This window comes from Bradyrhizobium sp. HKCCYLRH3099 (assembly GCF_051167855.1).
Lineage (GTDB): Bacteria > Pseudomonadota > Alphaproteobacteria > Rhizobiales > Xanthobacteraceae > Bradyrhizobium.
Window position 1 is genome coordinate 57,672 of record NZ_JBNPTW010000016.1, and the last position, 56,593, is coordinate 114,264.

49 protein-coding genes (1 of these 49 running past the window's edge) are annotated in these 56,593 nt (G+C 66.5%); 26 read left to right on the forward strand and 23 right to left on the reverse strand.

What is annotated here, in order from left to right:
• Positions 1-1,206, reverse strand: partial view of a pyrroloquinoline quinone-dependent dehydrogenase gene (locus ACQR1Y_RS25675; protein WP_434876942.1) — the 5' portion only. Its footprint begins 372 nt before the window's first position; only the first 1,206 of its 1,578 coding nucleotides appear in the window; its start codon is at positions 1,204-1,206; its stop codon lies off the left edge, out of view.
• Positions 1,207-1,581: 375 nt separating this feature from the next.
• Positions 1,582-2,577 (reverse strand): MBL fold metallo-hydrolase, encoded by a 996-nt coding sequence (locus ACQR1Y_RS25680; RefSeq protein ID WP_434876943.1) that lies wholly within the window; start codon positions 2,575-2,577, stop codon positions 1,582-1,584.
• Positions 2,578-3,727: 1,150 nt separating this feature from the next.
• Between ACQR1Y_RS25680 and ACQR1Y_RS25685 the strand changes: the two genes are divergently transcribed.
• On the forward strand, positions 3,728-3,997 hold the full coding sequence (locus ACQR1Y_RS25685; protein ID WP_434876944.1) for a DUF2798 domain-containing protein: 270 nt from the start codon (positions 3,728-3,730) through the stop codon (positions 3,995-3,997).
• 447 nt (positions 3,998-4,444) lie between these two features.
• On the opposite strand, the gene mutY is transcribed toward ACQR1Y_RS25685, so the two are convergent.
• Positions 4,445-5,548 (reverse strand): A/G-specific adenine glycosylase, encoded by a 1,104-nt coding sequence (gene mutY / locus ACQR1Y_RS25690; protein WP_434876945.1) that lies wholly within the window; start codon positions 5,546-5,548, stop codon positions 4,445-4,447.
• Positions 5,549-5,667: 119 nt separating this feature from the next.
• Here mutY and ACQR1Y_RS25695 point away from each other — a divergent pair, with 119 nt between their 5' ends.
• The 9 genes from ACQR1Y_RS25695 (at position 5,668) to ACQR1Y_RS25735 (ending at position 15,990) form a co-directional block, all read left to right on the forward strand.
• Positions 5,668-6,147 (forward strand): DUF721 domain-containing protein, encoded by a 480-nt coding sequence (locus ACQR1Y_RS25695; RefSeq protein ID WP_006612422.1) that lies wholly within the window; start codon positions 5,668-5,670, stop codon positions 6,145-6,147.
• Positions 6,148-6,265: 118 nt separating this feature from the next.
• Positions 6,266-6,922: a DsbA family protein gene (locus tag ACQR1Y_RS25700; protein WP_434876946.1), complete on the forward strand. Its 657-nt coding sequence runs from the start codon at positions 6,266-6,268 to the stop codon at positions 6,920-6,922.
• 244 nt (positions 6,923-7,166) lie between these two features.
• Positions 7,167-10,631, forward strand: coding sequence for a chromosome segregation protein SMC (smc, locus tag ACQR1Y_RS25705; RefSeq protein WP_434876947.1), 3,465 nt, complete (start codon positions 7,167-7,169; stop codon positions 10,629-10,631).
• A gap of 63 nt (positions 10,632-10,694) precedes the next feature.
• Positions 10,695-11,684 (forward strand): small ribosomal subunit Rsm22 family protein, encoded by a 990-nt coding sequence (locus tag ACQR1Y_RS25710; RefSeq protein ID WP_434876948.1) that lies wholly within the window; start codon positions 10,695-10,697, stop codon positions 11,682-11,684.
• Between the two features lie 177 nt (positions 11,685-11,861).
• Entirely contained in the window at positions 11,862-12,269 is a 408-nt protein-coding gene (locus tag ACQR1Y_RS25715; protein ID WP_434877155.1) for a COG4315 family predicted lipoprotein, read from the forward strand.
• A 180-nt stretch (positions 12,270-12,449) separates the two neighbouring features.
• Entirely contained in the window at positions 12,450-13,007 is a 558-nt protein-coding gene (locus tag ACQR1Y_RS25720) for a LemA family protein (RefSeq protein WP_434876949.1), read from the forward strand.
• Positions 13,008-13,040: 33 nt separating this feature from the next.
• On the forward strand, positions 13,041-14,240 hold the full coding sequence (locus tag ACQR1Y_RS25725) for a M48 family metallopeptidase (RefSeq protein ID WP_434876950.1): 1,200 nt from the start codon (positions 13,041-13,043) through the stop codon (positions 14,238-14,240).
• A 263-nt stretch (positions 14,241-14,503) separates the two neighbouring features.
• Positions 14,504-15,265, forward strand: a complete 762-nt coding sequence (locus ACQR1Y_RS25730) for a hypothetical protein (RefSeq protein WP_035646707.1) — start codon at positions 14,504-14,506, stop codon at positions 15,263-15,265.
• Positions 15,266-15,321: 56 nt separating this feature from the next.
• Positions 15,322-15,990 (forward strand): hypothetical protein, encoded by a 669-nt coding sequence (locus ACQR1Y_RS25735; protein WP_434857064.1) that lies wholly within the window; start codon positions 15,322-15,324, stop codon positions 15,988-15,990.
• A gap of 10 nt (positions 15,991-16,000) precedes the next feature.
• Here ACQR1Y_RS25735 and ACQR1Y_RS25740 read toward each other — a convergent pair whose 3' ends face one another.
• From ACQR1Y_RS25740 to ACQR1Y_RS25755, 4 genes are all read right to left on the reverse strand, one after another.
• On the reverse strand, positions 16,001-16,540 hold the full coding sequence (locus tag ACQR1Y_RS25740) for an adenine phosphoribosyltransferase (RefSeq protein ID WP_434857065.1): 540 nt from the start codon (positions 16,538-16,540) through the stop codon (positions 16,001-16,003).
• Between the two features lie 151 nt (positions 16,541-16,691).
• Positions 16,692-18,857: an anthranilate synthase component I gene (locus ACQR1Y_RS25745; RefSeq protein ID WP_434876951.1), complete on the reverse strand. Its 2,166-nt coding sequence runs from the start codon at positions 18,855-18,857 to the stop codon at positions 16,692-16,694.
• A 1,264-nt stretch (positions 18,858-20,121) separates the two neighbouring features.
• A complete protein-coding gene (locus tag ACQR1Y_RS25750) occupies positions 20,122-21,813 on the reverse strand; it encodes a methyl-accepting chemotaxis protein (protein WP_434876952.1) in 1,692 nt (563 codons plus the stop codon).
• A gap of 261 nt (positions 21,814-22,074) precedes the next feature.
• Complete coding sequence (locus ACQR1Y_RS25755) at positions 22,075-23,127, reverse strand: hypothetical protein (RefSeq protein ID WP_434876953.1); 1,053 nt, start codon at positions 23,125-23,127, stop codon at positions 22,075-22,077.
• A 403-nt stretch (positions 23,128-23,530) separates the two neighbouring features.
• Between ACQR1Y_RS25755 and ACQR1Y_RS25760 the strand changes: the two genes are divergently transcribed.
• Entirely contained in the window at positions 23,531-23,725 is a 195-nt protein-coding gene (locus tag ACQR1Y_RS25760; protein ID WP_434857069.1) for a hypothetical protein, read from the forward strand.
• Positions 23,726-23,762: 37 nt separating this feature from the next.
• Here the strand turns inward: ACQR1Y_RS25760 and ACQR1Y_RS25765 are convergent, their stop codons facing one another.
• The 4 genes from ACQR1Y_RS25765 to petA all read right to left on the reverse strand — a co-directional run bounded on the left by ACQR1Y_RS25765 (position 23,763) and on the right by petA (position 28,145).
• Positions 23,763-24,437: a dienelactone hydrolase family protein gene (locus tag ACQR1Y_RS25765; protein ID WP_434857070.1), complete on the reverse strand. Its 675-nt coding sequence runs from the start codon at positions 24,435-24,437 to the stop codon at positions 23,763-23,765.
• A 316-nt stretch (positions 24,438-24,753) separates the two neighbouring features.
• Positions 24,754-25,086, reverse strand: coding sequence for a YnfA family protein (locus ACQR1Y_RS25770; protein WP_434876954.1), 333 nt, complete (start codon positions 25,084-25,086; stop codon positions 24,754-24,756).
• Between the two features lie 399 nt (positions 25,087-25,485).
• The gene (locus tag ACQR1Y_RS25775) at positions 25,486-27,552 is read right to left on the reverse strand and encodes a cytochrome c1 (protein ID WP_434876955.1); all 2,067 of its coding nucleotides are present in this window, start codon (positions 27,550-27,552) and stop codon (positions 25,486-25,488) included.
• A gap of 62 nt (positions 27,553-27,614) precedes the next feature.
• Positions 27,615-28,145 carry a ubiquinol-cytochrome c reductase iron-sulfur subunit gene (gene petA, locus ACQR1Y_RS25780; RefSeq protein WP_434857252.1) on the reverse strand — a complete coding sequence of 177 codons (531 nt, stop codon included), beginning with the start codon at positions 28,143-28,145 and terminating at the stop codon, positions 27,615-27,617.
• Between the two features lie 281 nt (positions 28,146-28,426).
• Between petA and ACQR1Y_RS25785 the strand changes: the two genes are divergently transcribed.
• The 6 genes from ACQR1Y_RS25785 to ACQR1Y_RS25810 all read left to right on the forward strand — a co-directional run bounded on the left by ACQR1Y_RS25785 (position 28,427) and on the right by ACQR1Y_RS25810 (position 33,824).
• Positions 28,427-28,912: a tRNA (cytidine(34)-2'-O)-methyltransferase gene (locus ACQR1Y_RS25785; protein WP_434857073.1), complete on the forward strand. Its 486-nt coding sequence runs from the start codon at positions 28,427-28,429 to the stop codon at positions 28,910-28,912.
• Positions 28,909-29,541: a 7-carboxy-7-deazaguanine synthase gene (queE, locus tag ACQR1Y_RS25790; protein WP_434876956.1), complete on the forward strand. Its 633-nt coding sequence runs from the start codon at positions 28,909-28,911 to the stop codon at positions 29,539-29,541. Before ACQR1Y_RS25785 ends, queE begins: the two co-directional genes overlap by 4 nt.
• A 17-nt stretch (positions 29,542-29,558) precedes the next feature.
• Positions 29,559-29,924 carry a 6-pyruvoyl trahydropterin synthase family protein gene (locus ACQR1Y_RS25795; protein ID WP_434857075.1) on the forward strand — a complete coding sequence of 122 codons (366 nt, stop codon included), beginning with the start codon at positions 29,559-29,561 and terminating at the stop codon, positions 29,922-29,924.
• Between the two features lie 104 nt (positions 29,925-30,028).
• Positions 30,029-30,916, forward strand: coding sequence for an oxygen-dependent coproporphyrinogen oxidase (gene hemF, locus ACQR1Y_RS25800; RefSeq protein WP_434876957.1), 888 nt, complete (start codon positions 30,029-30,031; stop codon positions 30,914-30,916).
• Between the two features lie 31 nt (positions 30,917-30,947).
• The gene (locus ACQR1Y_RS25805; protein ID WP_434857077.1) at positions 30,948-31,673 is read left to right on the forward strand and encodes an HAD family hydrolase; all 726 of its coding nucleotides are present in this window, start codon (positions 30,948-30,950) and stop codon (positions 31,671-31,673) included.
• 210 nt (positions 31,674-31,883) lie between these two features.
• Entirely contained in the window at positions 31,884-33,824 is a 1,941-nt protein-coding gene (locus ACQR1Y_RS25810) for a diguanylate cyclase (protein WP_434876958.1), read from the forward strand.
• A gap of 6 nt (positions 33,825-33,830) precedes the next feature.
• Here the strand turns inward: ACQR1Y_RS25810 and ACQR1Y_RS25815 are convergent, their stop codons facing one another.
• Complete coding sequence (locus tag ACQR1Y_RS25815) at positions 33,831-34,604, reverse strand: TSUP family transporter (protein ID WP_434876959.1); 774 nt, start codon at positions 34,602-34,604, stop codon at positions 33,831-33,833.
• 251 nt (positions 34,605-34,855) lie between these two features.
• Positions 34,856-35,047, reverse strand: a complete 192-nt coding sequence (locus ACQR1Y_RS25820) for a hypothetical protein (RefSeq protein WP_434876960.1) — start codon at positions 35,045-35,047, stop codon at positions 34,856-34,858.
• 157 nt (positions 35,048-35,204) lie between these two features.
• On the opposite strand from ACQR1Y_RS25820, the gene ACQR1Y_RS25825 reads away from it, so the two are divergent.
• A complete protein-coding gene (locus ACQR1Y_RS25825; RefSeq protein ID WP_434857088.1) occupies positions 35,205-36,191 on the forward strand; it encodes a CobW family GTP-binding protein in 987 nt (328 codons plus the stop codon).
• 22 nt (positions 36,192-36,213) lie between these two features.
• Here the strand turns inward: ACQR1Y_RS25825 and ACQR1Y_RS25830 are convergent, their stop codons facing one another.
• From ACQR1Y_RS25830 to ACQR1Y_RS25845, 4 genes are read right to left on the reverse strand one after another with little or no spacing between them, the layout of a single operon-like run.
• The gene (locus ACQR1Y_RS25830; protein WP_434876961.1) at positions 36,214-37,467 is read right to left on the reverse strand and encodes a CCA tRNA nucleotidyltransferase; all 1,254 of its coding nucleotides are present in this window, start codon (positions 37,465-37,467) and stop codon (positions 36,214-36,216) included.
• Positions 37,464-37,727, reverse strand: a complete 264-nt coding sequence (locus tag ACQR1Y_RS25835; RefSeq protein ID WP_434857090.1) for a DUF6111 family protein — start codon at positions 37,725-37,727, stop codon at positions 37,464-37,466. The genes ACQR1Y_RS25830 and ACQR1Y_RS25835 overlap by 4 nt, the downstream gene beginning before the upstream one ends.
• Entirely contained in the window at positions 37,724-38,392 is a 669-nt protein-coding gene (locus ACQR1Y_RS25840; RefSeq protein WP_434857091.1) for a CoA pyrophosphatase, read from the reverse strand. Before ACQR1Y_RS25840 ends, ACQR1Y_RS25835 begins: the two co-directional genes overlap by 4 nt.
• Positions 38,389-38,991 carry a DUF1285 domain-containing protein gene (locus tag ACQR1Y_RS25845; RefSeq protein ID WP_434877156.1) on the reverse strand — a complete coding sequence of 201 codons (603 nt, stop codon included), beginning with the start codon at positions 38,989-38,991 and terminating at the stop codon, positions 38,389-38,391. The genes ACQR1Y_RS25840 and ACQR1Y_RS25845 overlap by 4 nt, the downstream gene beginning before the upstream one ends.
• 277 nt (positions 38,992-39,268) lie before the next feature.
• On the opposite strand from ACQR1Y_RS25845, the gene ACQR1Y_RS25850 reads away from it, so the two are divergent.
• The 6 genes from ACQR1Y_RS25850 (at position 39,269) to ACQR1Y_RS25875 (ending at position 49,270) form a co-directional block, all read left to right on the forward strand.
• Entirely contained in the window at positions 39,269-40,267 is a 999-nt protein-coding gene (locus ACQR1Y_RS25850; RefSeq protein WP_434876962.1) for an AAA family ATPase, read from the forward strand.
• The gene (locus ACQR1Y_RS25855) at positions 40,267-41,190 is read left to right on the forward strand and encodes a DUF58 domain-containing protein (RefSeq protein ID WP_434857093.1); all 924 of its coding nucleotides are present in this window, start codon (positions 40,267-40,269) and stop codon (positions 41,188-41,190) included. Before ACQR1Y_RS25850 ends, ACQR1Y_RS25855 begins: the two co-directional genes overlap by 1 nt.
• Positions 41,187-44,009 carry a DUF4159 domain-containing protein gene (locus tag ACQR1Y_RS25860; protein WP_434876963.1) on the forward strand — a complete coding sequence of 941 codons (2,823 nt, stop codon included), beginning with the start codon at positions 41,187-41,189 and terminating at the stop codon, positions 44,007-44,009. The genes ACQR1Y_RS25855 and ACQR1Y_RS25860 overlap by 4 nt, the downstream gene beginning before the upstream one ends.
• Before the next feature lie 142 nt (positions 44,010-44,151).
• Complete coding sequence (locus ACQR1Y_RS25865; RefSeq protein WP_434876964.1) at positions 44,152-46,215, forward strand: hypothetical protein; 2,064 nt, start codon at positions 44,152-44,154, stop codon at positions 46,213-46,215.
• A gap of 196 nt (positions 46,216-46,411) precedes the next feature.
• Positions 46,412-46,780 (forward strand): DUF2946 family protein, encoded by a 369-nt coding sequence (locus tag ACQR1Y_RS25870; protein ID WP_434876965.1) that lies wholly within the window; start codon positions 46,412-46,414, stop codon positions 46,778-46,780.
• Between the two features lie 162 nt (positions 46,781-46,942).
• Positions 46,943-49,270: a TonB-dependent receptor gene (locus ACQR1Y_RS25875; protein WP_434857097.1), complete on the forward strand. Its 2,328-nt coding sequence runs from the start codon at positions 46,943-46,945 to the stop codon at positions 49,268-49,270.
• A gap of 123 nt (positions 49,271-49,393) precedes the next feature.
• On the opposite strand, the gene ACQR1Y_RS25880 is transcribed toward ACQR1Y_RS25875, so the two are convergent.
• From ACQR1Y_RS25880 to ACQR1Y_RS25895, 4 genes are all read right to left on the reverse strand, one after another.
• Positions 49,394-49,906 (reverse strand): GNAT family N-acetyltransferase, encoded by a 513-nt coding sequence (locus ACQR1Y_RS25880; RefSeq protein ID WP_434857098.1) that lies wholly within the window; start codon positions 49,904-49,906, stop codon positions 49,394-49,396.
• A 94-nt stretch (positions 49,907-50,000) separates the two neighbouring features.
• Positions 50,001-51,173, reverse strand: coding sequence for a M20 aminoacylase family protein (locus ACQR1Y_RS25885; protein WP_434876966.1), 1,173 nt, complete (start codon positions 51,171-51,173; stop codon positions 50,001-50,003).
• Between the two features lie 94 nt (positions 51,174-51,267).
• A complete protein-coding gene (locus ACQR1Y_RS25890) occupies positions 51,268-52,200 on the reverse strand; it encodes a glycosyltransferase family 2 protein (protein WP_434876967.1) in 933 nt (310 codons plus the stop codon).
• A 48-nt stretch (positions 52,201-52,248) separates the two neighbouring features.
• Positions 52,249-52,764: an NUDIX domain-containing protein gene (locus tag ACQR1Y_RS25895; protein WP_434876968.1), complete on the reverse strand. Its 516-nt coding sequence runs from the start codon at positions 52,762-52,764 to the stop codon at positions 52,249-52,251.
• Positions 52,765-52,888: 124 nt separating this feature from the next.
• Between ACQR1Y_RS25895 and ACQR1Y_RS25900 the strand changes: the two genes are divergently transcribed.
• Positions 52,889-53,773 (forward strand): metallophosphoesterase family protein, encoded by an 885-nt coding sequence (locus ACQR1Y_RS25900; RefSeq protein WP_434876969.1) that lies wholly within the window; start codon positions 52,889-52,891, stop codon positions 53,771-53,773.
• Positions 53,774-53,778: 5 nt separating this feature from the next.
• Here ACQR1Y_RS25900 and ACQR1Y_RS25905 read toward each other — a convergent pair whose 3' ends face one another.
• Together ACQR1Y_RS25905 and ACQR1Y_RS25910 are read right to left on the reverse strand one after the other, a co-directional pair.
• Positions 53,779-54,330 (reverse strand): hypothetical protein, encoded by a 552-nt coding sequence (locus tag ACQR1Y_RS25905; RefSeq protein WP_434876970.1) that lies wholly within the window; start codon positions 54,328-54,330, stop codon positions 53,779-53,781.
• A gap of 240 nt (positions 54,331-54,570) precedes the next feature.
• Positions 54,571-54,777: a DUF4170 domain-containing protein gene (locus tag ACQR1Y_RS25910; protein ID WP_006612464.1), complete on the reverse strand. Its 207-nt coding sequence runs from the start codon at positions 54,775-54,777 to the stop codon at positions 54,571-54,573.
• Positions 54,778-54,970: 193 nt separating this feature from the next.
• On the opposite strand from ACQR1Y_RS25910, the gene ACQR1Y_RS25915 reads away from it, so the two are divergent.
• Complete coding sequence (locus ACQR1Y_RS25915) at positions 54,971-56,416, forward strand: helix-turn-helix domain-containing protein (protein WP_434876971.1); 1,446 nt, start codon at positions 54,971-54,973, stop codon at positions 56,414-56,416.
• Positions 56,417-56,593: the final 177 nt, after the last annotated feature.

Consider the following 56,593-nt stretch of genomic DNA (forward strand, 5'->3'; position numbering starts at 1 on the left):
GCCCGCGACATATTTCGCGTCGCCCTTCTTGAAGGTGCCGCACCAGTCGACCGCGCCGAAATAGATCGCGCCGTTGACCGGATCGTAGCTGCCGCCGTTCCATTCGACGCCGCCGAGCAGGCCGGGACAGACATGCACGCCGGCCTCCGTCGGCCGCGCCCCCACATTGTCGATCGTCGTGACCGGCACGCGGTAGATCGGCTTGCGCGTGGCGCGGTCGATGGCCGTGACGAAACCGTCCTTGCCGCCGAACACGACGATGTCCTGAATGTCGGGCGAGCGGAACAAGGTCGGCGCCGCGCCGAGATCGTGGTCGATGCCGTCATTGGCCTTGACCTGATGATACCATTTCAGCGCGCCGGTGCGCGCATCGAGCACCACCAGGGAGTCCGTATAGAGATTGTCGCCCGGCCGATATTCCGGGAACATGTCAGGCGCGGGATTGCCGACCGGCACGAACAGCTCGCCGGTGGTGATGTCGAGCGACAAGGTCGACCACGAGCCGCCGCCCCCGGTCAGCGCCGACTTCTTGTTCTGCCAGGTCTCGGCGCCCGGCTGGTCGCCGGTCGGGATGGTGTCGAAGCGCCAGACCTCGCGCCCGGTCAGCACGTCGAACGCCATGACGCGGCCGCGCACGCCCCAGTCGGAACCTGCGGTGGCCGTGAAGACGAGGCCGTTCCAGCCGACCGGCGCGCCCGACAGGAATTCGCCCAGCATGGAATCGCCGACCATGTTCTGCCAGATCAGCGCGCCGCTCTGCGCATCCAGCGCGAGCAGATGTCCGTCGGGCGTGCCGCGGATGACGCGGCCGTTGATGACCGCCACGCCGCGATTGACCGGCCAGACATCCTCGCGCGCGGACTCGTAGGTGTGCCGCCATTTCTCCTTGCAGGTGGCGGCATCCAGCGCGAACGTCAGCCGCGCCGTCGTCAGATACATCACACCGTCGATCACGACCGGGCCGGTCTGGAACGGGCCGCCCTCCTGCAACTGCACGCGGCAGATTTCCTTCAGCTCGGCCACGTTCTTGGTGTTGATCTGCTTGAGCCGCTGATAGCGCTGGCCCATGTAGTCGTTGTTGTAGGCCGGCCAGTCGACGCCTGGCCCGGCCTGCACCAGGGTCGCCTGCATCACCAAACCGAACCCGGCGAGGGCCGCGGTGCGGAGCGATCGCCCGCCGTGACGAAACTTCCTAGCGACGCGCATGGTGACCTCTTTCCTCAGGGCTATCGCATGTAACGATCGACATGTTGCGCTCGCCTGCCTCCACTCGTCATGGCCGGGCTTGTCCCGGCCATCCACGTCGTCCGGCATGCTGAGAACGACGTGGATGCCCGGGCCTTCGCCGCGCCGAAGCGGCTCCGGCCGCGCAGGCGGGACGGAGCCCGGGCATGACGATGTGGATACGATTTCGCGAAACACTCAGCTTGGTCATAGGCGATGGTCCTACCTCGTGCCTCGTCTCGCCGTTGCATCGGTGATCACGCCGATAAGCCATGGCAGACGCAAGCGCCCGCAAAGTGCGGGCGTGCGGTCTGGGCGCGATCCACCTGCTTTCAGATATGGGTCGGACACTTGAGATCAGATCGGCGCCACGTCCATCGTGTGCACCGCCGTCGGGAAGTAGCGGAAGCCGTCGCCGGCCTTGCCGATGTGCCCGATGCCCGGCCACGGGAAGTGATAGCCGAGGATCCGGATCCGGTTGCTGGCGAGCATGTCGAGCACGCGGACGCGGGTCTTGGCGGCCTGCTTGGGATCGGTGTCGTAGGCGAACTCGATCAGCGGCTTCTCGATCAGCAGCACCGGATGATGCGAGATGTCGCCGATATAGCAGAGCTGGTCCTTGCCGGACTGGATCAGGAAGATGGTGTGCCCGACCGTGTGGCCCGGGGTGAACATCGCCTGCACCCCCGGCAGGAACTCCTGGCCGTCCTTGAAGAAGGTGATGCGGTCCTTGACCGGGACAAGGTTGCGCACCGCCTGCTCGTAGAACGCCTTGTAGGTCGGGCCGACCTTGGTCTCGTCGGTCCAGAAGGTGAAGTCGGCCTCGGAGATGAACAGCTCGGCGTTGGGGAAGCTCGGCTTGCCGTCAGGGCCGATGACGCCGCCGCAATGGTCGATATGCGCATGCGTCATGACCAGCGCATCGACGTCCTTGGCCTCGATGCCGGCCTGCTTCAAGGTCATCAGCATCTTGCCGGTGGTGTCGCCGAACAGTTTCGAGACGCCCATGCCGTTGTCGAAGATGATGATCTTCTCGCCGGTGTTGAGCACCAGGATGTTCTGCTCCAGCGTCGCGGCGCCGACGGGCAGAAAGTTGTTGGTCAGCATCGAATCGAGTTCGCCAGGCGAGATGCCGAGGAACGCCGCATGGGGATCGCCGAGCGGCAGGATGCCGTCGGAGATGATGGTGGCCTCGGCCGAGCCGAGCTTGAAACGGAAGAACGTCGGCGCCTGTGTGTTCAGGAACGGACCCTTGGCCAGGACGGGAGAGCTGGCTAGCCCCGTCAACCCATAGAGTCCCGCGGCAGCGCCGACACCCAGCAGCGAACGGCGTGAGACAACAGCATTCGTCATGCGTCCCTCCCCTCAATTGATCTTGTTCTGGCGAAGCTCGTGTTGGTCCGAGCCGTTGATCGATGACTCTTCGTTGCCGCACAGCCTGCGTTCGCGCCGCACACAAAGGATGCAAGGCGAAGCAACACAATCTCAGATTATCTACATCCGCATTCGCCGGGCAATGAAAAAGATTCGGCGCTGTGGTCACGAAACAGACACGCAGACGCTGGCGCCGCGGGACCCGCCCCGCTTCGCGATGTCATTCTTATAAAAATAATTTTCTTGCTATTTTTCGGAAACCATGATCATCTCCCCGCATCCCGCCTCAACGAGAGGGGCGTAGCGCGCGATCGTCACGACACGCGAGGCCGGGATGCGGTGGCCGCGAGAGATCGCAGCGTCCTCGGCAACGGGGGCGCGGACGAACGATCTGTCGCGGACGCGAAGTCGCAGCGTCCTGACACCCCGAAGCTGGTGTCCCCCGCGCGATGCGCAAGCATTGTCGCGGCATGGTGGCCAACAAGCCGGCGCACCAGGGAGACTGCGTATAAGCGTGAGACCATCGCGCAGGGAATGCCGGGTGTTCTCGGCTGAACCTGTGGTGACTGCCGCCTGCTTTTTAGTTTGCAGGCGGGCCATGGGTGCGGCCAGCATCCGGCATTCCCTGCGCCCTCTGCCTGTTTGCGAGGGATGGACTGAGGCCAGCCTCGGGCATGATGTGCCGCGAGAACGCGCAGCCATGTCGCTCTTCATAATTGTCTGCCATGCCCGCTGTTTGAAACGTGAATCGATCTCTCCTTCGTCTGCAAGGATCGTAGGGTAGGCAACGCGGCCGCTGAAGGCAGTGACGTGCCCACCGTCTTGCGGCAGCGTCCCAATCGCGATGAGGGGACGGCGCGGGAGACAGCCCGGCTGACTCACAGCAGCGTCACACGCCTTTGCCCACCCTGCTCCAGCCAGTCGGCGATTGAGCGCCGCCACAATCTCCAGCAGGGTCGCGCGGATTTTGGACTGGCGCTCGGCTTCTTGTCGCGCTATCAAGTTGCCGCTGCGCTGATGCGCACCGTAAGCGTCTCACGTCAGGCAACGCATTCAACGGATCGGTTCGATCCGGAGGAATGCAGGACGCGTTGCCCGTGATCGACCGACGAATTCCAGAGCTGTAATCATGAAATCTTCTGGTGAACCGCGCTCGCGCGGAAAACTGCCGGCGCGCTATGCGGCCGTCGTCATGCCTTTCACTCTTTCGGTGCTGATGACGTTCGTCGTCTCCGCGATCGCGACGCTGAAGAGCCTCGGGCCGACGCCGGCGTTCATCGCGACCTGGCCCGCGGCATGGGCCATCTCCTGGGTCGTCGCGTTCCCCACCCTGCTCGCGGTGCTGCCGCTGGTGCGGCGGATCGTGGCGCTCGTGGTGGAGGCGCCCAGGCCGAACTAAGCAAAGGCAGCGAGGCCGCTGACGTGCGGCCCGCTGTCGGCCTCACGCTCCGATGTCGTTTGACGGGACGACAAAGGTGGCTGCAGCTGCAGCGGCGCCTCATCCTCCGCCGTCGTCCCGGACAAGCCGCGGCGCGCAACAGCGCGTCGTGGCGCTGATCCGGGATCCATACGCCGCAGCCGTCGTGATGGGCAAAAGGCCAATGACCAGCGTGCCTCAAACCGCTCCCTGGGGGTATGGGTCCCGGCTCAAGGCCGGGACGACGGTGGAGGTTGTAGCGCTGTAGGGTGGGCAAAGCGGCCGCCGGAGGCGGCGGCGTGCCCACCATGTTGCGGCGGACTCGCTGATACAATGGTGGGCACGGCACGAGAGGCATCTCGGCCAGCTTAGAAGCTTTCGGGGCGCGCCTTTGCCCACCCGACTACAAACTACACGCGAAGCGCTGCCTCACTCCCCGAGCCCATGCGCGACGACCTTGCGCATCACGTTGGGCAGCGCCTCGCCGTCGAGCGTGGCAATCTTCACCCAGCGCATGCCGTCGGGGGCGCGCGTCCGCGCCGGCACTGTTGCGGTGTAGACCACGACCTCCAGCGGGAAGTGCGTGAAGACGTGGGTGACGACGCCGAGCTTGCGGTGCCAGCGCTTCACGCCCGCCAACTCGGGCGCCTGGGCGAGCGCATCCGCATCGTCCTGGCCGGCCAGCCAATCCGAGCCGGGCACCTCGGTCATGCCGCCGAGCAGGCCCTTGGCGGGGCGCGAGCGCACCAGCAGCTCGTCGCCTCTGACAACGACGAAGGCTGCTCCGCGCCGCAGCGTCCCGGTCTTCTTCGCCGCCTTGCGCGGGAACGTCTCCTGGTCGCCGCGCTGGCGCGCCGCGCAATCCTCGGTGAAGGGGCACAGCACGCAGGCCGGCTTCTTCGGCGTGCAGATGGTGGCGCCGAGGTCCATCAAGGCTTGGGCGCTGTCGCCGGCACGGGACGGCCCGAGCAGGGTCGCGGCCAGCGCCTGGATCTGCGGCTTGGCCTGCGGCAGCGCCTCCTCGATCCGAAACAGCCGCGTCGTCACGCGCTCGATGTTGCCGTCGACCGGCATGGTCTGGCGATCGAACGCGATCGCCGCGATCGCGGCTGCCGTGTACGGGCCGATGCCGGGCAGCTTGCGCAGCCCCTCCTCGGTGTCCGGGAACACGCCGCCGTGTTCCTGCAGCACGGTCACCGCGCAGGCGTGCAGGTTGCGCGCCCGCGAGTAATAGCCGAGGCCGGCCCACATCCGCAGCACGTCCTCGAGATCGGCGCTGCCGAGTGCCGAGACATCCGGCCAGCGCGCCAGGAATTTCTCGAAATACGGCCCGACCGCCTTCACCGTGGTCTGCTGCAGCATGATCTCCGACAGCCACACCCGGTACGGATCCGAGCGCTGCCCGGCCGGCGCCCGCCACGGCAGCCGCCGCCGGTGGCGATCGTACCACGCGAGCAGCTGGGCCGGGCGTTCGGCAGCTGGATCAATCCGCTGTGGGTTCTTGCGCTTGGAAGGAAGGGCTGATGACACCATTGGCTTAATCTAGTACGTCAGGAGCCATCGTCGCCCGTTGGACCGCTATCTCGTCTGCGGCATCCACGGCTTTCTTCACGCCGGGATTGACGACAAGCACCACGAGACCCCTGTTCATCATGGCAAAGCCCGGCCGCCTGACCGCAAAGCCTCTCTCGCTGATGATGGGCGACGTGCTGACGGCCGCCTATGCCAAGCAGGGGTTTGCCGCGCGTGAGCTGGTGACCCGCTGGCCGGAGATTGCCGGGCGTGAGATCGCCGAGCATGCCCAGCCGTTGAAGATGCAATGGCCGCGGCCGGTCGAGGGCCAGCCGCAGGAGCCGGCGACCCTCATCCTGCGCGTCGAGGGGCCGATGGCGCTGGAGATCCAGCATTCGTCTGATGTCATCCTGGAGCGGGTGAACCGCTTCTTCGGCTGGCATGCGGTCGGCAAGCTGGCGCTGCGCCAGGGACCGCTGACCCGGCCGCCGGTGAAGCGCCGCCCGGCGCCGCCCGATCCGAAGAAGGTGGCCAAGGTGGCCTCAACCCTGACCGCGATCGAGGACGACGCATTGCGCGATGCGCTGGCCCGGCTGGGCGCCGCCATCAAGCGAAATTGACGCTTTCGCGTCGATCCCGCTTTGAGGCCCGGCATTGCCTCAGACTGGGTTTCAAGCTAGCGAAAAGCCACGTTATGAGCGTTTCAGGCGCCTCAGGCGCCCATTTTGGAGCAGAGCCTTGATCATCACCCGCCGCGCCTTCACCGCCGCCCTGTCGTTGACCGGCCTCGCCGCGCTGGCCGGCTTCTCGCCGCTGCGGTTGATCTCCGAGGCCTTCGCGCAGACCGCGGCCGACGTCGCCAAGCCGCAGTCGCTGCCGGACATGGGCCTCGGCCCGGCGGACGCCGCGGTGACCATCGTCGAATACGCCTCGATGACCTGCCCGCATTGCGCGGCGTTCAACGCGACCGTGTTCCCGAAGCTGAAGGCCGAATACATCGATACCGGCAAGATCCGCTACATCTTCCGCGAGTTCCCGCTCGACATCAAAGCCGCCGCCGGCTCGATGCTGACGCGCTGCATCGCCAAGGACGACGCGCAGAAGTATTTTGCGGTCACCGACATGCTGTTCCGTTCGCAGAACGACTGGGTGGTCAAGAACACCACGGAGACCCTGACCCGGATCGGCAAGCAGGCCGGGCTCAGCCAGCAGCAGGTCGAAGCCTGCCTCAAGGACCAGGCGCTGCTCGACAAGATCGCCGCCGACCAGAAATACGCCAGCGACATTCTTAAAGTTGATTCGACGCCGACCTTCTTCATCAACGGCGAGAAGATCAAAGGCGAATCCTCGATCGAGGAGTTTCAGAAGCGCATCAACCCGCTTCTGAAGAGCTGATCCGAATCACTGAGTCAAACGAGACACAGTGCGGCCCCTTCGTGGGGCCGCTTCTGTTTGTCGGGCTGATTCGGTCGAGAAAGCCTTGGAAAAGCGGGGCGAGCGGGTTGCCCTCAAGGACCGGCGTCGCCATTGTCCCGCCCTCAGAATGAGGCGCTCGAGGCGACTCAAGTCACTTTGACTTTGCCATTCATGGTATTGTCGGGGCTGTGAGATTCGTTTCCCGCCAACAGAGAATCTGTGCATGAAACTCACGCGTCTTCGTCTCCACGGTTTCAAGACGTTCGTCGAACCGACTGACTTCGTGATCGAACCCGGCCTCACCGGCGTCGTCGGTCCGAACGGCTGCGGCAAGTCGAATCTGGTCGAGGCGCTGCGCTGGGCGATGGGTGAGACCTCGCACAAATCGCTGCGCGCCGCCGACATGGACGCGGTGATCTTCTCCGGCTCGAACACGCGTCCGTCGCGCAACCACGCCGAAGTGGTGATGACGATCGACAACAGCGATCGCACTGCGCCGGCCGCCGTGAACGACCGCGACATCCTCGAAATCTCGCGCCGTATCGAGCGCGAGGCCGGCTCGGTCTATCGCATCAACGGCCGCGACGTGCGCGCCCGCGACGTGCAGATCCTGTTCGCCGACGCCGCCACCGGCGCGCGCTCGCCGGCGCTGGTCCACCAGGGCAAGATCGGCGAGATCATCCAGGCCAAGCCCGAGCAGCGCCGCCGCGTGCTGGAAGACGCCGCCGGCGTCGCCGGCCTGCATGCGCGCCGCCACGAGGCCGAGCTGCGGCTGAAGGCGGCCGAGACGAATCTGCTGCGCGTGGAAGACGTCATCGGCCAGCTCTCCGGCCAGATGGAAGGCCTGCGCAAGCAGGCGCGCCAGGCGATCCGCTATCGCGAGGTCGCGGCCAAGGTGCGCAAGGCGGAAGCGACGCTCTATCATCTGCGCTGGATGGGCGCGCATGCCGATCTGAACGAGGCCGCGCATACGCACGACGTCGCCGTGCGCGAGATGGCTGAGCGGACCCGGGAGCAGGCCGAATCCGCCCGTATCCAGGCCATCCGCTCGTCGCATCTGCCGGCGCTGCGCGAGGCCGAGGCGCGCGCGGCCGCGACGATGCAGCGGCTGAAGAATGCCCGCGACCTGCTCGACCGCGAGGAGGTGCGCGCCAAGGAGCGCGCCGGCGAGCTCGACCGCCGCCTGATGCAGCTCACCGCCGACGTCGCCCGCGAGCAGCAGCAGAACCAGGATGCCCAGGTCGCCCTGCAGCGTCTGGAGACCGAAGACGCGGAGCTGAAGGAAGAGATCAAGGCCCGCGTCGAGATGCGCAGCGGCGTCGACGAGCGCGTCGCCGAGGCCGAGGCGCTGCTTCTCGAAACAGAGCGCCAGTTCACCGAGCTGACGACGCAGCTCGCCGATCTCACTGCCCGCCGCAACCAGCTCGAGGCCAACGTCCGCAGCCATCGCGATCGTCTCGCCCGGCTCGACCAGGACATCGCCAATGTCCGCGCCGACGAGGAGCGGCTGGCGCAGGAGACCGCGCATCTCGGCGATCTCGACACGCTCGCCGCCGCGCTCGAAGCCGCCGAAGAGGCCGAGGCGCAGGCCGAAGCCGCGGTGCAGACCAACGAGGCCGCGCAGGCCTCCGCGCGGCAGAAGCTCGAAGCCTCGCGCGCTCCGCTGGCGGAAGCCGAGAAGCGCGCGCAGCGGCTGGAGACCGAGGCGCGCACCATCTCCAAGATGGTCAACAGCGAGACCAAGAATCTGTGGCCGCCGATCATCGACGGCGTCACCGTTGCCAAGGGCTATGAGAAGGCGCTCGGCGCCGTGCTGGGTGACGATCTCGATGCGCCGGTCGATGCGTCCGCGCCGATGCACTGGACCGTCGCCGGCGCCGAGGTCACCGACCCCGCGCTGCCGGACGGCGTCGAGCCATTGGCTGCGTATGTGCAGGCACCGCCGGAGCTGTCGCGCCGTCTCGCCCAGATCGGCGTGGTATCGAGGGATCGCGGCGCGCAGCTGGTGTCGCAGCTGCGCACCGGCCAGCGGCTGGTGTCGCCGGAAGGCGACGTCTGGCGCTGGGACGGCTTCATCGCCGCCGCCCATGCGCCGACCGGCGCTGCCCGTCGTCTCGCCGAGCGCGCCCGCCTGATCGACATCGAGGCCGAGCTGGAGCAGGCGCGCATCGATGCCGCCAGCAAGCGCCAGGCGCTGGAGAGCGCCGAGGCCGAGGTGAAGGCCGCGACCGCTGCCGAGAGCGCCGCGCGCGAAGCTTGGCGCGCCGCGCAGCGCGAGGTCAATTCGGCGCGCGAGCGCCACGCCAATGCCGAGCGCGAGATCAACCGCCATTCGGCGCGCAAGTCCGCGCTGGTCGAGGCCTCCACGCGTCTGGCCCATGACCGCGCCGAGATCGCCGAGCTGCATGAGAATGCGCTGGAGGCGATCGAGGGGCTGCCGGCGACCACCGAAGCCGACGGCCGTCTCGCCGCCGTGCGCGCCGAGATCGAGACAAAGCGCCGTGCCGCAGCCCAGGTCCGTGCCGAGGCGCAGGCGCTCGCCCGCGAGGCCGAGCTCGCCGACCGCCGCGTGCAGGCGATCATCAACGAGCGCAACGACTGGTTCAACCGCATCCGCGGCGCCGGCTCGCAGATCGCCACCATCGAGGCGCGCATCGCCGAGGTCCGTGACGAGCGCGCCGAGCTCGACAACGCGCCGGAGATCTTTGCCGAGAAGCGCAGCGCGCTGATCGACGAGCTCGCGATCGCCGAGGAAGAGCGTCAGGTCGCGGCCGACGCGCTCGCCGAGGCCGAGACCGCGATGGGCGACACCGACCGGGCCGCCAAGGCCTCGCTGGAAGCGCTGTCGAAGTCGCGCGAGGCCGCCGCCCGCGCCGAGGAGCGGCTGGAGAGCGCCAAGCGCCGCGTCGCCGACGTCGAGCGCGAGATCCACGACATGCTCGAATGCGAGCCGAACGCGGTCGCCGCGATGGCCGAGATCGGCCCGGACACCCAGCTGCCGCCGCTGCACGAGATCGAGGACAGCCTGGAGAAGCTGCGCCGCGACCGCGAGCGGCTCGGCGCCGTCAACCTCCGCGCCGAGGAAGAGCTTACCGAGGTCGAGGGCTCGCACACCGCGCTGACCACCGAGCGCGACGACCTGGTCGAGGCCATCAAGCGGCTGCGCCAGGGCATCCAGAGCCTCAACAAGGAGGCGCGCGAGCGGCTGCAGTCCTCGTTCGAGACCGTCAATGACCACTTCAAGCGCCTGTTCACCGAGCTGTTCGGCGGCGGCGAGGCCGCGCTGCACCTGATCGAGAGCGACGATCCGCTCGAGGCCGGCCTCGAGATCATCGCCAAGCCGCCGGGCAAGAAGCCGCAGACCTTGTCGCTGCTCTCGGGCGGCGAACAGGCGCTGACGGCAATGGCGCTGATCTTCGCGGTGTTCTTGACCAACCCCTCGCCGATCTGCGTGCTGGACGAGGTCGACGCGCCGCTCGACGACCACAACGTGGAGCGCTTCTGCAATCTGCTGCATGAAATGAAGGGCTCGACCGAGACCCGCTTCATCATCATCACCCACAACCCGATCACCATGGCGCGCATGAACCGGCTGTTCGGCGTCACCATGGCCGAGCGCGGCGTCTCGCAGCTCGTCTCGGTCGCGCTCGACGAGGCCGTGAAGATCCTCGACCAGCAGGTGGCGTGACGCTGCTAAGTCATCCCGGATCGCCGCGTCAGCGGCATCCGGAATGATGCTTGGAGAGCACCAATGATCTCTCCCGGTCTTCCCGCCGCGCTCAAGGCCGCACTCGAAGCCAAGCTGCATGGACAGTCGCGGCAGGATGCAGCAGCCCGCGCCGCGCGTATCTCCGACACCTACCGCAGCGGCGGCAATTCCGGAGCGATCACCACCGACGCCGACGCGATTGCCTATGCCACCGTGCGGATGCCGGCGACGTATGCTGCGGTGGCTGCGAGCCTGAATGCTTTGATCCAGGCGAGCCCCGACTTCGCTCCATCCTCGCTGCTCGATGTCGGCGCGGGGCCGGGCACAGCCAGCTTCGCGGCCGCCGAAGCGTTCTCCTCGCTGACATCGTTCAACGCCATCGATGCGAATCCTGCCTTGCGCACCCTGGCGCTCTCGTTGGCCGAGGATGGGCTGCACAGCCGCGATCTGACCTACGCGCTGGGCACTACACGCACCCTGCTCGATCGTGCCGAGCGCGCTGATCTCGTGATCGCGAGCTACGTCATCAATGAACTGAGCGACATGGAGCGTAGGTCCGTCGTCGACCTGCTGTGGGAAAAGGCTGGCAGCGCCCTGCTCATCGTCGAGCCTGGTACGCCGGCCGGTTATCAGCGGATCATCGCGGCCCGGGACCAGTTGATCGCAACAGGCGCTCATGTGGCGGCCCCCTGCCCGCATGCGGCGGCATGTCCGCTGATCGCACCGGACTGGTGCCACTTCGTCCAGCGGCTGGCCCGCTCGCGGGCGCATCGTGAGCTCAAGGGCGCGGATGTGCCGTTCGAGGACGAGAAGTTCAGCTTCGTCGCCGTGACCCGACAGCCCGTCGCGCATCGTGCGGCCGCGCGCGTCCTGGCGCCGCCGATGGTGACGAAGATCGCGGCGACGGCCAAGCTGTGCCTGGCCGATGGGACCGCGGCCACGGTCAGCATTCCCCGCCGCGACAAGCCGGCTTTCGCCGCGGCCCGGCGCTGGGACTGGGGCGACGGCGTGGAGCTGCCGCCACGTCCCTAGAGACCCACGCGGCCCGGCATGGTTAACGTCAAGTCGCGCTTGTCTCTCATTTTGTCGACTTCGCGAAACCCGAGAAAAACCTGCGCTTGCTACGGTGAGCTGCAACGGGCGCCGAAGGCGCTGCTCACAAGGGAACGCGTGTCGATGTTCAGGACGATGACGATCGCTGCAATTCTGATGGCTTCGGCAGGAAGCGCCTTTGCCGGAGGGCACGGCGGAGGCCATGGATCCGAACCGCCGCCCGCCCCGAAGCAGGAAGCCGGTCCGGCGCCGGCCAAGGCGGTCGTCGGCAAGAACGGCCCGATCCTGACCGACCTGAAGGGCATGACGCTGTACTATACCGAGCGCGACAACACCGGAAACAAGTCGACCTGCGACGGCGAGTGCGCCCAGAAGCGTCCGCCGCTGCCCGCGCCCGACAATGCGGTCGCGACCGGCGATTTCACCGTCATCACCCGCAGCGACGGCAAGAAGATGTGGGCCTACCGCTATCGCCCGCTCTACACCTCGCAAGCCGATACGGCGCCGGGCGACATCAAGGGCAACGATCCCGACCAGAAATGGCGGGTCGCTCGCCCCTATTAAGCCGAAGCCGCTGACATCGGGCCGGACGCCTGGACGACAGCCGAACAAGGCACTTGGGCCGGCGCGGCTTGAACGGGCAGCCGCCCTGCCGCGACCAATGCACGCCGGTCCACCCTGGGACCGGCGGCGCCGCCATGTGCCGGCCGCCTCGTCCTCCTGCCCTCTCCCTCGGAGCCCGTCATGTCCGGCTGGATCGTCCTCGGCATCCTCGTCATTCTCGTGCTGTTCGCCTTCGGCGCCTACAACCGGCTGGTGGCCCTCAGCCAGCGCGTCGGGCAGGCCTTTGCCGACATCGACGTCCAGCTCAAGCTGCGCCACGATTTGATCCCGAACCTGGTCGAGACCGTGAAGGGCTACGCCGCGCATGAGCGCGGCACCCTGGACGAGGTGATCAAGGCGCGGAACGCAGCCATTTCGGCTCAGGGCCCGGCGCAGGTCTCCGCCGCCGAAGGCCAGCTCACCGGCGCGCTCGGCCGGCTGATCGCGCTGTCCGAAGCCTATCCGGACCTCAAGGCCAACGCCAATTTCCAGCAGCTCGCCGGCGAGCTCTCGGACATCGAGAACAAGATCGCCGCCAGCCGCCGCTTCTTCAACAATGCCGTTCAGGAATACAATACCGGCATCCAGCAGCTGCCCGCGGCGCTGTTCGCCGGCACCTTCGGCTTCACCCGCAAGGAATTCTTCGATCTCGGTACCAGCCGCGCGGAGGTCGAGGCCGCGCCGAGCGTCAAGTTCTGAGCCGGCGCCCTCTCCGCTGAAGGGCCCGACATCATGGCCGCCTACGGTCTCTACACCCACATCGCATCGAACAAGACCCGTTCGATGCTGCTGCTCGGCGGCCTGTTCCTGCTGATCTACGTCCTGGTGTTCGCGGGCGCGCTGATCGCGGAGGTCATGATCAACGGCAATGGCAGCGTCGCCTATTACATGAACGCCGCCACACGCGACCTGATCAAGGCGCTGCCCTGGGCCACGATCGGGGCGGCCGCCTGGATCGTGATCGCCTATTTCTTCCACCAGAAGATGATCGATGCGGTGACCGGCGGGGCCGCAGTGACCCGCCAGGAACAGCCGCGGCTGTACAATCTGCTGGAAAACCTCTGCATCTCGCGCGGCATCACGATGCCGCAGCTGAAGATCATGGACAGCCCGGCGCTGAACGCCTTCGCCACCGGCCTCAACCCGCGGCAATATTCGGTCACGGTCACCACCGGCCTGCTCGCGGCACTCGACGACCAGGAAATCGAGGCGGTGCTGGGTCACGAGCTGACCCATATCCGCAACGGCGACGTCCAGCTGATGGTGGTGGCCGTCATCATCGCCGGCGTGGTCGGCTTCTTCGGCGAATTGTTCTTTCGGCTGTTCACCAACATGAGCTGGGGCGGCGGCTGGGGCCGCTCGTCGTCGTCCTCCTCATCGTCGTCGGATTCCGACCGCAAGGGCTCCGGCGGCGGCGCCATCATCGTCGTGATCGTCGCGGTGGTGCTGATCGTGCTCGCCTGGCTGCTGTCCCAGGTCGTCAAGCTGGCCTTGTCGCGCACGCGGGAGTATCTGGCCGACGCCGGCGCGGTCGAGCTGACCAAGAACCCGGACGCCATGATCAGCGCCTTGCGCAAGATCGAGGGCCGCGGCGAGCTGCCCGGCGCCACTTCGGCCGTGATGGAATTGTGCGTCGACAATCCCCGGGAGGGTTTTGCCGACCTGTTCGCCACCCACCCCTCGGTGGATGCCCGCGTCCAGGCCCTGATCAAGTTCGCCGGCGGCCATGATCCAGGCCCGCTGGCGCTGCCGTCGGAGGCTGAAGACGCCGACAGCACCGCCGCTGAAACGGCAAATGACGCGCCGCCGCCGCTGCCCCCGTCCGGCCCCTGGGGCGGCGCCAATGGAGCGGGTAGCACGTCCGCTGCCGGGCAAGATACGCCGGCAGGCCCCTGGACGACGCCGGCCGCGGGTCCCTGGGGACGACACTGACGCGCAAGCGAGACGATTGTTCGCCCGCCAGTCAAAGGCGGCGAGCGGCCGTCTTGCCATTCCCTCTCAAGTGTCTCCGCGTTCGTCCCGACGGCCGAGCGAGAATGCGCCCGATTGCTCCCTCCTGTTGCAGCAAAGGCGCAAATTTCCCCCGTCCCGTGCTGCAATGAATTTGAATTCTTCAGCGTTTCTGCCATGTTCGCGCCCAAAGCAGAATGCAATGCGCCGGCCCACTGGCCGGCCTCAGGGCTGAAGGACTTTCCATGGCGAAACCGGCAGTGGTTGTGGTGGGCGCGGACAAGGGCGGGGTCGGCAAGACCACGGTGTCCCGGACGTTGCTCGATTATTTCAGCGCCAACAACGTCCCCACCCGGGCGTTCGACACCGAGCATCCGCGCGGCACGCTGAAGCGCTTCCATCCGGAAATCACCGAGATCGTCGACATGAACTCGACGCCGGACCAGATGAAGATCTTCGACACCCTGAGCGCGGTGGCGCCCTCGGTGACCGTGATCGACGTCCGCGCCGGCCTGATGTCCCCCACCCTGGCTGCCTTGCGCGACATCGGCTTCCTTGACGCCGCCCGCTCCGGCCAGATCACCTTCGCGGTGTTCCACATCCTGGGCTCCTCGATCGCTTCGCTGGACGAGATCGCCGAGACGGCGAGCTACATGATCGGGGCGAAGTATTTCCTGGTGAAGAACTTCATCAACAACACCAGCTTCTTCGAGTGGGACCAGTCGACCTACAATTCCTACTTCCACCGCATCAAGGATGCGACCGAGCTGACCATCCCGAAGCTGAACGAAATGGCGTTCGAGCAGGTCGAGGTCGCCTCGGTGCCGTTCCTCAAATTCGTCGCCAACAAGGGCCCGCGCGACGAGGCCGCCAACTACTCCTTCGTGCTGCGCGGCTATGTCCGGCATTGGCTCGCCAATGTCTGGAGCGAGTACGACCGGATCAAGCTGACCGACATCGTCGGGTCGAGCAAGCCGGCGGCGCCGCGGCCTGCCGGGGAAAAATAGCAGCTCCGTGAATGATGGGGCTTTATCGCAGGCGCGTTTGACCTGATATAGGTCGGATGCCCGCGACGCCCGTCTACATCGTCTGCTCGCCCCGGCCGCAGTCCGGGAAGACGCTGCTTGCGCGGGTCCTGAGCGAGTTCCTGCTGCTCAAGAACGGCCAGGTGCTCGCCTTCGACGTCACCCTGCGCGAGCCGTCGCTGCTCGACTATCTGCCGCAGATCACGGAAACCGCGACCATCGAGGACACCTACGGCAAGATCCAATTGATGGATCGGGTGATCCTCAACGACGGCATCGCCAAGGTGATCGACCTCGGCTTCTACTCGTTCGACGAGTTCTTCAAAATGTCCGAGGAGATCGGCTTTTTGAAGGAGGCCGCACGGCGGAACGTGGTCCCGATCGTCCTCTATTGTGCGGAAGGCGACCGGGTGTCGATGCGCGCCTATGAAAGCCTGCGGCGACAGATCCCCCGGCCCCAGCTGATCGTGGTCGAGAACGACCACGTGCTGCGCGAGGAGCTGCCCGACCTCTACAGCCGCGGCAAGCACCTGCGCATCGCCGCCCTGCCGGCCTTCCTCAGGACCTATATCGAGCGTTTCTCGTTCTCCTTCACCGGCTATCTGCGCCAGGAGAAGGACGGCTCCACCGAGCTCTATCAATGGATCCGCCGCAACTATTACGCGTTCCGGGAGATCGAGAACGAGCTCCTGATGCAGCGGTCCTGATGCCGCCTCCTCAATGGCCCTCGAACGCGATCAGCGAGCGCACGGGCACGTCGAGCGCGCGCAGCTTGGCGGCGCCGCCGAGATCCGGCAGATCGATGATGAAGCAGGCCGCCACCACGGTGGCGCCGATCTGGCGCAGCAGCTTCACCGCGCCCTCCGCCGTGCCGCCGGTGGCGATGAGGTCGTCGACCAGGATCACGCGCTCGCCGGGCTGCACCGCGTCGACATGCATCTCCATCTCGTCGGTGCCGTATTCCAGCGCATAGGACATGCTGACGGTCTTGTGCGGCAGCTTGCCCTTCTTGCGGATCGGCACGAAGCCCGCCGAGAGCTGGTGCGCGACCGCGCCGCCGAGGATGAAGCCGCGCGCCTCGATGCCGGCGACCTTGTCCATCTTCGAGCCGGCCCACGGATGCACAAGCTCGTCGACCGCGCGGCGGAACGCGCGCGCGTCCGCCAGCAAGGTCGTGATGTCCCGGAACAGGATGCCGGGCTTGGGATAGTCCGGAATGGTGCGGACCGTGTTCTTGATGTCCAGATCGAACGTCATCGTGCTCTCATCCACTCTATGTGTTGCCGTCATTGCGAGCGAAGCGACATGTCCGCCGAAGCCCGTTTGGGCGAAGGCGGAAGCAATCCAGGGACCGCGAGAGAAGAACTGGATTGCTTCGTCGCTGCGCTCCTCGCAATGACGGTGTTGATCAACTCCCCGGCTGATTGAGCCGGAACGCATTCTCCACGATCCTCAACCCCACGGCATCGCCGAGCGACATCAGCGATTCCGGGTGGAACTGCACGCCGCCGACCGGCAGCGTCTTATGCTCGATCGCCATCGTCACGCCATCCTCGGTCGCCGCCGTCACCGTCAGCACCTCCGGCATGCTGTCGCGCTCGACGAACAGGGAATGATAGCGGCCGATGACGATCTCGTTCGGCAGCCCCTGCATCAGCCGGCCGCCACGCACCTGCACGCGTGATGGGCGTCCGTGCGCGGGCTGCGCGAGCTGGCCGAGCTGGCCGCCGAAATATTCGCCCATCGCCTGCACGCCGAGGCACACGCCGAAGATCGGCAGCTTCCTGGCGAGTGCCGCGTCGATGGTCGTCGAGATCTTGAAGTCCTCCGGGCGGCCCGGCCCCGGCGACAGCACGATCAGGTCCCAGTTGCGCTCTGCCAGCATGGTCAGCGCATGGATGTAGCGCACCACAGTGACGTTGGCGCCGACCTGGCGGAAGTAGTCAGCCAGCATGTGCACGAACGAATCGTCGTGATCGATCAGCAGCACGTTCTTGCCCGAGCCGGTGGCGTCCGGCGCGGTCGAGGACAGCGGCTTCGGCGGATCGCCGCGCAGCGCCTGGAACAGCGCCGCCGCCTTGACCTGGCACTCCTTGTCCTCGGCCGCCGGGTCGGAATCGAACAGGCAGGTGGCGCCGACGCGCACCTCGGCGAGGCCGTCCTTCATGCGGATGGTGCGGATGGTGAGACCGGTGTTGATCGAGCCGTCGAAATTCACCGCGCCGATCGCGCCGGCGTACCAGCGCCGCGGCGAGCGCTCATTGTCCTCGACGAATTGCATCGCCCACAGCTTTGGCGCGCCGGTCACGGTGACCGCCCAGGCGTGGGTGAGGAACGCATCCAGCGCGTCGAAGCCCGGCCGCAGCATGCCCTCGACGTGATCGACGGTGTGGAACAGTTTCGAATAGGTCTCGATCTGGCGGCGCGCCAGCACCTTGATGGTGCCGGGCACGCAGATGCGCGCCTTGTCGTTGCGATCGACGTCGGTGCACATGTTGAGCTCGAACTCGTCCTTTTCCGAGTTCAGCAGTTGGCGGATCTGCTCGGCATCGCCGATCGCGTCGCGGCCGCGCGCGATGGTGCCGGAGATCGGGCAGGTCTCGACACGCCTTCCGTCGGAGCGGACGAACATTTCCGGCGAGGCCGAGACGAGGAATTCGCCGTCGCCGAGATTCATCAGCGCGCCATAGGGCGACGGGTTGATGCGGCAGAGCCGCTGGAACACTTCCGCCGGCGAGCGCTCGCAGGGCTCGGCGAACAGCTGGCCGGGCACCGCCTCGAACAGATCACCGCGGGCGAACGCCGCGCGCGCCTTCTCGACCGTCGCCTGGTACTCGCCGGGCGCGTGGTCGGCAAAGCCCTGGCGCGGCTCCTTCAAGTAGATGCTCGCGTCGGTCTCGCGCGGCAGGCCCGATGTCGACTGGCCGCTCCAGGAAAAATCGTAAGACAGAACCACGCCACGGCCAGTGGCGCGGTCATAGGCCAGCAGGCGATCCGGCACGTAGAGCACGATGTCGCGCTGGTCCTTCTCGCGCGGCCGCTTCTGTTCGAGGTCCTCGATCTGGAACACGAGGTCGTAGGCGAAGGCGCCGAACAGGCCGAGCAGCGGATCGTCATTGGCCGACAGTGCGGCGATCATCGCGCGTACCAGCGACATCACGCTGGCGCGCCGGGTGCGCTGGTCCTCCTCGACCGGAGCGGGGCCGCGGACGATGTGGCCGGCCAGTCGCGCCGGCGACGCCGCGGTAATGACCACGCAGGGCTCGCGCAGCGTGTCCTTGAGGAAGGCGATCAGCACCTCGCCGCGGCGGTTCAGCGCCTGCAGAGTGAAATCGGTGCCCTTGGTCTCCAGCACCAGCGGCGGATCGGCGAAACCGAGGTCGAAGCTCTCGTAGCGGCCGGGCACGGTGGTGCCGGAGGACAGCACCACGCCACGGCGGCGGTCGAGCAGGTCGATCAGGTCGTCCAGCCGGCTGGCGCCGCCGGAAAACTGCTCGACGGCGCGCGTGATCGCGAGACCGCCTGACGTGCGGTAGTCGCTGCGGGCCGGAAGGGCGAAAACGGTCCTGTTCATGGGGTCCTCTTGGGCGTCCTCTTACGGAATTTGCCGAGGAAACGCCACACAGGACCAACCGGAAGCCGCCGCTGCGTGGCGGCCCCTCTGCGATCGAATGTCAAATGAATCGCACCGGCCACCTTTTACAAGGTGCGCCACCAGAGACGGGCTGGGCGGACGACGGTGCTCATGGCGGGGAAATGACCACGGGGGACGGCCGGGGTCAAGGGCGGCGGGGACACAGGTGGGGGTGGGAGCCAAGATCGACGTCCCATTTAGCCGCCAAGGCGCTCGAACTCTCGGATGGGCCCAGCTGCCAACTCCCCTCCCCCTTGCGGGGAGGGGTTGGGGGTGGGGGTCCACGAGTCCCGCTCTCTCGATGAGCCAACAAACAACGCCAGCGCCGGCGTCTCCCTGCCGGCGCTCCAGCGTGCAGCCTGATCGACCTAGCTTCATCACTCGCACAAACATGGCTTGAGCTCCCAGAGAGTTCATCGCCCGTGGACCCCGACCCCCAACCCCTCCCCGCAAGGGGGAGGGGAGCCGACCGGCTCCGCCGCGAGACCTTGGGCTCCATCGACCTGCGGGATGTCCTTCTGCTCCGCCACAAGCGCGCTATTCCGGGAACGAGCATGCACGTCCTCGCGACGCATCCCGCGCCCGAGCTATGCTTCATCATCCGCCCTCCAAGTCGAGGGCGCAGGGAAGGCCGGGCATCGGCTGATGCCCATGGCCCGCCTGCAGCAAAAAAAGCAGGCGGCAGTCACCACAGGTCAGCCGGACGACCGGCCTTCCCTGCGCGATGGTTTGACGGATTATACGCATTCTCCCCGGGGACCGGGCTGTCTTGCCCCCGTGACCGGCGGATCATCATCACCACCGGCGTAGCCTCAGCGTCGGGAGGCCAGGACCATGCGACTTCACCGTGCGCGCCCGCCGTTCGTCCGCACAACATCAGCCATGCTGCGACGTGACGCGCCCACCGCATCTCCACCCCGCGTGTCGTGACGATCGCGATACGCCCCTCGTGCCGGGATGGGACGCGCGCATCTAAGCATGAATTCTGAAAATTAGAAACAGGAATATTTTCCGGTGCAGGACTGGACAGGCCAAATCAGCTTGAGACCGCAGGACAATTCGGGATCTGGGCGCATGCGTCAGGGCGCGAAGGTGAAGCATTCTCGAGCGCTGTCGTGCGCAGCGCTGGTGAGACGAGCAAACAAAAGGGCTCCCTCTCGGGAGCCCTTGATCGCTTCGGTCGGCAGACGCCGCGAGACGCTCGCTACGCCGCGCGCAGCTGTCCGAGGAAACGATCCAGCTCGTTCTTCAGCCGGCTGCTCTCCTGCGACAGCGACTGCGCGGAGGTGAGCACCTGGCTGGATGCAGCACCGGTCTCCCCTGCTCCGCGGTTCACCTCGGTGATGTTGGAGGCCACCTGCGTGGTGCCCTGCGCGGCCTGGTCGACGTTGCGGGCGATCTCCTGGGTGGCGGCACCCTGCTGCTCGATGGCGGCGGCAATGGCGGCAGAGATCTCGGCGATGCGGTTGATGGTGCCGCCGATCTCCTTGATCGTCATCACCGAGGTCTGCGTCGCGCCCTGCATCGCCATGATCTGCGCGCTGATCTCGCCGGTGGCGCTCGCGGTCTGTGCCGCCAGCGCCTTCACCTCCTGGGCGACCACGGCGAAGCCGCGGCCGGCATCGCCGGCACGGGCGGCCTCGATGGTGGCGTTCAGCGCCAGCAGATTGGTCTGGCCGGCAATGTCCGTGATCAGCTTGACGACGTCGCCGATGCGGCTGGCGGCCTCAGACAGCTCGCTGATCTGGCCGTCGGTCTTCTCCGCATGTTTGACAGCCTCGTCGGCGATGCGCGACGCCTCCTGAACCTGGCGGGCGATCTCGCCGACCGAGGTCGACATTTCGGTCGTGGCCGAGGCGACGCTCTGCACGTTGGCCGAGGCCTGCTCGGAGGCGACGGCGACCGTCGAGGACAGCGACTGCGTGGTATCTGCGGTGCGGCTCAACGTCGTCGCCGCCACTTCCAGGTCGGAGGACGCCGTCGACACCGTACGGACGATGTTGCCAACAGCGGCCTCGAAGCTCGACGCCAGTTGCTGCATGTCGGACTTGCGCCGCTGCTCGGCCTCCTGCTTCTGCTGCGCGGCCTCCGCCTCGATCTCGCGCGCCCGTACCAGAGTCTCGCGCAATTCGAGCGAGGATTTCGCCAACTGGCCGATCTCGTCGCTGCGTCCGCTCTGCCTCAGCGTCACGCTGAAATCGTTCCTTGCCATGCGGACGATGGCGTCGGTGACCTCGGCCATCGGGCGGCTGATCGAAGACGTCGACACCATGAACGAGATGACCAGCGCGACGATCAAGCCCGCGATGGTGGCAGCAGTGGCGATGAAGATCGTCTGATGCGTCTCGCCGGTCAGAGCGTCGGACAGCCGCGAAGAGCTCTTCTGCAAGGCCTCCGTCAGTTGTCGTTGCGTCGCGAGCGCACTGAGCATCGTCGGCTCGCACGTCGTCTTCAGCGCCGCGCCGGCAGCAAACGTCCCGGCTTCGCTGGTCGTCGACGCCGCCTGGTTGATCGCAGGCGCGCACCGCTCGAAAGCGGACCGCACCGTCGACTGCGTGGACGAGACCTGCGTGGCGAAACCGGGAACGAGCCGCGCAATCTCATCCAGCTGGTCGAGATAGAGCTTCTGATTGTCACGCAGCTCCTTCAGCACGGCTGCATTGCCCGCGTCGGTGGACTCGAAGGCAAGGCTATAAGCATTGGCAAGAACGGCCATCAGCACCCGGCCCGATCGCGAGCTGAGAACGGCCGCCTTGTCCTCGTGGTCGATCAGGGCGCTGTAGTGATCGTCGATCGACTTCATCGACAGGCCCGAATAAGCGACGCTGCCGAGGCTCACGAGGCCGAGCAGCAGCAGCAGCACGATGATCTTCGAACGGATCTTGAGGTTGTTCATTGCGGAGTCCCGAAAATGGCGGCGCGGGCGATCACTCGCGGCGCCCTCGCACGAGGGCGCACTATCGCCAGGAATGGACGCGTCGTTGCGTCCGATATGAGCCGGATGGAGATGAGCTCGTGCAGCGAGGCCGAGAAATGCGGAAGCCTCGAGCCGAAGCGTGAGGTCATCAGGCAATCAAGTTCGTCTTAAGTTTGGTTGAAGGAACCGGCACGTCCGAAGCGGCAAAGGCCGTGTTCAGCGCGAATGCGCACCGTATCACTACGGCATCGGCTTCGTCAGTCCGAGTTCCCCGAACTTCTGCTCCGTCGCCGCCACCGCGCTCTCATACACCTCGCCGCGCTCGACGAAGTAGTTGAAGTAGCCGGCCGGAGTCTCCGGCTGGATCTCGACGAGCTCGACGGGCTTGTATTTCGAGTCGGTGATGACGCCGGCCTCGATCAGGTCGTTGATGCGCTTCAGCGCGTCGACTTCGGCCTTGTAGCCGACCGAGAACCACATCTCGGTGGTCCAGTCCTGCACCTCGAACCAATTGGCGGGAGCGTGGCCCTGCCAGCCCTGAGCGAGCGGGCGAACGGCGAAGATGCGGTCGAAGCGGTGGAGTTCGGAGATGATGCTGGCGCGGTGATAGGCGCCGTCCATCTGTCCCTGGGGCAGCGCCGTGAAGCCGTAGAGCGACAGCCACAGCGCGGCCTTGATCGCCTCCGGCGTGATCGGACGGATGGAGCGCTCGGCGCTGACGTCGGAGGCATAGCGCAGGTCGCGCTTCGCGGCCGAGCGTCGCGCCTTTTCGCCATGGTCGTTGCGGATCGACTTCTGCTGCGGCAGCAGGTCGCGCGCGGCGTCGTTGCCGTAAAGACAGCCGGTGCCGGCCTCGGGGTCGTAGGTGTTGAAGACGACGCCGATCGGCGTCGCGTTCAGCGTCTCCGCGGTGCGGACGAAGTCGGCCTCGCTGCGCACCGGGACGTATTGCTGCGCCGGCAGCAGGCGATCGGCGAGCACGTTGAACGGACCGTCGCGCCAGTCCGGCCAGGAGGCGAAGCGCGCCAGCGCCTCCGCATAGGCGGGGCGGAACACGCCGGGATAGCCGAACATCACCGTGCGCAGTTGCGACGTCGGATCACGTGCGCGGTCCGAGGAGATCAGCTCATCGCGCAGGTCTCGGCCCTGCAGCCAGGCGGCGAGCACCAGGATCTGGCCCGAAGTCACCGTCACGAGATCCGGCGCGACGCCCCAGGCACGGGCGGTATCGAGAAAGCCGGCGCCATGGGCGTTCAAGCCGCCCAGGCCCGCGAGCGCAAAGGCCACACTCAAATGCCGTCTCCCTGAACAGAACAAAGAATTCGGGGATGCTACCTCAGATTGATATCGTCCGACAAACGGCGGCGCGCGCCGGTTCGGATAATGAACGACACGACAGCTGCGCGAACGCAGCTGCCGCGCAAGACCCGCCGGAAACAAAGGTGATTCGCGGGCATAAGAGGCCGGACGCGGGGAGAAAACCTGCATCCACCGGGTGTGACACACATCACAACCTCATGTTGCGCGCGTGTATCACGCCTTATTCACCTACCGGCAGTTGCCGTCAGCCCAAAAAGTTACATAACTTGACCGGGCGTGAAGGCAACACCTGTTGTCTATCTGCAATAGTGTGGCAATGATTGGTTAACCATATTGAATTACCTTGGTTAACATGGCTCGCGGCAAACAGCCTTCCGTGTCGCATGCGCTCCCGAAGCAGCAGACGCTGCTCGATTGCTTCCTCGAAGCGCAGGCGAAGAGGACAAAGCGTCGACGGCGATCCGCCGACGAGGCGGCCAGCGCGGCCTCTCCGGAACCGGTGGACAACGGTTCGATCAGCGACGATGTCGAACCGTTGGCGCCGGGCGCAGCGACCGCCCGCGCGGTCTGACCCGCGCGGATCGATCGGTCGGCGCGACGCGCTCAGCTCATCCGAGATGTTTGTGGAAGAACGCCGTGGCCCGGCCCCAGGCGAGCTCGGCGGCGGCGCGGTCGTGCACCGTCATGCGCTGCTCGTTCACGAAGGCATGCTCGGCGTCGTAGCGATACAGCTCGAGCGATTTGCCGGCGGCCTGCATCGCCTTCTCGAAACCGTCGACCAGCGCCGGCGTGCACCAATCGTCGGTGTTGGCGAAATGCGCCTGCAGCGGGATCTTGACGTCGGCGGGCTTCGCCGCCTGCTCCGGCGGGATGCCGTAGAACACGACACCGGCGGCGAGCTCGTCGATCTTGGTGGCGCCGATGATCGTCACCGCGCCGCCGAGACAGAAGCCGGTGAGGCCGACCTTGGCGCCGTTGCGGGCGAGATATTGCGCGGCGCCGCGCACGGTCTGCGTGGTCGCGTCCATGAAGTCGAGCGAGTTCATCTCGCGCCCCGCCGCGTCCGTGTCGTGATACGGCACCACCGTGCCCTTGTAGAGATCCGGCGCCAGTGCGTTGAAGCCGGCGAGCGCGAAACGGTCGGCCATGCCTTTGATCTGGTCCTGCAGGCCCCACCATTCCTGAATGACGACGACGCCCGGCGCATCGGCCTTCGCCGCCTTGGCGAGATAGCCCTTGGCCTCCTGGCCGTCGGGACGCTTGAAGCTGATAAGAGTGCCCATGTGGTCCTCCGTCGTTTCTGTTGACAGTTGGGATTGCGGTTTACCGCAAATCCCGTGACGGTGCGACAACAGGCCGGAGGCTTCGCTCGAACGTGAGAGCAGTGGTCCATCGGTCACCTTGTCGAAAGCGCCTCTCGTCATTCCGGGGCGCCCGAAGGGCGAGCCCGGAATCCATAACCACGACTGATCGTGAGGAACGGGGATGGCTCGGCTCTGCTCTTCGTCCCAAGCCGGCCTGTGGCTATGGATTCCGAGCTCGCGCTCCGCGCGCCCCGGAATGACGGAGCGAGAAACGTCGAGAACAGGCAGTACAGCGCTACACCGGCATCGCGCGCGGGGCGAACAGGATTATGGCCATGCCAGCGAGGCAGATCAGCGCGCCGGCGACGTCCCAGACATCCGGCCGGTGGCCTTCGACCAGCCAGCCCCACGACAGCGCCGCGGCGATGTAGATGCCGCCATAGGCGGCATAGGCGCGGCCGGCGAGCGGGCTGTCGGCGACGGTGAGCAACGCGGCGAAGCCGGCGAGCGCGGCCATGCCGGGCAGCAGCCACAGCGGCGACTGGCCAAGGCGCAACCACGCCCAGAACGCGAAGCAGCCGGCGATCTCGAGCACGGCTGCGCCGGCGAACGCGAGGAGTGAGGACATGGGTGGCTCCAATTCTCGTAAGGCTTGCTGACAAGACCTCTTGAGATGCCCGACCAGAAGCTCATGCTGCCACTGCTCCGGCGACGGGCACGGTGCACCTCGCCCCTCCCTAGCGAAGCGACGCTTCGCTAGGGAGGGGCGAGGTCTGATTGCATCGTCAGATGCAATCAGGATGGGGTACAGGTCTCTCAGCGATCACTGCTTGCGCATTTGCTCATCACCTCGATGCACCGCCCGTGCGGCTGCCCCTCACCCCAGCCCTCTCCCCGTAAGGACGGGGAGAGGGAGCGCTCCGTTCGTGCCGCGCCAGCTGTGCTCCGCATCCGCCAGTCGCAGACGGCCAACAAAAAAGCCCCCGCAGGGGCTTTTTCAAACTCAGCAGTGATGTCCGCGCGCCGCTCAGTGGGCGGCGGCCCAGACGCGCTTCTTGGTGAAGTACATCAGGCCGGCGAAGATGATCAGGAAGATGAACACCTGATAGCCGAGACGCTTGCGCGCTTCCATGTGCGGCTCGGCGGCCCACATCAGGAAGGTCGTGACGTCGTGGGCATATTGCGCCAGCGTCGTCGGCGAGCCGTCGTCATAGGTCACCTGGCCGTCGGACAGCGGCTTCGGCATCTTGATCGCGTTGCCGGGGAAGTACTTGTTGTAGTACGAGCCGTCCGGGATGGTGACGCCGTGCGGCGGGTTGTCCTCATAGCCCTGCAGCAGCGCGTTGATGTAGTTCGGGCCCTGCTCCTGGAACTGGGTGAACAGGTCGATCAGGAACCAGGGGAAGCCCCGCTTGTAGGAGCGCGCCTTGGCGATCAGCGACAGATCCGGAGGAGCCGCGCCGCCGTTCGCCGCGCGCGCCGCCTGCTCGTTCGGGAACGGCGCCGGGAAGTAGTCGGCCGGGCGGCCCGGACGCTCGAACATGTCGCCGGCGTCGTTCGGACCGTCCTTGATCTTGTACTCGGCCGCGAAGGCCGCCGCCTGCGCCGGCGTATAGCCGGGGCCGCCGGGCTCGGCGAGATTGCGGAATGCCACGAAGTTCAGCGAGTGGCAGGCCGAACAGACTTCCTTGTAGATCTTCAGGCCACGCTGCACAGCGCCACGATCGAACTTGCCGAACGGGCCGGCGAACGACCACGTCGCCGACGGCGGCGTGGCGCTGCCCTCGCTGGCACGGGCCTCGCCCATGCCGACGGAGAGCAGCGAGCCGACGGCGACCAGCGCGATCGCGACGGCGGCGACCGCCTTGCGGCCCGACTTGGCCAGCACGTCGTCGGCGATCGAGTTCGGCAGCGGACGCGGCTTTTCGATCACCGACAGCAGCGGCAGCACGATCAGGAAGTAGGCGAAGTACAGCACGGTCAGGATGCGGCCGAGGATGACGTAGATGCCCTCCGGCGGCTGGGCGCCGAGATAGCCGAGGCCGATGCAGACGGCAAAGAAGATCCAGAAGAACTGCTTGCCGAGCGGGCGGTACTTGTTCGAGCGGGTCTTGGCCGCGTCGAGCCAGGGCAGGAACACCAGCACGATGATGGCCGCGAACATCGCCACGACGCCGGCCAGCTTGTTCGGGATCGAGCGCAGGATCGCGTAGAACGGCAGGTAGTACCATTCGGGGACGATGTGCGCCGGAGTCACCGCCGGGTTGGCCGGGATGTAGTTGTCGGCCTCGCCGAGATAGTTCGGCATGTAGAAGATGAACCAGGAATAGAAGATCAGGAAGCAGGTGACGCCGAAGAAGTCTTTGATGGTCGCGTATGGCGTGAACGGCACCATGTCCTTCTCGGTCTTCGGCTCGACGCCGGCCGGGTTGTTCTGACCGGCGACGTGCAGGGCCCAGACGTGCAGCACGACCACGCCGGCGATCAGGAACGGCAGCAGGTAATGCAGCGCGAAGAAGCGGTTCAGCGTGGGATTACCGACGGAGTAGCCGCCCCACAGCAGGGTCACGATGGCCTCGCCGAAATACGGCACGGCCGAGAACAGGTTGGTGATGACGGTGGCGCCCCAGAAGCTCATCTGGCCCCACGGCAGCACGTAGCCCATGAAGCCCGTGGCCATCATCAGCAGGTAGATGATGACGCCGAGGATCCAGAGCACCTCGCGCGGCGCCTTGTACGACCCGTAATAGAGTCCGCGGAACATGTGGATGTAGACGGCGAGGAAGAACATGGATGCGCCGGCCGCATGCATGTTGCGGATCAGCCAGCCGTAGTTGACGTCACGGACGATCAGTTCGACCGACTTGAAGGCGAGATCGGCGTGCGGCGTGTAGTGCATCGCCAGGATGACGCCGGTCAGGATCTGCACCCCCAGCATCATCGACAGGATGGCGCCGAAGGTCCACCAGTAGTTCAGGTTCCGCGGCGTCGGATAGGCAACGAAGGACGAGTGGACCAGGCCGATGATGGGGAGTCGCTGCTCGAGCCACTTCAAGGCGGGGTGGCTCGGCTGGTAGTCAGATGGTCCACTCATGATGCGTTCCTGAAAGAATTATCTTGCACGATCGAGCTTGAGCTTGCCGACGTAACGTCGGCTCAGCCGATCTGGATCTTGGTGTCGGAAACGAACTGATAGGGCGGGACGGGCAGGTTCAGCGGCGCGGGTCCCTGGCGGACGCGGCCGGACGCATCGTACTGCGAGCCGTGGCACGGGCAGAAGAAGCCGTCGTAATTGCCCTCATGGGCGATCGGGATACAGCCGAGATGGGTGCAGATGCCGATCACGACGAGCCACTGCTCGTGGCCGTCCTTGGTGCGCGACTGGTCGGTCGCCGGATCGATCAGGCTCGACACCGGAACCGCGCGGACCTCCTCGATCTGCTTCTTGGTGCGGTGGGAGATGTAGATCGGCTTGCCGCGCCAGAACACCTTGATGTCCTGCCCCTCGGCGACCGGGGTGAGGTCGACCTCGATCGGCGCACCCGCCGCGATGGTCGAGGCATCGGGATTCATCTGGGAGATGAAGGGCCACAGGGCGGCCACGCCACCGACCGCTGCGGTCGCGCCCGTGGCGACGAAGAGAAAATCCCGGCGTGTCGGATGATCCGCAGTAGACGCTGTCACGATTCCAACCCTTTCTTTCGTTGCAGCCGGCGCAACGCCCCGCTCGACGTGTCAGATCTCAGCGTTGGAGATCACGTGACCGGGAGATGCCTGCCGGCGCCCGCGTCCCCCGCGGCGGCAGAAAACGGCTCGTGCTACCGCCCCGGTAGGAACAAGCCGTCCAGAATCGTTCTATTGGCACCCTTGCGATACGAGCGCAAGCCCGCTATCGGCCCTGCAGCACGCCATGCACCAATTCCCGCTTCATCAGCGGACATTCCGCCTCATCCTTAAGACCTATTCGCATGCAGATCGCGCTCTATCAGCCCGATATTCCGCAGAACACCGGAACGATTCTGCGCCTGTGCGCATGCCTCGGCCTCGGCGCCCACATCATCGAGCCGGCGGGCTTTCCCGTGTCGGACCGGCAGTTCCGCCGCGCCGGCATGGACTATCTCGATCAGCTGAACTGGCGGCGGCACGATTCCTGGCAGGCGTTCGAGGCGTGGCGGGCCGCGGCCGGTCACCGCCTGCTGCTGCTGACGACCAAGGCCGCGACGTCGTATCTGGATTTCAGCTATCGCAGCGGCGATATCCTGCTGCTCGGACGCGAGAGCGTCGGCGTGCCCGCCACGGTGGCAGAGGCCGCGGATGCACGGCTGCGCATCCCGTTGAAGCCCGGCCTGCGCTCGCTCAACGTCGCCATGGCCGCGGCCATCGCCACGGGCGAGGCGCTGCGCCAGGTTGGACATTTCGTCCAATTGCAGTCTCCAGAGGGACCATCAGTGTGAGCTACGCGGTGAAGGAAATCTTCATGACCCTGCAGGGCGAAGGCGCCCAGGCGGGGCGTGCCGCCGTGTTCTGCCGCTTCGCCGGCTGCAATCTGTGGAGCGGCCGCGAGGCCGATCGCGCTTCGGCGACCTGCCGGTTCTGCGACACCGATTTCGTCGGCACCGACGGCACGTTGGGTGGGCGGTATGACAGCGCCGCTGCTCTGGCCGCGGCGATCGCGGGACAATGGACAGGCGGCGCGGCCGACCGCTATACGATCCTCACCGGCGGCGAGCCGCTGCTGCAGGTCGATGCGGACCTGATCGCGGCGCTGCATGCCCAGGGATTTGCAGTCGGGATCGAGACCAACGGCACGCTCATTCCGCCTGACGGGATCGACTGGATCTGCGTCAGCCCGAAGGCCGGCGCCGAGCTGAAGCTGCGGCAGGGCCACGAGCTGAAGCTGGTCTATCCGCAAGCGGGCGCCGAGCCCGACAAGTTCGAAGCGCTCTCCTTCGAGCGCTTTTCGCTGCAGCCGATGGACGGGCCGGAGGCGGCCGCGAACACGGCGCGCGCCATTGACTATTGCCAGCATCATCCGCAATGGCGGCTCAGCCTGCAGACGCACAAGATGATCGGCATCAGATAGGGATTGTGACTGAACCGATGTGGGAATTGACCAAGTCGTTCACCTTCGAGGCCGCGCATGCGCTGTCGCACACGACGCTCGGCGAGGTGAGCCAGGAAATCCACGGCCACTCCTTCCGCGCCGAGGTCACGGTGCGTGGCACGCCCGACCCCAGGACCGGCATGGTGGTCGATTTCGGCGTGCTGACGCAGCGCCTGGGCGAGATCCAGGCCACGCTCGACCACAAGTTTCTGAACAAGATCGAGGCGATCGGGCTGCCGACGCTGGAGAACCTCTGCCGCTTCATCTACGAGCGCGTCCGCTCGATCGGCCACGTCACCAAGGTCAGCGTCCACCGCGACAGCTGCCGCGAGACCTGCACCTATTTCGGTCCGCAGGACTGACCGAGTGTGGTAGGACGTCACCTGCAGCGACAACGATGCTGTCACCTCCCGCTGTCATGGCTTCTTGACAACAAGGTGACCGCCAATGTGCCTGGGGGACGTCCATGACCACTGCCGCCATCGAGGATCGCAAGGCCCGCGCGCGGGCCTGGTTCGAGAGCCTGCGCGACCAGATCTGCGCAGCGTTCGAGCGGCTCGAGGCCGAGGCGCCGGCCGAGCTCTATCCGCGCGCCCCCGCCCGCTTCGTGCGCACGCCCTGGGAGCGCAGCGACCACAGCGGCGGACATGGCGGTGGCGGCGTGATGAGCATGATGCACGGCCGGCTGTTCGAGAAGGTCGGCGTGCATTGCTCGACCGTGCATGGCGAGTTCGCCCCGGAATTCCGCAGCCAGATCCCCGGTGCCGCGGAGGACCCGCGGTTCTGGGCGTCGGGCATCTCGCTGATCGCGCATCTGTGGTCGCCTCATGTGCCGGCGGTGCACATGAACACCCGCTTCGTCGTCACCACCAAGGCCTGGTTCGGCGGCGGCGCCGACCTCACGCCGGTGCTGGATCGCCGGCGCAATCAGGAAGACCCCGATACTCTCGCCTTCCACGCCGCGATGAAGAGCGCCTGCGATGCGCATGCGACCGTCGCGTCCTACGACAAATACAAGCGCTGGTGCGACGAGTACTTCTATTTGCCCCACCGCAAGGAGCCGCGCGGCATCGGCGGCATCTTCTACGACCACCATGATTCCGGCGACTGGGACGCCGATCTCGCCTTTACCCAGGATGTCGGCCGCGCATTCCTCGAGGTCTATCCGGAGCTGGTGCGGCGCAATTTCGCCGCGCCGTGGACAGAGGCCGAGCGCGAGGAGCAACTGATCCGCCGCGGCCGCTATGTCGAATTCAACCTGCTTTATGACCGCGGCACCACATTTGGGCTGAAAACCGGTGGCAATGTGGAGTCCATATTGTCGTCGATGCCGCCCGAAGTGAAATGGCCCTGAAACCCTCGTTTGATTGAACCGTAAGACTGTTATGACCGCCGCCCTGCCCCGCGCCATGCTGATCGACATGGATGACACCATCCTGTCGGCCTATGGCCGACCCGAGATCGCCTGGAACATCGTCGCCACCGAGTTCGCCGACGAGCTCGCGCCGCATACGCCGCACGCCGTCGCCGCCGCGATCCTGGCCTCCGCTCGCAGCTTCTGGTCGGTCGCCGGCGCGGAATGGCGGATGAAGCTGATCCAGGCGCGGCAGGAGGTGGTGAAAGGCGGCTTCGCGGCGCTGACCAGTGCCGGCCCTGCCCTGCCGGTCGAGCTTGCCATCAGGATCGCCGACCGCTTCACCCGCTATCGCGACGAGCAGATGTTCGTCTTCCCGGGCGCGCACGAGGCGATCGACGAGTTCAAGGCGCGCGGCGTCCGGCTCGCGCTGGTCACCAATGGCGAGGCCGGGCAGCAGCGCGCCAAGATCGAGCGCTTCGCGCTGGCGCACCGCTTCGACCACATCCAGATCGAGGGCGAGCACGGCTTCGGCAAGCCCGAGGAGCGCGCTTATCTTCACGCGATGGAGCGACTCGGCGTCGGCCCGGAAGACACCTGGATGATCGGCGACAATCTGGAATGGGAGATCGTCGCGCCGCAGCGGCTCGGAATCTATTCGATCTGGATCGACGTCCATGGCGACGGCCTGCCGGAAGGCTCGGACGTCAAGCCCGACCGCATCATCCGCTCGCTGACCGAGCTGCTGCCGGGCTGACACCGCGTTAGCCTGACGTTCACCCTTCCGGCACACCTGCATTTAACCAGGTCCGGCATTCGAGGCCGCCCCCGGGGCCCTACGGACTTTCCGTAACCGAATTGCAATTCGGCCAAGGGTCTGATGGCGCGGGGCTTGGAGGGGAAAACGCGGCCTGCCCGTGCGCGCCGCTTCGACCGATCGCAAGCCGTCGGTAGCAGCGTCGGTATTATGGCTCTCAATCTGCCACAGATCTCCCTGAGCGTGTCGATCAGGAATTCGCTCCTGACCTCGGTCTTCCTGCTGCTGGCGATCCTCGCCGGCGTGTCGGTGCTCGCCACGATGCGGCTGTCGGCGCTGCAGGATGCGGTCGAGAGCATCAACCGCGACCGGGTGCCGAAGATCCAAGCGCTCGGCGATCTCAACGTCAGCATCGCGCACGCCCATCTCGTCGCGATCCGCGCCGCGTTATCGACGGCACCGGATCCGCGCGCCGAGGCGGAGGGCGAGCTCCGCCGCCGCATCGTCGAGGTGCAGGCCAAGCTCGCGCGCTTCCAGGAGACGATCGGCTCGGATGCGCCGATGAAGATGGCGTTCGATCAGTTGATCAACAAATGGGAGCTGTACCTGAAACAGCAGGCGGTGGTGCTCGAGCCCGAGGTCGGCGCCAGCCGAAACCGCCTGGAGCACGAGGTCAACGTCCAGACGCCTCCGATCTTCCAGGCTGTCGTCGATGCGGTCGAGCACGCCATCAAGCTCGCCGATCATCGCGCCGACAGCGCGATCCAGGACGCGACGCTGGATGCGCAGCTGTTTCGCTGGGTGCTGTGGTCGGTCAACGGCGTCAGCGTCATGATCGGGCTGGCAACGCTGTTCTTCGTCATCCACGACGTCTCGATGCCGATCTTCCGCATCACGCGCAGCATGGAGGCGATCGCCAAGGGCGAGCTGCAGACCGAAATTCCCTATGCCGACCATACCAACGAGCTCGGCCTGATGGCGCGGGCGCTGGCCGTGTTCCGCGCGAGCCTGGTCGAGAACGAGCGGCTGAATGCGGCGACGCGTACCTTGTCCGAGCTCAGCGAATGGCTGCAATCGGCGAAGTCGGAATCCGAACTCTACCAGATGATCTCCAAGGTGCTCGGCGGCCTGATGCCCGAATGCACCGGCACGCTCTACATCTACGCCGACAGCCGCGACGTGCTGGAGGTCGCCGCCGAATGGAATGGCGAGGCGCGCACCCGCTTCCTGCATCCGGACGATTGCTGGAGCCTGCGCCGCGGCCACGTCTACATTCACGGCACCAACGAGGTCGAATTCCGCTGCGACCACGTCCACGACGGCGCCGATGAGAACTATTGCTGCATCCCGATCCTCGCCCATGGCGAAACCGTCGGCCTGTTGCATGTCGAGTACAATTTCAAGGGCGAGGAGACCGCAGCGCAAGCCAAGGCGCGCTTCGCCGACCGCGCCCGGCTCGGGCTCGCCTGCGCCGAGCATCTGTCGATCGCCATCGCCAACATGAAGCTGCGCGAAGGCCTGCGCGACCAGTCGCTGCGGGACGCGCTGACCGGACTGAACAACCGGCGCAGCCTGATCGAGACCGCGCGCCGCGAATTGCTCAGGGCGTCGCGCAACGGGACGCCGGTCAGCCTGGTCACGCTGGACATCGATCACTTCAAGTCGTTCAACGACAATCACGGCCACGAGGCCGGCGACACCGTGCTACGGCACGTCGGCGAAATCCTCAAAGCCGGCTTTACCGACGGCGACCTGCCGTGCCGGCTCGGCGGCGAGGAGTTCGTCGTGCTGCTGCCGAACTGCACGATCGACGAGGCCGCGCTGCGCGCCGAAGAGCTGCGCGCCCGCGTCGAGGCGCTCAATATCAGCTATGGCGACGGCATGTTGCCGCGTGTCACGGTCTCGGTGGGCGTCGCCGCCTATCCCGAGGCCGGCATCGATCTGCCGGAAATCCTGCGCGTCGCCGACGGCGCGCTGTACCGCGCCAAGCACCGCGGGCGCAACCGCGTCGAGCTCGCCAACGGCGGCATGGTGCCGCCGATCGACGAGATGACGAACCGCGCCGTCGCGACGCTCGATGCCATCGTTGCGCGCGCGGAGTCAGGCGCCCCCACACCGGGCAATCAGGAGGACGATCAACGCGTCGCGTAGCGCGCGCTATGCCGGCAGCAGATGCCGCAACGCTGTCGCGATCATCACGCCGCCGCCGGTGATGACGGCGGCATCGAGGATGGCGGCGTGGATGTGCACCGGCATGCGGGCGACGAAGGCCTTGGCGAGGAAGGCGCCGGGGATGGCGACCGCGCCGATCAGCAGCGCGAAGGCGAGCACCTGCGCGGTGACGACGCCGGCGAGGCCGAACACCGAGATCTTGATGATGCCCGTCGCGACCGAGATCATCGCGTCGGTGGCGATGACGGCCGCGCCTTCGAGGCCTGCGGCCATCAAGAGCGACAGCAGGATCACGCCGGAGCCGGAGGTGCCGCCGACCAGCACGCCATAGCCGACGGCACCGGCGGCGAGCCCGCCATTGCCGATGCGGACGTCGCGCTTGCGCAGAATCCGGCGCAGCGGCACGCTCATGATCAGCATCGTGCCGATCACGAAGGCCGCGCCGGCATTGGTCAGCCGTGTGTAGCCATAGGCGCCGAGCGCCGTCGCAAGCGCCGCCGCGGCGACGACGATGCCGGCGCGCGTGCGATCGGCTTCCTTGATGTAGGCCGCGACGCGGCTGAGATTGGTCAGGATCGCCGAGATCGCGATGATCGGCACCACCGGCTCGGCACCGACCATCGGCACCAGGACGAGCGGCATCAAGGCGCCGGTGCCGTAGCCGGCCAGACCACCGATGATGGAAGCAAAGAGAGCAACGGAGGCGACGAGCAGGAGCTGAAGCAGCGAAATATCGGCGAAGCCTGCCAGAAAATTCATGTCCATCCGTCGCGGTTGACGCGCGCCGCCGCCTAATCGGCGATCGCGGTCAGAGATGACCCGACGCGTGCGATATGCGGCGAGCGAGCCATCCTCTGCGAGAGCCAGCTCATGACCGAGATGCGGTTCCTGCGCAACCCCATGCAGGATGGATTCGCGTGCATCTCGCGATCACGTCGACGCGATGAAGCCCTGCTGCGGTCGCGCCGCGCGACGCGTGCATCCGGACGCAGCCACTCGCGACAGGTCCCTCAGCGCTCGGTGTAGTCCTGCGCCGTGTGCTCGCCGGACCAGATCTTGTCGGGATCGTAAATTCGCTCGCGGCGCTTGGATCTGAAATCGGCCAGGCGAACAACCACTGCCGACGCTCGGACCGAGGCAACGTCGCGCGACGCGTCGGACGGCCCGACGCGCCGGCTGCGGATGATTTCGACGTTACTCACGCGGATGCTCCTGGTGTCGAATTTTGTTACGTTATAACATAACAAAAATCAAGCCGATGGCGGCTGCGCTCCGCCGACGAGAACGAGCCGAGACCATCTGCCCCGCCGAGCCGTGCCGTGACCCGTGAACCACCTCCAAAGCGCCGAAAGGGACAACATGACCGCCGCAGCCCCACAGACTCCCGTGACCGTTCTCACCGGCTATCTCGGTGCCGGAAAAACCACCCTGCTCAATCGCATTCTCACCGAGACGCACGGCAAGCGCTACGCCGTCATCGTCAACGAGTTCGGCGAGGTCGGCATCGACAATGATTTGGTCGTCAATGCCGAGGAAGAAATCTTCGAGATGAACAACGGCTGCATCTGCTGCACCGTGCGCGGCGACCTCATCAGGATCCTGCAGGGGTTGATGAAGCGGCGCGGCAAGTTCGATGCGATCATCGTCGAGACCACCGGGCTCGCCGATCCCGCGCCGGTGGCGCAGACCTTCCTGGTCGACGACGACGTCCGCCGCAACACCAAGCTGGACGCCATCGTGACCGTGATCGATGCACGGCACCTGCTCGGCGAGATCGACCGCGCCCATGAAGCGCAGGAGCAGATCGCCTTCGCCGACGTGATCCTGCTCAACAAGACCGATCTCGTCTCCGAGACGGAGCTGGCGTCGATCGAGGCGCGCATTCGCGCCATCAATCCCTATGCGGTGATCCATCGCACCGAGCGCTGCGCGCTCGATCTCGACGAGGTTCTCGACCGCAATGCCTTCGATCTCGACCGCATCCTCGCCTTCGAGCCCGATTTTCTCAACGAGGAGCATGAGCACGAGCACGACGCGCACGTCAAAAGCCTGTCGCTGACGACCGAAAATCCGCTCGTGCCCGAAGCGTTCCTTCCCTGGCTGCAGCAGACTGTCCAGCACTTCGGAATGGACATCCTGCGGTTGAAAGGCATCCTCCATTTCCGGGATGATCCGGACCGCTTCGTCGTGCAGGGTGTGCACATGCTGCTCGAAGGCGACCATCAACGTCCCTGGAAGCCCGGCGAGACGAAGCTCAGCCGCCTCGTCTTCATCGGACGCGATCTGCCGGAGGACATCCTGCGCGAAGGCTTCCGGCGCTGTCAGACCGCCGCCGTCCCCACGTGAGGCCCGATCGCGGCGGACGGAGTCAGCTTCGTCCGTCGCGGTTCACGCGCGCGGCCGCCTGGTCGGCGATCGCGTTCAGCGAGGCCTCGTCGAGCGGGAAATCCGCCGCCAGCCAGGCATCCTCGGCGAGCGTCAGCACGTGGCCGAGCAGCGGCCCCTCCGCCACGCCGCGCGCGATGAAATCGGCGGCCTTCAGCGGCAGTTTCGGCGGCGTGAAGCGCTGCGGCAGCAGCGCGCGCTCGCGCCAGCGCGGATCGTCGCGATCCCGGCCGGCGCGCGCCCAGCCGAGCAGCAGGCGATCGCGATAGACGGTCTCGCCGAGACGATACAGCAGCCGCCGCACCCGCGCCTCGTCGGCCGAGGCAAAGCGCCACCAGCGATGGCCCATGCCGTCCAGCGCCTTGGTCTCGGCATTGGAGAGCTTCAGCCTGCTGCCGAGCCGGCGCGCATCCTCGGTGACGGCAACGGCGAGCGCCGCGAGGCGGCGAACCGCACTCGCCGGCAGCGCGAGCTCGCGCTCGATCTCGATCATCGCCGCGAACGGGCCGAGATAGGCGACGCCGCCGAGGATTACCGTCAGCAGGCCGCCATCGGTCATCGCGGTGACCGCGCCGACCGCACCGTCCGTGACCAGGAGCTTCAGCATCTCCATCCGCACACGTTCGGCCGACAAGGTGGCGAGCCCGGCACGGCCGGCGATGCAGGCGAGATAGCCGTCCTGATCCGGTGCACCATGACCGAACGCCGCATGAATGCGGAAGAAGCGCAGGATGCGTAAGTAGTCCTCGGCGATGCGCTGGGCGGGATCGCCGATGAAGCGCACGCGGCGCGCGGCGATGTCGTCGAGGCCGCCGACATGATCGTGCACGACACCGTCCGGGCCGACCGACAGCGCGTTGATGGTGAAATCGCGCCGATGCGCGTCGCCGACCCAGTCGCGGCCGAATTCGACCTTCGCCTTGCGGCCGAAGGTCTCGGTGTCCTCGCGCAAGGTCGTCACCTCGAACGGATGCCCCTCGAGCACCAGCGTCACGGTGCCGTGGTCGATGCCGGTCGGCACGCTCTTGATCGAGGCGGCCTTGGCGCGCCGGATCACCTCGACCGGAAGCGCCGTGGTTGCGATGTCGATGTCGCCGATGGGAATGCCGAGCAGCGCATTGCGGACGGCACCGCCGACGACGCGCGCCTCCTCGCCGTCGCAGTTGAGAAGCGCGAGCACCCGCGCGGCCGGACCGGACGACAGCCAGGGCGCATCCAGCACCCGCGCGTCGGTCATTTCTCGACTCCGGGAACGAGCCTGCCGTTCTCGATGTGAGCCGGCACATAGGTCGAGCGCGGCGGCGCGCCGGAGAACTCGACAACCAGGAGCAGACTTGCAATCACCAACACCAGCGCCGCCACCGTCAATTTCGTCACCAAATGAAGCGGCCAGTGAGCGGGCACCAAGAGCCCCGACCTGGTCGCGAGCAAGAACAACACATAAACTGCGAAAGGAATGAGGAAGATTCCGATTTCCGTCAACACGGCTCGGATCATGACAGACAAATCCGTTCGTACAAAACCCTCAAGATGCCCGCCGTAGCGCCCCAAATGTAGCGCTCGGCGAACGGCATCGCGTAATACGAGCGCTCCATGCCGCGAAACTCCTTGGAATGCAGCTGGTGATTGGCGGGATCCATCAGGAACGCCAGCGGCACCTCAAAGGCATCGTCGACCTCGCCTTCGTTGATCCGCAGCGAAAATCCCGGCCGCACCCGCGCCACCGTCGGCAGGATGCGAAAGCCGAACGCCGTGCCGTAGACGTCGAGATAGCCGATCGGGTCGACGAAGCTGCGGTCGAGCCCGACCTCCTCCTCGGCCTCGCGCAACGCCGCGTCCAGCGGCGAGGCATCGGTGACGTCGATCTTGCCGCCCGGAAAGGCGATCTGCCCGGCATGGCTGGAGAGATTGGGCGAGCGCTGGGTCAACAGCACCGTCGGCTCGGGATGATCCACCACCGGGATCAGCACCGCGGCCGGGCGGATCGGCTGCTCGCGCGAGATGATCTCGAGCATGCGGTCGGTGCCGGAATCTCCGCTGGCCGGAATGACATCGGGATCGAGCAGCGCCGGCGGCACGTCGAAACCCAGCCGCGCGCGCCCCCGCGCGAAGAATTCCGCCGAATCGAGCGTCGCAGCCACGTTCCTCAGGGGCTGGTTCAAAGCGCCGCCCTCACCTCTTCTGCACTGGCCATGGGGAAGAACGCGCCGCCCGACCCCACGCCGAACATCACCTCGCCATCGATCATCCGCTCCTCCCCCATGTCAACAAGCTCATAGTAGAGGGGGCGCGTCACCTTGGCCCAGAGATCGGCGCGGACATGAAGATAGGGCGTGAGGCCGCCGCTCTCGCCCGGCTCGAACCGCAGCCGGTGCGTGGTGTCGCAGGTCACCCAATCGTCGACATTGGTGCGGAAATGCAGCAGCTCGCCGCTTGCATCGCCTTCCTTCCGCAGTTCTACGGCCATGAAGGGCACATCATCGACGCGGATGCCGACTTTCTCGACCGGCGTGACCAGGAAATACTTCTCACCTTCACGCTTGAGGATCGTGGAGAACAGGCGCACCAGCGCAGGCCGGCCGATTGGCGTGCCCATGTAGTACCAGCTACCATCATTGGCGATTCGCATGTCGATATCGCCGCAAAAAGGCGGATTCCACAGATGCACCGGCGGCAGCCCTTTGCCGGCTGTGCCGGCCTGTGTCGCAGCCGAAGTGAGCCGGTCGAGTCCCGTGTTGGTGGTCTGCCCTTGCTTCGCCATGGTTTGCCCTGAGTTTGCTTGCGCCTTGGCACGATTGGTGCAGGATTTTATCGCCATCGTCTGTGCAAAAGTTCCTGGCGTCAGTGCACGTGATGTAAGGTCGCCATATCGTGATGCCGTCAATACCCCGGAATGCCGATAATATGGGGATAGTTTAACTCAACGAATACAGCGCCTTCGCATGGATTGGCAGCCGTGTCCCGATAAACTGGAGCGGAACGCCGGTCGACAGGTTGAATCGGCAAGTTGAAGATGCGGGGCAGAAGGAGCGACGGGAATGGCTGAGAGTGCCGAGAAGCTCGAGGATGCGATCATCCGATCGGCCGAACAGGTCTCCGGGCAGATCCGCGCGGCGAAGGAAGCGATCTCCAACGTGATCTTCGGCCAGGATCGCGTCGTGGAGAACACGCTGGTGACGATCCTGTCCGGCGGACACGCGCTGCTGATCGGCGTCCCCGGTCTCGCCAAGACCAAGCTGGTCGAGACGCTCGGCGTCACGCTCGGCCTCGATGCCAAGCGCGTGCAGTTCACGCCCGACCTGATGCCGTCAGACATTCTCGGCGCCGAGGTGCTCGACGAGAGCACGGTCGGCAAGCGCTCGTTCCGCTTCATCGCCGGACCGGTGTTTGCGCAACTGCTGATGGCCGACGAGATCAACCGCGCCAGCCCGCGCACGCAATCGGCGCTGCTGCAGGCGATGCAGGAACAGCACATCACCGTCGCAGGCGCGCGGCATGATCTGCCGAAGCCTTTCCACGTGCTCGCTACGCAGAACCCGCTGGAGCAGGAGGGAACCTATCCCCTGCCCGAGGCGCAGCTCGACCGCTTCCTGATGGAGATCGATGTCGACTATCCCGATCGCGACGCCGAGCGCCGCATCCTGTTCGAAACCACTGGCGCCGAGGAGAGCGCCGCCAAGGGCGCGATGACCGCCGACGCGCTGATCGCGGCACAGCGGCTGGTGCGGCGTCTGCCGGTCGGCGATTCCGTCGTCGAGGCGATCCTGTCGCTGGTGCGCTCCGCGCGTCCCGGCCCGGATGCCGGCGATGCCGGCAAGCTGATCGCCTGGGGCCCGGGTCCGCGCGCCAGCCAATCCCTGATGCTCGCGGTGCGCGCCCGCGCGCTGCTCGACGGCCGCCTCGCGCCGTCGATCGATGACGTGCTCGACCTCGCCGAGCCGGTGCTCAAGCACCGCATGGCGCTGACCTTCCCCGCTCGCGCCGAGGGTCGCACCATTCCGGACGTGATCCGGCAACTGAAGAGCCGGATCGGTTGATGGCGACAGCACCGGGGCACGCCGACAAGGAGATTCTCGCGATCCGGCGTGCCGATGGCGAAAGCCGGACGCTGGCGTCCTCGCTGCCGCGTCTCGTGCTCGAAGCCCGGCAGATCGCCGCCAACGTCATCCATGGCCTGCATGGACGGCGGCGGGCCGGCTCCGGTGAGAGCTTCTGGCAATATCGCCGCTTCGTCTCCGGTGAGCCCTCGCAACGCGTCGACTGGCGCCGCTCGGCACGCGACGACCATTTGTATGTCCGCGAGCAGGAATGGGAAGCCGCGCACACCGTATGGATCTGGCCCGATCGCTCGCCCTCGATGGCGTTCGCGTCAAAAGGCGCGCGCGACAGCAAGCTCGAACGCGCGCTGATCGTGACCTTCGCACTGGCTGAGCTGTTGGTCGCCGGCGGCGAGCGTGTCGGCATTCCCGGCCTGCTGCATCCGACCGCGAGCCGCAACGTCATCGACCGCATCGCTCAGGCGATGCTGCATGACGAAGCTGCACGGCCGAGCCTTCCGCCGTCCTTCGTGCCCTCGGCGCTCGCCGAGATCGTCGTGCTCGCGGACTTCTGGTCGCCGATCTCCGAGATCAGCACCATGCTGGCCGGCCTGTCCGCCTCCGGCGCGCATGGCACGATGGTGCAGGTGGTCGATCCGGCCGAGGAGACCTTCCCCTATTCCGGCCGCGTCGAATTCGTCGAGCCCGAGGGCGGCGAGGTGATCACCGCCGGCCGCGCCGAGAGCTGGGCGCAGGACTACGTCGCCCGCGTCGCGCTGCATCGCGACCAGATCCGCGCCGAGACCGGCAAGCTCGGCTGGCTGTTCACCACGCACACCACCAGCCGTTCGGCGGCGGAGCTGCTGCTGTTTCTCCATGCCGGTATGACGACGAGCAAGGTTGGCGGAGGGCTGCGCGCATGATGGGCCTGCCGCTGTCCTTCGCCGAACCGCTGCTGCTGACCGGACTGATCAGCTTGCCCGTGCTGTGGTGGCTGCTCCGGGTGATGCCGCCGCGGCCGCGCCGCATCGAGTTCCCGCCGACGCGGCTGCTGTTCGACATCACGCCCAAGGAAGAGACGCCGTCGCGATCGCCGTGGTGGCTGACCCTGCTGCGCCTGATCGCGGCCGCGCTGGTGATCTTCGCGGCAGCCGGCCCGATCTGGAACCCGCGCACCGAGGCGGTCGGCAGCAAGGCGCCGCTGGTGCTGCTGCTCGACGACAGCTGGAGCGCGGCCGCGAGTTGGGAGACCCGCATCAAGGCCGCCGACGAGATCATTGCGAACGCGGATGCCGACCGCCGCGGCGTGGCGCTACTGCCGCTGTCGGAGCCGGCGCGCGATCTCACTTTGATGCCGGCCGGTGCGGCGCGCGTCGCGCTGCGCCAGATCGCGCCCAAACCCTACACGACCGAGCGCGCCGATGCGCTGCCCCAGCTCGACCGCTTCCTCAAAGCCACCGGCGACGCCGAAATCCTGTGGTTCTCCGACGGCGTCGATCCCGGCCGCGGCAGCGAGTTCGTCACGGGTCTGGCCAAAACGATTGGCGACCGCAGCCTGACCGTGTTCGAAGGCGGCACCACCTCGCCGCTGGCGCTCGCCGGCGCGGAGAACGCCGCCGCCAAGATGACGGTGAAGGTGCTGCGCGCCGATCTCTCGGTGCCCGGTGGCATCGTGCGCGCGCTCGACGCCAAGGGCTCGCCGCTCGGCGAGGCGCCGTTCAGCTTCACAGGCAACGCGCATGATGCCGAGGCGAGCTTCGACCTGCCGGTCGAGCTGCGCAACGACATCACGCGATTGGAAATCGCCGGCGAGCGTTCAGCCGGTGCCGTGCAGTTGCTCGACAAGCGCTGGCGACGCCGCGCGGTCGGCATTGTTTCGGGTGCGACCAGCGACACCGCGCAGCCGCTGCTCGCGCCGACGTTCTATCTGACACGCGCGCTGTCGCCGTTCGCCGATCTCCGGCTTGGCGATCGCGGCGCGCCGCAGCAGGTCCTCACGCAGTTCCTGGATCAGAAAGTGCCGATGATCGTGATGGCCGATGTCGGCACCTTGTCGCCGGAGCTGCGCGACCGCCTCAACGGCTGGATCGAGAATGGCGGCGTGCTGGTGCGCTTCGCCGGTCCACGCCTCGCGCAAGGCGATGACGACCTCGTGCCGGTGAAGCTGCGCCGCGGCGGCCGTACGCTCGGCGGCAGCCTGACCTGGGAGAAGCCGCAGCATCTCGCCGCCTTCGCCGCCGACGGCCCGTTCGCCGGCATCAGCGTGCCGAAGGACGTCACCGTCAACCGCCAGGTGCTTGCGGAGCCCGACGCGGTGCTCGCGACCAAGAGCTGGGCCTCGCTCGAGGACGGCACGCCGCTGGTCACCGGCGAGCATCGCGGCAAGGGCCTGATCGCGCTGTTCCATGTCAGCGCCGACATGCGCTGGTCGGACCTGCCGATGTCGGGCGCGATGGTCGAGATGCTTCGCCGCATCGTCGACATGTCCGGCTACACCTCGACGCCGGGCCCTGGCCCCGCGGGAGAGACCGCCAAGGCGACCTTGGCGCCGCTGCACATCCTCGACGGCTTCGGCGCCTTCGGACCGCCGCCTTCGACCGCCAAGCCGCTGCCGGCCGATTTCAACGACAGGGCCTCCCTTGATCATCCACCCGGCTTCTATGGCCCTTCCGACGGACCCACCGCCGTGAACACGCTCAGTCCCGCCGATCGCATCCTGCAGCTCGACACCTCGGCGCTGCGCGCCAAGCGCGCCAGCTACACCACCGCCGAGCCACGTGATCTCCGGGGCATCCTGCTGTCGACCGCGCTGCTGCTGTTCCTGATCGATGCCATCATCGTTGCGCTGCTCGGCAGCGTACTGGCTTCGCTGATCCGGCGCCGCCGCCCGGCGGCGGCCGTGCTCGCCTTCGCCGTCCTTGCTACGGCTGCGCTGATGGCGATCGCGATGCCGACCAGCGCGCGCGCCGATGCGGCCAGCGACGACTTCGCGATGCGGGCAGTCTCGCAGACGCGGCTTGCTTACGTCGTCACCGGCAACGCCGACGTCGACGCCATCGTCAAGGCGGGCCTGACCGGGCTGACGCTGTTCCTGGCGCAGCGCACCGCGCTCGAAGCCGGCGATCCCGTCGGAATCGATCCTGCCCACGACGAGCTGGCGTTCTTTCCGCTGATCTACTGGCCGATCGTGCCGGGCGCGCCGAAGCCGCCGCAGGACGCGATCAACAAGATCGACGCCTATATGAAGCAGGGCGGCACGGTGATTTTCGATACGCGCGACGCGGTCGAGGCGCCTCCGGGCGAGAATGGCGCGCAGCAGACCCCGGGCATGCAGTCGCTGCGCGAGATCCTGTCCTCGCTCGATGTGCCGGAGCTCGAACCGGTGCCGCGCGAGCACGTGCTGACCAAGACGTTCTATCTGCTGCGCGACTTCCCCGGCCGCTTCACCGCCGGCCAGACCTGGGTTGAAGCGCTGCCGAAGGACGAGGATGAAGACAGCGCCACGCGTCCCGCACGCGGCGGCGACGGCGTGTCGCCGATCATCATCACCTCCAACGACCTCGCCGGCGCCTGGGCGATCCGCCCCGACGGCCAGGCCATGCTGCCGATGGTCCCGGGCGAACCGCGCCAGCGCGAATTCGCCTTCCGCGCCGGCGTCAACATCGTGATGTACACCCTGACCGGCAACTACAAGGCCGACCAGGTCCACGCGCCGGCGCTGATCGAACGGCTCGGGCAGTGATGTCATTTGTGCGCGTAGGTCGCGCCCAACCCACAGCCGTCATGCCCGGGCTTGACCCGGGCATCCACGTTACTCAGCGGACCCCGCTGGACGTGGATGGCCGGGACAAGCCCGGCCATGACGACAACTGCGAGTTTGCCTCATGAACTACGGCATCGCGTTCACGCCTCTCGTCCCGACGGTCGTGCTGTGGCTCGCGATCGGCGCGATCGTGGTCATCGCCGCGCTGCTCCTGATCAGCCGTTCGCGCTCCGCCTGGATCCGCGTCACCGCGCTCGCCTTGATCGCGCTCGCGCTCGCCAATCCGCAGTTCACGCGCGAGGACCGCGAGCCGCTGAGTTCGGTTGCCGCCGTCGTCGTTGACAAGAGCCCGAGCCAGAATTTCGGCGACCGCACCCGGCAGACCCAGGCCGCCCAGGAGGCGCTGGTCGACAGCCTGAAGAAGATCAAGGGCCTCGAAGTGCGCGTCGTCGACGCCGGCCAGGCCGACGGCGAGACCGACGGCACGCATCTGTTCAGCGCGCTGACCTCGGCGCTGTCCGACGTGCCGGTCGACCGCGTCGCCGGCGCCTTCCTGATCACCGACGGCCGCGTCCACGACATTCCCGGTAACATGGCCGCGCTGGGCTTCCAGGCGCCGCTGCAGGCGCTGATCACCGGACAGAAGGCCGAGCGCGACCGCCGTGTCGCAATCACCGCCGCGCCGCGTTTTGGCATCGTCGGCCAACCGCAGACCGTCAGCTTCCGGCTCGACGACCAGGGCGTCGTCGGCGCCAGCGCCAAGGTGGTGATCCGCCGCGACGGCGAGGTCATCAGCGAGCGCACCATGACCAGCGGGCAGACGTCGAAAATCGACGTCGACGTCAAGCATGAAGGCCAGAACATCGTCGAGATCGAGGCCTCGCCGCTCGACAATGAGCTGACCCTGGTCAACAACCGCGCGGTGGTGTCGATCGACGGCGTGCGCGACAAGCTGCGCGTGCTCCTGGTGTCGGGCGAGCCGCACTCCGGCGAGCGCACCTGGCGCAACCTCCTGAAGTCGGACGCCAGCATCGACCTCGTCCACTTCACGATTCTGCGGCCGCCGGAAAAGCAGGACGGCACGCCGATCAACGAGCTGTCGCTGATCGCGTTTCCGACGCGCGAGCTGTTCCAGCAGAAGATCAACGAATTCCAGCTGATCATCTTCGATCGCTACGCCCGTCAGGGCGTGCTGCCGATCGCCTATTTCGACAACATCGCACGCTATGTCCGCAATGGCGGCGCGGTGCTGGTCTCGGCCGGGCCGGACTACGCCTCCAACACCAGCATCTGGCGCACGCCGCTGGACTCGGTGCTGCCGGCGGAGCCGGTCGGCGTCACCGAGAAGCCGTTCTACGCGCATCTCTCCGACGCAGGAAAGCGTCATCCCGTGACGCGCGGCCTCGAAGGCTCCGCCTCCGAGCCGCCGCGCTGGAGCCGCTTCTTCCGCACTGTCGAGACGCGCAATGCGGTGAGTCCTCCGGTGATGACCGGCGCCGATGGCAAGCCGCTGCTCTTGCTGTCGCGCTTCGGCGCTGGCCGCGTCGCGCTGCTACTGTCCGATCACATCTGGCTGTGGGCGCGCGGCTATGAAGGCGGCGGCCCGCATCTCGATCTGCTGCGGCGCATGTCGCACTGGCTGATGCAGCAGCCTGATCTGGACGAGGAAGCGCTGCGGCTGCAGATGCAGGGCAAGGATCTCGCGGTCATCCGCCAGACCATGGGCGACACCGTGCCGCCGGTGACCGTGACCTCGCCGTCCGGCCAGACGCGCGAGCTCACGCTCGCCCAGGGCGATCCCGGCGAGTGGCGCGCGACCCTGCCGGCCAGCGAGCTCGGCCTGTGGCAGGCCACCGACGGCACGTTGAAGGCGCTGATCAATGTCGGCCCGACCAATCCGAAGGAGTTCTCCGAGGTCACCTCGACCACCGAGACCCTGAAGCCGCTGACGCAGGCCACCGGCGGCGATGCCCGCCGCATCGCCGACGGATCGAGCCTGGACATGCCGCGCATCGTGCCCGTGAAGTCGTCGACGCTGTTCAGCGGCGACGGCTGGATGGGCGTGCGGATGCGCGACGCCAGCGTCGTCAAGGGCGTCGGCGTGCTGCCGATGTTTGCCGGCGTGATCGGCCTGTTGCTGCTGCTCGGCGCGCTCGCCGCGACCTGGGTGCGCGAGGGACGCTGACCCCGGGCTTGCACCCTGAGGTGCAAGCCGCGTGGCGCGAAGGGCACAATGCCTGTGATTCTGCGCGAACGCGACTGCGCCATGATTGACGCCGCGCCACCCCGCTGCGATGTTACATTGTAACAACGGCTGAGCTACTCAGCTGAACGGGGTGGCCAATCGACATGAGCCAGATCGACATGAGCCAGAGCTGGCCATGAGCTGGTTTCGCGCGAACATCAAGGATGGCTCGCGGCTGGCGCTGTTCGCGCTGCTGCTGCAGTTCGCGCTCGCCTTCGGCCACGTTCACTGGATCGCCGGCCAGGCTGGCGATGGCGGCCGGATCACGACGGCGCAGGCTCACACCGGATCCACACCAAGCCAGGATCCCGATCAGCAGCCGTCCGCCGATGGCTGCGCCATCTGCGCCGTCATGGCGATGGCGCAATCTGTCCTGCTGTCGCCGGTCCCCGTTCTGACGCTTCCTGAAGCGGTCGGATTTCGTCTCCCCGAGGCGATTGCCACCGACGTCGCGGCTGCCATCATTGATGCCGCCTTCCAGCCACGCGCCCCTCCCCTCGCCTGATCTGACACCGGTCGAAACGCCGGCGCGCTGCGCTCATGCGCACCTGTATGGCGTGAAGGAATGGATCCGTCGCAAGCGACGGCAGGCGCATCCCACCCGCAACGAAGGACGTGGGATCGCCTGATCAGGATCAGGAATGGAAGAATGTTGCCGAGAGCTTTGATGTCGGGCTGCAGCGTCGCAGCCATGTTGTGCGCTTTGGGCGCGCCTGCGCGCGCCGATGATCCTGTCAAACCTTCGGCGGAATTGCCCGAGGTCACGGTCACGGCGCCGAGTCCGATCCGCGCCCGCAAGCCGGTGGTGCCGCGGCCCAATCCCACGGCCCGCGTTGCTGGCCGAGGCACGCGGACCCCAGCGCCGTCGCGCGAAGCCCAGGCCGCGCCACCTCCGCCGCAGCAGGGCGTGCTGCCGATCGTGACCGATCAGTTCGCAACCGTGACCGTGGTCCCGAACGAGGAGATCCGCCGCTCCGGAGCGGCCACGCTCGGCGATCTCCTCAACTCGAAGCCCGGCATCACCGGATCGAGCTTCGCGCCGGGCGCCTCCAGCCGGCCGATCATCCGCGGCCTCGACGTCAATCGCGTCGGCATCGTCGAGAACGGCATCGGCGGCGGCGGCGCGTCCGATCTCGGCGAAGACCATTTCGTGCCGATCGATCCGCTCACCAGCGACCAGATCGAAGTGGTGCGCGGCCCGGCCGCGCTGCGCTACGGCTCGACCTCGATCGGCGGTGTCGTCAGCGCCACCAACAACCGCATTCCGCAGGCGTTACCGACCTGCTCGACCGCGCCGTTCCAGACCTATGGCCTGCCGGCCAGCGCGCCCGCCGCAAGCAGCGCGCCTTGCGTCACCGCGGAGACGCGCACCTCCGTCAGTTCGGTCGACCGCGGCGTCGAGGGCGGCATCCTGCTCGATGCCGGCGGCGGCAATTTTGCCCTTCACGCCGATGCCTATGGTCGCAAGACCGGCGACTATTCCATTCCGGGCTATCCGTACCTGTTCGATCAGACCCGCCCCGTGAACGGGCGGCAGCCGAACTCGGCCGTGCAGAACGAGGGCGCCTCGATCGGCGGAAGCTACTTCTTCACCGGCGGCTTCATCGGCGCGGCGATCACCCAGACCAACGCGCTCTACCACATCCCCGGCATCGACGGCGCCGACAGCCGCACCCGGATCGACGCGCATCAGACCAAGATCACTGCCAAGGGCGAGTACCGCCCGGACTCCGCGGCCATCGACGCCGTCCGTTTCTGGCTTGGCGCGACCGACTATCGGCACAACGAGATCGGCTTGGCCGATACGACCGATCCGACCACCGACGGCGTGCGCCAGACCTTCACCAACCGCGAGCAGGAAGCCCGCGTCGAGATGCAGATGATGCCGGTCAATCTGCGCTTCGCCACGCTGACGACCGCCTATGGCGTGCAGGCCGGCCACCAGGAGCTGAACGCGCCGAGCCCCGACAATCCCGGCTCGGTCTTCAACGGCCTGTTCGGGCCGAACACAAACAACCGCGTCGCCGGCTACGTCTTCAACGAGCTCGCCTTCACACCCTCGACCAAGGCGCAGATCGCCGGCCGTATCGAGCACGTGTCGCTGAACGGCTCGACGCCGAACTTCCCCGGCGACTATCTGCCGGACGGCACGCCGCAGGCCAACATCGCGCGCAATCCATCCTACACGCCGAAGAGCGCGAGCGTCGGCCTGCTGCAGAACCTGCCCGGTGATCTCGTGGCGAGCGTCACCGCGCAATATGTCGAGCGCGCGCCGAAGGCGGCCGAGTTGTTCTCGCGCGGCGGCCATGACGCGACGGCGACGTTCGACATCGGCAATCCGAACCTGACGATCGAGACCGCCAAGACCGTCGAAGTCGGCCTGCGCAAGGCCACCGGCCCGTTCCGCTTCGAGGCCACCGCCTACTACACGCAGTTCAGCAACTTCATCTATCGCCGGCTGACCGGCGTGATGTGCGATGACGATTTCGATTCGTGCGGCACGACCGGCACCGAGCTGAACCAGGCGGTCTACTCGCAGCGCAACGCGCTGTTCCGTGGCGCCGAGTTCCAGAGCCAGTTCGACGTCTCCCAGCTCGGCAGCGGCATCTGGGGCATCGAGAACCAGTTCGACGTCGTCCGCGCCACCTTCCCCGACGGCACCAACGTGCCGCGCATCCCGCCGATGCGGGTCGGCGGCGGCCTGTTCTGGCGCGATGCCAACTGGCTGACCCGCATCAACCTGCTGCACGCCTTCGCGCAGAACGACGTGGCGCAGATCGCGGAGACGCCGACGGCGGGCTACAACCTGTTGAAGGCCGAAGTCAGCTACCGCACCAAGCTCGACCCGAACATGTTCGGCGCGCGCGAGATGCTGGTCGGCATGGTCGGCAACAACCTGCTCAACGAGAAGATCCGCAACTCCGTATCCTACACCAAGGACGAGGTGCTGCTGCCCGGCATCGGCGTGCGGCTGTTCGCCAATCTGAAGTTCTGACCGACGGCGCGGAGGGGGAGCAGCCTCCCCCTCCGCGTCATTGCGAGGAGCGAAGCGACGAAGCAATCCAGAGCCGTGGACGGGACTCTGGATTGCTTCGCTCGCAAGACAGAGAGACCGAGATTACTTCGCGTAATCCCAATCCGGACGGATCGCGCCTTCGACGCCCTCGAAGGCGCCGTCCACCAGCTCATTCACCAGCAGCCGGTTATAATCCACCGGGCCCGGCATCGTCGCCCGGCCCTTCGGCACCGGCTTGAAGCCGACGCGGGTGTAATAGGCGGCGTCGCCGACCAGCAGGATGAAGCGGTGGCCCTGCGTCCGCGCGTCCGCGATCGAGCGCTCCATCAGCATGCGGCCGATGCCGTGCTTGCGGAACGGCGGCTCGACCGTCAGCGGCCCGAGCATCAGGGCCTTGGTGTCGCCGACGCAGATCGGCAACTGGCGGACGGAGCCGACCAGCAGCGTGCCGATATGGGCCGTGAACGACAATGCGAGCAGGTGATCGACATGCTCGCGCAGGCGGTAGGCGCTCAGCACGAAGCGGCCGGGGCCGAAGGTACGTTCATGCAGCCGCTCGATGGCTTGCGCATCGCCCGGCTTCTCGGCGGAGATCGTAATGGACAGGTCACTCATGTGGGGTGGCGGGATAGCATCCCCAAGCGGCGCGGTCCATGGCTCCATTTCCTCTCATAAGCCCGGCGGCGAGCCGCCGGGTTCCGGCCGAGGCTCACTCCACCGGCATCGTCTTCTCGACCAGCCGCACCCAATAGGACGCGCCGTAGCCGAGGATGTTGTCGTTGAAGCGATAGGCCGGATGATGGCAGTCGTTGCCGTCGCCCATGCCGAGGAAGACGAAGGCGCCTGGACGGGCCTGCAGCATGAAGGCGAAATCCTCCGCGCCCATCAGCGGCGGTGCGTTGTCGACCACACGCTCGACACCGACCACGTCGCGAGCGACATCGGCGGCGATCACGGCTTCACGCGCGTGATTCATCGTGATCGGATAGAGCCGGGTGTATGTCGTCGTTGCCGTGCCGCCATAGGTGCGGGCGATGCCGTCGGCGACCTCGGCGATGCGGCGCTCGACGAGGTCCTGCACCTCGGGATCGAGCGTGCGCACGGTGCCCTTCAGCTCGACCGTCTCGGGAATCACGTTCGTCGCCTTGCCGGCCTCGACCATGCAGATCGAGATGACGGCCGATTTGACCGGGTCGACATTGCGCGAGACGATCGACTGCAGCGCGGTGATGATGTGCGCGGCGATCAGCACGCTGTCGACCGCCTTGTGCACGCCGGCCCCGGCATGGCCGCCCTTGCCGTGCACGGTGATCTCGAGCTGATCGGATGACGCCAGCATCGGGCCCGGCCGCAGCGCGAACATGCCCTCGGGCACCCCCGGCGCATTGTGCAGGCCATAGACCTCCTGGATGCCCCAGCGGGTCATGAGCCCATCATCCACCATCGCCTTGCCGCCGGCGCCGCCCTCTTCGGCCGGCTGGAAGATCACGATCGCCGTGCCATCGAAATTGCGGGTGTCGGCAAGATGCTTGGCGGCGCCGAGCAGCATCGCGGTATGGCCGTCATGGCCGCAGGCATGCATCAGGCCGGGCGTCTTCGAGGCATAGGGCACGCCTGAGGCCTCCTCGATCGGCAGCGCATCCATGTCGGCGCGCAGGCCGATGATGCGGCCGGAGTCGGTCTTGCGCCCGCGGATGACGCCGACCACGCCGGTGCGGCCGATCCCCGTCACCACCTCGTCGCAGCCGAACTCGCGCAGCCGATCGGCGACGATGCCCGCCGTTCGATGCACCTCGTACATGAGCTCCGGATGCTCATGGAAATCGTGGCGCCATGCCGCCATGTCGTCGGTGAGTGCGGCGATGCTGTTCAGGATGGGCATGAAGTGGCTCTCGTTGAGGGGCGGTTCGGCGCGAACCATCGCCGGAACGCCCCGCGGACACAAGCGTCGATCGGCCCCGATCCCACGCGCAACGTCACCCTCCAACCGGCTGCTGCGCGAGATACGCCAGCAGCTTCATCTCGCGGCGGCCGCGCGTGACGGTGTCGAGCACCAGGCCCGACGACGCCGACAGCAGCGCCATGATCATCAGGCCCATCGACAGCACCGCTGTCGGCAGCCGCGGCACCAGACCCGTTTCGATGAAAGTGACGAAGATGGGAATGGCGAAGCCGATCGAGACCAGCGCGAGGAAGATGCCGATCGCGGTGAAGAAGCGCAGCGGCTTCTCGGAACGGTACAGTTTCAGGATGGTGTTGAGGATGCGGAAGCCGTCGCGCCAGGTGTTGAGTTTGGACACCGAGCCTTCGGGCCGCGCGTAATACGGCGTCGCGATCTCGGCGACCGGCAGCGCCAATTCCAGCGCGTGCACCGTGAGTTCGGTTTCGATCTCGAAGCCGTCGGACAGCACGGGAAAGGATTTGACGAAGCGGCGCGAGAACACGCGGTAGCCGGACAGGATGTCCTTGAAGGCCTGGCCGAACACCTCGGCGAGGAAGCTCGTCAGCATCCAGTTGCCGGTGCGATGGCCCATGCGGTACGCCGCCTGCTCCTGGTCGACCCGCAAGCCGACCACCATGTCGAGCCGCTCGCTCACCAGCCGCTCGATCATCGCGGGCGCGCTCGGCGCGTCATAGGTGGCGTCGCCGTCGACCAGCACGTAGATGTCGGCATCGACGTCTGCGAACATCCGCCGGACGACATGGCCCTTGCCCTGCCGCCGCTCGCTGCGGACCTCGGCGCCGGCAGCGCGCGCGACCTCGACGGTGCGGTCCTTGGAATTGTTATCGTAGACGTAAACAGTCGCCGTCGGCAGCGCCTGCATGAAGTCGCGGACCACGGTCGCGACCGCCGCCTCTTCATTGTAGCAGGGCACCAGCACGGCAATCCGCATCGGTTGAGAACTCATGGACCCGTCTCCCATGGCCGGGAGATTGCCCGCATTCGGTGCAGAATCTCATAATGAGCCGGCGCGCTCGGGCCGCCATGTCGGAATGATCTTAACGCCATCCATCACCTCGCGCAGGCGGGACAGCGTTCCGAGCGTGGTGCCCTCCGGCAGCGCATCGAAGGCAAAGAATCCGGTCTCGACGATCTCGCGGTTCGGCTCCGGCGGCCGGTCCTGCGTAAACCTCTTGATAACGAACACGGCGACGTGGTCGCGCGGCGAGACGTGGCTGTTGAGGAAGATGCCGTGCAGCTCCGGCTCGCCGGCCAGCGCGATCCGCCCCTCCTCGAACAGCTCCCGCTCCAGCGCCTGCATGAAGGTTTCGCCGACCTCGACGCCGCCGCCCGGCAGGTGCCAGCCCGAGACATAGCCATGCCGGACCAGGAACACCCGGTTCTCGGCATCCAGCACCACGCCGCGGACGCCGAGCGTCATGCCCCTGGCGAAGCGCCAATAGAGATGGAATCCGCGCCGCAGCACCGGCTCGAACCGGATCCGCAACCTGCTGAGCTGTGTTGTCGTCAAATCGCGTCATCCCCGGTTGGTCTTGCGCTCGAAGGCCGGGCTTGCCATGAGAGCGCCAGCATGAGGGATAGCACGACATGATCGTTGAGCGCGCACGCATCCGCCATCGGCGCAGGGACCGGTGATGGCCGCCTTCACGCTCGCGCATCTGTCCGACCCCCACCTTGCCCCGCAATCGCGGCCGCGCCTGTCCGAGCTCGCGGGCAAGCGGGCGCTCGGCTATCTCAATTGGACGCGCAACCGCTACAAATATCACCGGCGCGACATCCTCGACCTCCTGATCTCCGACCTGCACACGCAGATGCCCGACCAGATCGCCGTCACCGGCGATCTCGTCAATTTCGCCCTGGAGTCGGAATTTCCGCTCGCCCAGGCCTGGCTCCAGACAGTGGGACCGCCCGACAAGGTCACCGCAATTCCGGGCAATCACGACGCCTATGTCCGCTCGACGCGCCTGCGCTTCGCCGAGAGCTTTGCCGCCTATTTCGGCGGCGATGCCGAGGGCCCGGCGACGTTTCCGTCGTTGCGCCGGCGCGGGCCGCTGGCGCTGATCAGCCTGTCCTCGGCCGTGCCGTCCGCGCCGTTCATGGCCACGGGACGGATCGGCAGCGCCCAGCTCGCGGCGCTGGATCAGCTGCTCGCGTCGCTGGCGCATGAGCCGCTGTTTCGTGTGCTGCTGGTGCATCATCCGCTGCGCTCGGCCAATCGGATGAAGCGGCTGACCGACTCCAAGGCGCTCATCGCGCTGCTCGCGCGCCACGGCGTCGAGCTGGTGCTGCACGGCCATGACCACGTGCATTCGACGCTCTGGATCGATGGCCCGGAGCGCAAGATTCCGGTCGTCGGCGTGCCCTCCGCGTCGTCGCTCGCGCATGGCCATTATCCGGCCGCGGCCTACAACATTTTCGCCGTCGCGCCCGAAGGCAATCATTGGCGTTGCGAGATGACCGTGCGCGCCGTCAACGATGCGATGCGCGTGCGTGAGATCCGCCAGATCCGCCTGCTCTGAGCGCGTCAGAAATTGATCGGCTTCAGGCTCTCGTAGAGCGCGATGCCGAACAGCGACAGCGCGCCGAGCACGAAGCCGAGCACGAACGGCCAGAACCGTCCGCGCCTTGGCGTCTCGCTGCTCGCCTGAGCCTGCATACGCGCCACGCCGAAGGCGCGCTCGCGCTCGACCATGCGGCGGGCGACGTAGTCGGTCACGGCCTTCACGATCGCGCCGATGTCGTGCGACTCGGCGAGCACGATGCGGCCGTTGCGGGTATCCTGCACGAAGCGGTACTGCCGCTTGTCGCGCCCCATCACGACATGGGCGACGACATCGATCCACAGCCGAGGCGTCTCGCCCTGGCTGATCGCGCGATCGAACAGGTCGATCTGACTGGGGATCTCGGCGAACAGCGGGTCGAGCGCCTCGTTGAGGATCTCCAGCCGCGCCACCTCGGCGTCGCGCAGATCGACCACCACGCCCGTCCGGTCGGCGGCCTCGATGCGGGCCTGGCGCAGCGCCTCGCGCAGGCGGACGGGACGCGGTTCGGTGCTGCTGTCGGGGGCCTCGGACATCGCTGACGCTTTCACGGTTCGGCCCTGGTTTCGCCAGGTTTTCTCCCATTAACCTATCAGTAACCCCGTATTCCGCAAACCCCATTTGTCTTCAATGGGTTATAAGCACGTTGATATCATCAGCGGCGCCTAAACGGACGTGGGCGGCCCCCTCCGGTGTGACCCGGCTGAGACCGCCCCGTCCTTGGGCTCTTCCTTGAGCTTTATTCAGATACCTGGCAGTGCCGTCCTTGCTGGCGGTCAGGCCGCCGGCGCGCGCTGCGGCTCCTCGACGATCGAGAAGCGGACGCCGGCCTTGTGACGGTTCTCCTCGGACACTTCGCGCCAGCAATCCTCGGCTTCCTTGCGCGACTTGAACGGCCCCTTCACCTGGGCCGAGCCCTCCACCAGCTTGTGGAAATTCATCGAGCCGAACTCGCCGCCGATCACCCAGAAATTGCTGGTCATGAGACCCTCCATCAACCGTCACAACTTTGACAGTGCATTGCGATTTGCGTGACCAGAGATAAACGCGAAACCGACAGCTTCGTATAGAGGCCTTGTTTTTGAATGGTGATGTCATGTAACATCATCACTTGTCACAAATGTCATTTGTAAATCTTGTCACAAATCGAGAGCCGGAGGGCTCTGAAGGGTCGCGATGCCCGGCGAATCCGGAAAGAAGCTGTTCGTCGGTCCGCGATTCCGGCGCATCCGCCAGCAATTGGGGCTGTCACAGACCCAGCTCGCCGAGGGGCTCGGCATCTCGCCGAGCTACGTCAACCTGATCGAGCGCAACCAGCGCCCTGTCAGCGCCCAGATCCTGCTGCGGCTGGCCGAGGTCTACGACCTCGATCTCCGCGACCTCGCCACTGCCGACGAGGACCGCTTCTTCGCCGAGCTCAACGAGATCTTCTCCGATCCCTTGTTCCGCCAGATCGAGCTGCCCAAGCAGGAGCTGCGCGACCTCGCCGAGCTTTGCCCCGGCGTCACCCACGCGCTGCAGCGGTTGTACGCGGCTTACGCCGAGGCGCGGCGGGGCGAGACCCTGGTGGCGGCGCAGATGGCCGACCGCAATGCCGGCGGCCATTTCGAGGCCAACCCGATCGAGCGGGTGCGCGACCTGATCGAGGCCAACCGCAACTACTTCCCTGAGCTCGAGCAGCAGGCGGAAGCCCTGCGCGACGCGCTCGACGTCCCGGCCGAGGGGCTCTATGCCGCGCTCGCCGCGCGCTTGCGCGAAAAGCATTCGGTGCAGACCCGCGTGATGCCGGTCGATGTGATGCGCGAGACCCTGCGCCGCTACGACCGCCATCGGCGGCAATTGCTGATCTCCGAACTGGTCGATGGACCAGGCCGCACGTTTCAGCTTGCCGTGCAGCTCGGCATGGCGGAGTGCCTGCCGCAGTTCGAAATCATCATCGGCCGCGCCGGCGCAATCGACGACACCTCTCGCCGGCTCTACCGCATGACGCTGGCGAGCTACTACGCTGCCGCCGTGATGATGCCCTATGCGCCGTTCCTCGCAGCGGCCGAGGCGCTGAGCTACGACATTAACGTGCTGGCACAACGCTTCAGCACCGGCTTCGAGCAGGTCTGCCACCGGCTCACCACGCTGTCGCGTCCGAACGCGCGCGGCATTCCGTTCTTCATGCTGCGCGTCGACAATGCCGGCAACGTCTCCAAGCGCTTTTCCTCGGGAACCTTCCCGTTCTCCAAGTTCGGCGGCACCTGCCCGCTGTGGAACGTGCATTCGACCTTCGACACGCCGGACCGGCTGCTGAAGCAGATCATCGAGCTGCCGGACGGCTCGCGCTATTTCTCGATTGCTCAGATGGTGCGCCGTCCGGTGGCGCCGCATCCGCTGCCGCAGCCGCGTTTCGCCATCGGCCTGGGCTGCGAGATCAGGCATGCGTCGCGCCTCGTCTATGCCGCCGGCATGGATCTGGAGACGGCCGAAGGCACGCCGATCGGCGTCAACTGCCGGCTCTGCGAACGCGAAAACTGCGCCCAGCGCGCCGAACCGCCGATCACGCGGACCTTGATCCTGGACGAGACAACGCGGCGTGTGAGTTCGTTCGCGTTCAGCAATGCGCGGGAGTTGTGAGGCCACCACTCTCTCCTCGGTCATTCCGGGGCGCGCGGCAGCGCGAGCCCGGAATCCATTTCACGACACGGCCTGCGGCCCGATGGATTCCGGGTTCGCGCTGCCGCGCGCCCCGGAATGACAGCGAATGTGTAGCACCGCCCTCCCCCCGTCATTGCGAGCGCAGCGAAGCAATCC

Excerpts from the sequence above, each read along its gene's own strand:
- ACQR1Y_RS25680 (WP_434876943.1), bottom strand. The coding sequence starts at position 2,577 with ATGACGAATGCTGTTGTCTCACGCCGTTCGCTGCTGGGTGTCGGCGCT.
- ACQR1Y_RS25685 (WP_434876944.1), top strand. The coding sequence starts at position 3,728 with ATGAAATCTTCTGGTGAACCGCGCTCGCGCGGAAAACTGCCGGCGCGC.
- mutY (WP_434876945.1), bottom strand. The coding sequence starts at position 5,548 with ATGGTGTCATCAGCCCTTCCTTCCAAGCGCAAGAACCCACAGCGGATT.
- ACQR1Y_RS25695 (WP_006612422.1), top strand. The coding sequence starts at position 5,668 with ATGGCAAAGCCCGGCCGCCTGACCGCAAAGCCTCTCTCGCTGATGATG.
- smc (WP_434876947.1), top strand. The coding sequence starts at position 7,167 with ATGAAACTCACGCGTCTTCGTCTCCACGGTTTCAAGACGTTCGTCGAA.
- ACQR1Y_RS25710 (WP_434876948.1), top strand. The coding sequence starts at position 10,695 with ATGATCTCTCCCGGTCTTCCCGCCGCGCTCAAGGCCGCACTCGAAGCC.
- ACQR1Y_RS25715 (WP_434877155.1), top strand. The coding sequence starts at position 11,862 with ATGGCTTCGGCAGGAAGCGCCTTTGCCGGAGGGCACGGCGGAGGCCAT.
- ACQR1Y_RS25720 (WP_434876949.1), top strand. The coding sequence starts at position 12,450 with ATGTCCGGCTGGATCGTCCTCGGCATCCTCGTCATTCTCGTGCTGTTC.
- ACQR1Y_RS25725 (WP_434876950.1), top strand. The coding sequence starts at position 13,041 with ATGGCCGCCTACGGTCTCTACACCCACATCGCATCGAACAAGACCCGT.
- ACQR1Y_RS25730 (WP_035646707.1), top strand. The coding sequence starts at position 14,504 with ATGGCGAAACCGGCAGTGGTTGTGGTGGGCGCGGACAAGGGCGGGGTC.
- ACQR1Y_RS25735 (WP_434857064.1), top strand. The coding sequence starts at position 15,322 with ATGCCCGCGACGCCCGTCTACATCGTCTGCTCGCCCCGGCCGCAGTCC.
- ACQR1Y_RS25740 (WP_434857065.1), bottom strand. The coding sequence starts at position 16,540 with ATGACGTTCGATCTGGACATCAAGAACACGGTCCGCACCATTCCGGAC.
- ACQR1Y_RS25745 (WP_434876951.1), bottom strand. The coding sequence starts at position 18,857 with ATGAACAGGACCGTTTTCGCCCTTCCGGCCCGCAGCGACTACCGCACG.
- ACQR1Y_RS25750 (WP_434876952.1), bottom strand. The coding sequence starts at position 21,813 with ATGAACAACCTCAAGATCCGTTCGAAGATCATCGTGCTGCTGCTGCTG.
- ACQR1Y_RS25765 (WP_434857070.1), bottom strand. The coding sequence starts at position 24,437 with ATGGGCACTCTTATCAGCTTCAAGCGTCCCGACGGCCAGGAGGCCAAG.
- ACQR1Y_RS25770 (WP_434876954.1), bottom strand. The coding sequence starts at position 25,086 with ATGTCCTCACTCCTCGCGTTCGCCGGCGCAGCCGTGCTCGAGATCGCC.
- ACQR1Y_RS25775 (WP_434876955.1), bottom strand. The coding sequence starts at position 27,552 with ATGAGTGGACCATCTGACTACCAGCCGAGCCACCCCGCCTTGAAGTGG.
- ACQR1Y_RS25785 (WP_434857073.1), top strand. The coding sequence starts at position 28,427 with ATGCAGATCGCGCTCTATCAGCCCGATATTCCGCAGAACACCGGAACG.
- ACQR1Y_RS25795 (WP_434857075.1), top strand. The coding sequence starts at position 29,559 with ATGTGGGAATTGACCAAGTCGTTCACCTTCGAGGCCGCGCATGCGCTG.
- hemF (WP_434876957.1), top strand. The coding sequence starts at position 30,029 with ATGACCACTGCCGCCATCGAGGATCGCAAGGCCCGCGCGCGGGCCTGG.
- ACQR1Y_RS25805 (WP_434857077.1), top strand. The coding sequence starts at position 30,948 with ATGACCGCCGCCCTGCCCCGCGCCATGCTGATCGACATGGATGACACC.
- ACQR1Y_RS25810 (WP_434876958.1), top strand. The coding sequence starts at position 31,884 with ATGGCTCTCAATCTGCCACAGATCTCCCTGAGCGTGTCGATCAGGAAT.
- ACQR1Y_RS25815 (WP_434876959.1), bottom strand. The coding sequence starts at position 34,604 with ATGAATTTTCTGGCAGGCTTCGCCGATATTTCGCTGCTTCAGCTCCTG.
- ACQR1Y_RS25825 (WP_434857088.1), top strand. The coding sequence starts at position 35,205 with ATGACCGCCGCAGCCCCACAGACTCCCGTGACCGTTCTCACCGGCTAT.
- ACQR1Y_RS25830 (WP_434876961.1), bottom strand. The coding sequence starts at position 37,467 with ATGACCGACGCGCGGGTGCTGGATGCGCCCTGGCTGTCGTCCGGTCCG.
- ACQR1Y_RS25835 (WP_434857090.1), bottom strand. The coding sequence starts at position 37,727 with ATGATCCGAGCCGTGTTGACGGAAATCGGAATCTTCCTCATTCCTTTC.
- ACQR1Y_RS25845 (WP_434877156.1), bottom strand. The coding sequence starts at position 38,991 with ATGGCGAAGCAAGGGCAGACCACCAACACGGGACTCGACCGGCTCACT.
- ACQR1Y_RS25850 (WP_434876962.1), top strand. The coding sequence starts at position 39,269 with ATGGCTGAGAGTGCCGAGAAGCTCGAGGATGCGATCATCCGATCGGCC.
- ACQR1Y_RS25855 (WP_434857093.1), top strand. The coding sequence starts at position 40,267 with ATGGCGACAGCACCGGGGCACGCCGACAAGGAGATTCTCGCGATCCGG.
- ACQR1Y_RS25860 (WP_434876963.1), top strand. The coding sequence starts at position 41,187 with ATGATGGGCCTGCCGCTGTCCTTCGCCGAACCGCTGCTGCTGACCGGA.
- ACQR1Y_RS25865 (WP_434876964.1), top strand. The coding sequence starts at position 44,152 with ATGAACTACGGCATCGCGTTCACGCCTCTCGTCCCGACGGTCGTGCTG.
- ACQR1Y_RS25870 (WP_434876965.1), top strand. The coding sequence starts at position 46,412 with ATGAGCTGGTTTCGCGCGAACATCAAGGATGGCTCGCGGCTGGCGCTG.
- ACQR1Y_RS25875 (WP_434857097.1), top strand. The coding sequence starts at position 46,943 with ATGTCGGGCTGCAGCGTCGCAGCCATGTTGTGCGCTTTGGGCGCGCCT.
- ACQR1Y_RS25880 (WP_434857098.1), bottom strand. The coding sequence starts at position 49,906 with ATGAGTGACCTGTCCATTACGATCTCCGCCGAGAAGCCGGGCGATGCG.
- ACQR1Y_RS25885 (WP_434876966.1), bottom strand. The coding sequence starts at position 51,173 with ATGCCCATCCTGAACAGCATCGCCGCACTCACCGACGACATGGCGGCA.
- ACQR1Y_RS25890 (WP_434876967.1), bottom strand. The coding sequence starts at position 52,200 with ATGAGTTCTCAACCGATGCGGATTGCCGTGCTGGTGCCCTGCTACAAT.
- ACQR1Y_RS25900 (WP_434876969.1), top strand. The coding sequence starts at position 52,889 with ATGGCCGCCTTCACGCTCGCGCATCTGTCCGACCCCCACCTTGCCCCG.
- ACQR1Y_RS25905 (WP_434876970.1), bottom strand. The coding sequence starts at position 54,330 with ATGTCCGAGGCCCCCGACAGCAGCACCGAACCGCGTCCCGTCCGCCTG.
- ACQR1Y_RS25910 (WP_006612464.1), bottom strand. The coding sequence starts at position 54,777 with ATGACCAGCAATTTCTGGGTGATCGGCGGCGAGTTCGGCTCGATGAAT.
- ACQR1Y_RS25915 (WP_434876971.1), top strand. The coding sequence starts at position 54,971 with ATGCCCGGCGAATCCGGAAAGAAGCTGTTCGTCGGTCCGCGATTCCGG.